The organism is Tistrella sp., from assembly GCF_002684955.1.
Lineage (GTDB): Bacteria > Pseudomonadota > Alphaproteobacteria > Tistrellales > Tistrellaceae > Tistrella > Tistrella mobilis.
The window spans coordinates 1-49,906 of the sequence record NZ_NYWI01000058.1 but is presented as its reverse complement, the minus strand read 5'-3'; the positions used below and the strand labels follow the sequence as shown (position 1 = coordinate 49,906).

At 66.8% G+C, this 49,906-nt stretch carries 45 protein-coding genes; 30 read left to right on the top strand and 15 right to left on the bottom strand.

Features of this window, described 5'->3' with window-relative positions:
* The first annotated feature begins 81 nt into the window (after nucleotides 1-81).
* From CMO28_RS18515 to CMO28_RS18490, 6 genes are all read left to right on the top strand, one after another.
* Entirely contained in the window at nucleotides 82-1,203 is a 1,122-nt protein-coding gene (locus CMO28_RS18515; protein ID WP_296715752.1) for a Cas10/Cmr2 second palm domain-containing protein, read from the top strand.
* Nucleotides 1,200-2,264, top strand: a complete 1,065-nt coding sequence (locus tag CMO28_RS18510) for a type III-B CRISPR module-associated Cmr3 family protein (protein ID WP_296715751.1) — start codon at nucleotides 1,200-1,202, stop codon at nucleotides 2,262-2,264. Before CMO28_RS18515 ends, CMO28_RS18510 begins: the two co-directional genes overlap by 4 nt.
* 2 nt (nucleotides 2,265-2,266) lie before the next feature.
* Entirely contained in the window at nucleotides 2,267-3,106 is an 840-nt protein-coding gene (cmr4, locus tag CMO28_RS18505) for a type III-B CRISPR module RAMP protein Cmr4 (RefSeq protein WP_296715750.1), read from the top strand.
* Entirely contained in the window at nucleotides 3,103-3,525 is a 423-nt protein-coding gene (cmr5, locus tag CMO28_RS18500; protein WP_296715749.1) for a type III-B CRISPR module-associated protein Cmr5, read from the top strand. The genes cmr4 and cmr5 overlap by 4 nt, the downstream gene beginning before the upstream one ends.
* Before the next feature lie 295 nt (nucleotides 3,526-3,820).
* A complete protein-coding gene (cmr6, locus tag CMO28_RS18495) occupies nucleotides 3,821-4,417 on the top strand; it encodes a type III-B CRISPR module RAMP protein Cmr6 (protein ID WP_296715748.1) in 597 nt (198 codons plus the stop codon).
* Complete coding sequence (locus CMO28_RS18490; protein WP_296715747.1) at nucleotides 4,414-5,328, top strand: hypothetical protein; 915 nt, start codon at nucleotides 4,414-4,416, stop codon at nucleotides 5,326-5,328. Before cmr6 ends, CMO28_RS18490 begins: the two co-directional genes overlap by 4 nt.
* Before the next feature lie 155 nt (nucleotides 5,329-5,483).
* On the opposite strand, the gene cydB is transcribed toward CMO28_RS18490, so the two are convergent.
* Together cydB and CMO28_RS18480 are read right to left on the bottom strand one after the other, a co-directional pair.
* Complete coding sequence (cydB, locus tag CMO28_RS18485) at nucleotides 5,484-6,491, bottom strand: cytochrome d ubiquinol oxidase subunit II (protein ID WP_062764355.1); 1,008 nt, start codon at nucleotides 6,489-6,491, stop codon at nucleotides 5,484-5,486.
* A gap of 7 nt (nucleotides 6,492-6,498) precedes the next feature.
* The gene (locus CMO28_RS18480) at nucleotides 6,499-7,974 is read right to left on the bottom strand and encodes a cytochrome ubiquinol oxidase subunit I (protein ID WP_296715746.1); all 1,476 of its coding nucleotides are present in this window, start codon (nucleotides 7,972-7,974) and stop codon (nucleotides 6,499-6,501) included.
* Nucleotides 7,975-8,555: 581 nt separating this feature from the next.
* Here CMO28_RS18480 and CMO28_RS18475 point away from each other — a divergent pair.
* The 15 genes from CMO28_RS18475 to dmpG all read left to right on the top strand — a co-directional run bounded on the left by CMO28_RS18475 (nucleotide 8,556) and on the right by dmpG (nucleotide 22,356).
* Nucleotides 8,556-10,127, top strand: a complete 1,572-nt coding sequence (locus tag CMO28_RS18475; protein ID WP_296715745.1) for a class I adenylate-forming enzyme family protein — start codon at nucleotides 8,556-8,558, stop codon at nucleotides 10,125-10,127.
* A 252-nt stretch (nucleotides 10,128-10,379) separates the two neighbouring features.
* Nucleotides 10,380-11,429, top strand: a complete 1,050-nt coding sequence (locus CMO28_RS18470; RefSeq protein ID WP_296715744.1) for a TRAP transporter substrate-binding protein — start codon at nucleotides 10,380-10,382, stop codon at nucleotides 11,427-11,429.
* Between the two features lie 4 nt (nucleotides 11,430-11,433).
* A complete protein-coding gene (locus CMO28_RS18465) occupies nucleotides 11,434-11,949 on the top strand; it encodes a TRAP transporter small permease (RefSeq protein ID WP_296715743.1) in 516 nt (171 codons plus the stop codon).
* Nucleotides 11,946-13,235, top strand: coding sequence for a TRAP transporter large permease (locus CMO28_RS18460; protein ID WP_062764211.1), 1,290 nt, complete (start codon nucleotides 11,946-11,948; stop codon nucleotides 13,233-13,235). The genes CMO28_RS18465 and CMO28_RS18460 overlap by 4 nt, the downstream gene beginning before the upstream one ends.
* Before the next feature lie 81 nt (nucleotides 13,236-13,316).
* Nucleotides 13,317-14,159, top strand: coding sequence for an alpha/beta fold hydrolase (locus CMO28_RS18455; RefSeq protein ID WP_296715742.1), 843 nt, complete (start codon nucleotides 13,317-13,319; stop codon nucleotides 14,157-14,159).
* A gap of 25 nt (nucleotides 14,160-14,184) precedes the next feature.
* Complete coding sequence (locus CMO28_RS18450; protein ID WP_296715741.1) at nucleotides 14,185-14,484, top strand: hypothetical protein; 300 nt, start codon at nucleotides 14,185-14,187, stop codon at nucleotides 14,482-14,484.
* Nucleotides 14,481-15,308: a protocatechuate 3,4-dioxygenase gene (locus CMO28_RS18445; protein ID WP_296715740.1), complete on the top strand. Its 828-nt coding sequence runs from the start codon at nucleotides 14,481-14,483 to the stop codon at nucleotides 15,306-15,308. Before CMO28_RS18450 ends, CMO28_RS18445 begins: the two co-directional genes overlap by 4 nt.
* Nucleotides 15,309-15,321: 13 nt before the next feature.
* Nucleotides 15,322-15,645, top strand: coding sequence for a Rieske (2Fe-2S) protein (locus CMO28_RS18440; protein WP_014752877.1), 324 nt, complete (start codon nucleotides 15,322-15,324; stop codon nucleotides 15,643-15,645).
* 76 nt (nucleotides 15,646-15,721) lie between these two features.
* On the top strand, nucleotides 15,722-17,110 hold the full coding sequence (locus tag CMO28_RS18435) for an aromatic ring-hydroxylating oxygenase subunit alpha (RefSeq protein WP_296715739.1): 1,389 nt from the start codon (nucleotides 15,722-15,724) through the stop codon (nucleotides 17,108-17,110).
* 11 nt (nucleotides 17,111-17,121) lie between these two features.
* Nucleotides 17,122-17,664: a 3-phenylpropionate/cinnamic acid dioxygenase subunit beta gene (locus tag CMO28_RS18430; RefSeq protein ID WP_296715738.1), complete on the top strand. Its 543-nt coding sequence runs from the start codon at nucleotides 17,122-17,124 to the stop codon at nucleotides 17,662-17,664.
* A 33-nt stretch (nucleotides 17,665-17,697) separates the two neighbouring features.
* The gene (gene hcaB, locus CMO28_RS18425) at nucleotides 17,698-18,510 is read left to right on the top strand and encodes a 3-(cis-5,6-dihydroxycyclohexa-1,3-dien-1-yl)propanoate dehydrogenase (protein ID WP_296715737.1); all 813 of its coding nucleotides are present in this window, start codon (nucleotides 17,698-17,700) and stop codon (nucleotides 18,508-18,510) included.
* A 29-nt stretch (nucleotides 18,511-18,539) separates the two neighbouring features.
* Nucleotides 18,540-19,562 carry an NAD(P)H-dependent flavin oxidoreductase gene (locus CMO28_RS18420; protein ID WP_296715736.1) on the top strand — a complete coding sequence of 341 codons (1,023 nt, stop codon included), beginning with the start codon at nucleotides 18,540-18,542 and terminating at the stop codon, nucleotides 19,560-19,562.
* Between the two features lie 5 nt (nucleotides 19,563-19,567).
* Complete coding sequence (locus CMO28_RS18415; protein ID WP_416370976.1) at nucleotides 19,568-20,350, top strand: 2-keto-4-pentenoate hydratase; 783 nt, start codon at nucleotides 19,568-19,570, stop codon at nucleotides 20,348-20,350.
* 5 nt (nucleotides 20,351-20,355) lie between these two features.
* Entirely contained in the window at nucleotides 20,356-21,294 is a 939-nt protein-coding gene (locus CMO28_RS18410; protein ID WP_296715734.1) for an acetaldehyde dehydrogenase (acetylating), read from the top strand.
* A 3-nt stretch (nucleotides 21,295-21,297) separates the two neighbouring features.
* The gene (gene dmpG, locus CMO28_RS18405; RefSeq protein ID WP_296715733.1) at nucleotides 21,298-22,356 is read left to right on the top strand and encodes a 4-hydroxy-2-oxovalerate aldolase; all 1,059 of its coding nucleotides are present in this window, start codon (nucleotides 21,298-21,300) and stop codon (nucleotides 22,354-22,356) included.
* On the opposite strand, the gene CMO28_RS18400 is transcribed toward dmpG, so the two are convergent.
* Nucleotides 22,347-23,012 (bottom strand): TetR/AcrR family transcriptional regulator, encoded by a 666-nt coding sequence (locus tag CMO28_RS18400; RefSeq protein ID WP_231889416.1) that lies wholly within the window; start codon nucleotides 23,010-23,012, stop codon nucleotides 22,347-22,349. The genes dmpG and CMO28_RS18400 overlap by 10 nt on opposite strands.
* A 181-nt stretch (nucleotides 23,013-23,193) precedes the next feature.
* Here CMO28_RS18400 and CMO28_RS18395 point away from each other — a divergent pair, with 181 nt between their 5' ends.
* The 3 genes from CMO28_RS18395 (at nucleotide 23,194) to CMO28_RS18385 (ending at nucleotide 26,633) form a co-directional block, all read left to right on the top strand.
* The gene (locus CMO28_RS18395; RefSeq protein ID WP_296715732.1) at nucleotides 23,194-24,420 is read left to right on the top strand and encodes an NAD(P)/FAD-dependent oxidoreductase; all 1,227 of its coding nucleotides are present in this window, start codon (nucleotides 23,194-23,196) and stop codon (nucleotides 24,418-24,420) included.
* A gap of 131 nt (nucleotides 24,421-24,551) precedes the next feature.
* A complete protein-coding gene (locus CMO28_RS18390; protein WP_296715731.1) occupies nucleotides 24,552-25,325 on the top strand; it encodes a sulfite exporter TauE/SafE family protein in 774 nt (257 codons plus the stop codon).
* Between the two features lie 132 nt (nucleotides 25,326-25,457).
* On the top strand, nucleotides 25,458-26,633 hold the full coding sequence (locus CMO28_RS18385; protein ID WP_296715730.1) for a GGDEF domain-containing protein: 1,176 nt from the start codon (nucleotides 25,458-25,460) through the stop codon (nucleotides 26,631-26,633).
* Between the two features lie 10 nt (nucleotides 26,634-26,643).
* Here CMO28_RS18385 and CMO28_RS18380 read toward each other — a convergent pair whose 3' ends face one another.
* On the bottom strand, nucleotides 26,644-27,834 hold the full coding sequence (locus tag CMO28_RS18380) for an NAD(P)/FAD-dependent oxidoreductase (RefSeq protein ID WP_296715729.1): 1,191 nt from the start codon (nucleotides 27,832-27,834) through the stop codon (nucleotides 26,644-26,646).
* A 238-nt stretch (nucleotides 27,835-28,072) separates the two neighbouring features.
* Here CMO28_RS18380 and CMO28_RS18375 point away from each other — a divergent pair, with 238 nt between their 5' ends.
* From CMO28_RS18375 to CMO28_RS18365, 3 genes are all read left to right on the top strand, one after another.
* Nucleotides 28,073-32,242: a PAS domain S-box protein gene (locus tag CMO28_RS18375; RefSeq protein ID WP_296715728.1), complete on the top strand. Its 4,170-nt coding sequence runs from the start codon at nucleotides 28,073-28,075 to the stop codon at nucleotides 32,240-32,242.
* 160 nt (nucleotides 32,243-32,402) lie between these two features.
* Nucleotides 32,403-33,785 (top strand): toll/interleukin-1 receptor domain-containing protein, encoded by a 1,383-nt coding sequence (locus tag CMO28_RS18370; protein WP_296715727.1) that lies wholly within the window; start codon nucleotides 32,403-32,405, stop codon nucleotides 33,783-33,785.
* A 20-nt stretch (nucleotides 33,786-33,805) separates the two neighbouring features.
* Nucleotides 33,806-36,238 carry a hypothetical protein gene (locus CMO28_RS18365; RefSeq protein WP_296715726.1) on the top strand — a complete coding sequence of 811 codons (2,433 nt, stop codon included), beginning with the start codon at nucleotides 33,806-33,808 and terminating at the stop codon, nucleotides 36,236-36,238.
* Between the two features lie 65 nt (nucleotides 36,239-36,303).
* Here CMO28_RS18365 and CMO28_RS18360 read toward each other — a convergent pair whose 3' ends face one another.
* From CMO28_RS18360 to CMO28_RS18310, 11 genes are all read right to left on the bottom strand, one after another.
* Nucleotides 36,304-37,143, bottom strand: coding sequence for an isopenicillin N synthase family dioxygenase (locus CMO28_RS18360; RefSeq protein ID WP_296715725.1), 840 nt, complete (start codon nucleotides 37,141-37,143; stop codon nucleotides 36,304-36,306).
* 100 nt (nucleotides 37,144-37,243) lie between these two features.
* Complete coding sequence (locus CMO28_RS18355) at nucleotides 37,244-37,849, bottom strand: LysE family translocator (protein WP_296715724.1); 606 nt, start codon at nucleotides 37,847-37,849, stop codon at nucleotides 37,244-37,246.
* Between the two features lie 12 nt (nucleotides 37,850-37,861).
* Nucleotides 37,862-39,469: an asparagine synthetase B family protein gene (locus CMO28_RS18350; protein ID WP_296715723.1), complete on the bottom strand. Its 1,608-nt coding sequence runs from the start codon at nucleotides 39,467-39,469 to the stop codon at nucleotides 37,862-37,864.
* Between the two features lie 4 nt (nucleotides 39,470-39,473).
* Complete coding sequence (locus tag CMO28_RS18345; protein WP_296715722.1) at nucleotides 39,474-40,499, bottom strand: class I SAM-dependent methyltransferase; 1,026 nt, start codon at nucleotides 40,497-40,499, stop codon at nucleotides 39,474-39,476.
* 115 nt (nucleotides 40,500-40,614) lie between these two features.
* A complete protein-coding gene (locus tag CMO28_RS18340) occupies nucleotides 40,615-41,544 on the bottom strand; it encodes a LysR family transcriptional regulator (protein ID WP_296715721.1) in 930 nt (309 codons plus the stop codon).
* Between the two features lie 65 nt (nucleotides 41,545-41,609).
* On the bottom strand, nucleotides 41,610-42,404 hold the full coding sequence (locus CMO28_RS18335) for an ABC transporter ATP-binding protein (protein WP_296715720.1): 795 nt from the start codon (nucleotides 42,402-42,404) through the stop codon (nucleotides 41,610-41,612).
* Nucleotides 42,401-43,462 (bottom strand): dihydrodipicolinate synthase family protein, encoded by a 1,062-nt coding sequence (locus CMO28_RS18330; RefSeq protein WP_296715719.1) that lies wholly within the window; start codon nucleotides 43,460-43,462, stop codon nucleotides 42,401-42,403. The genes CMO28_RS18335 and CMO28_RS18330 overlap by 4 nt, the downstream gene beginning before the upstream one ends.
* A gap of 25 nt (nucleotides 43,463-43,487) precedes the next feature.
* The gene (locus CMO28_RS18325) at nucleotides 43,488-44,312 is read right to left on the bottom strand and encodes a GNAT family N-acetyltransferase (protein ID WP_296715718.1); all 825 of its coding nucleotides are present in this window, start codon (nucleotides 44,310-44,312) and stop codon (nucleotides 43,488-43,490) included.
* Nucleotides 44,299-45,342, bottom strand: a complete 1,044-nt coding sequence (locus tag CMO28_RS18320) for an NAD-dependent epimerase/dehydratase family protein (protein ID WP_296715717.1) — start codon at nucleotides 45,340-45,342, stop codon at nucleotides 44,299-44,301. Before CMO28_RS18320 ends, CMO28_RS18325 begins: the two co-directional genes overlap by 14 nt.
* Nucleotides 45,339-46,160: an ABC transporter permease gene (locus tag CMO28_RS18315; protein WP_296715716.1), complete on the bottom strand. Its 822-nt coding sequence runs from the start codon at nucleotides 46,158-46,160 to the stop codon at nucleotides 45,339-45,341. Before CMO28_RS18315 ends, CMO28_RS18320 begins: the two co-directional genes overlap by 4 nt.
* A 146-nt stretch (nucleotides 46,161-46,306) precedes the next feature.
* A complete protein-coding gene (locus CMO28_RS18310; RefSeq protein ID WP_296715715.1) occupies nucleotides 46,307-46,981 on the bottom strand; it encodes a TetR/AcrR family transcriptional regulator in 675 nt (224 codons plus the stop codon).
* Between the two features lie 175 nt (nucleotides 46,982-47,156).
* Here CMO28_RS18310 and CMO28_RS18305 point away from each other — a divergent pair, with 175 nt between their 5' ends.
* The 3 genes from CMO28_RS18305 to CMO28_RS18295 form a co-directional block, all read left to right on the top strand.
* The gene (locus CMO28_RS18305; RefSeq protein WP_296715714.1) at nucleotides 47,157-48,158 is read left to right on the top strand and encodes an ABC transporter substrate-binding protein; all 1,002 of its coding nucleotides are present in this window, start codon (nucleotides 47,157-47,159) and stop codon (nucleotides 48,156-48,158) included.
* Between the two features lie 129 nt (nucleotides 48,159-48,287).
* Entirely contained in the window at nucleotides 48,288-48,989 is a 702-nt protein-coding gene (locus tag CMO28_RS18300) for a pirin family protein (RefSeq protein WP_062764156.1), read from the top strand.
* Nucleotides 48,990-49,248: 259 nt separating this feature from the next.
* On the top strand, nucleotides 49,249-49,906 hold a 658-nt coding region (locus CMO28_RS18295), incomplete at its 3' end, for a dihydroxy-acid dehydratase (RefSeq protein ID WP_296715713.1).

The window sequence follows — 49,906 nt, the reverse complement described above, 5'->3', positions numbered from 1 at the left end:
TTCATAGCGGCGGCGCGTCATTCAAAGCTCCCTCATTCGGAAGCCTTGAATCACAGCTGCCAAAAAACGCCAAGCGAATTTATGAGTTTACCGCCTAGGGACCTTGTCGGAGGGGATTTCCAGAGCGAGAGCGGATCCGCTGCGCATCTGGCCAGCGATCTGGGGGAGATCGGCAGGCTTGACGGCAACCTCTTCGATCGGGATGCCCTCAGGAACACCAAGGACTTTCCAATTCCGAAGGACGATGCCGGCGACCGTCGCCGGGACTTGGAGGCTGCCCGCGCCGCTCTCGTGACCGCCGCCGGTATCGGCGAGCCCGCCACCCATTACGCCCTGCTGCTGATGGATGGCGACCGGATCGGCGAGGCGCTGGCGCAGGCGGGGCCGGGCGCGATTGCGACCTTGTTCAAGAGGTTCGGCACGCAGGTGACCCAGACGATCAGGCGGCATGACGGCATCTGCATCTATGCCGGCGGTGATGATGTGCTGGCCCTGCTGTCGGTGCCGGATGCGGTGACCTGCGCGCGTGAGCTGCGTGAGCACTGGACCGGTGCGGCCGAGGAGGCGATGGGCGAGGGCAGCCGCCCCACCATCTCTGCCGCCGTGATCTTCGCCGAGGCCACCGTGCCGCTGCGCCTGGTGCTGGCCCGGGCGCATGAGGTGCTGGACGGGGTGGCGAAGGACGGCAATGGCCGCGACAGCCTGGCCGCCGACATCATTCGCGGTGGCGATTTCAGCCGCAGCTGGGTGTCGCAATGGGATGCGCCGGGTGTCGAGGCCTTCGCGGGGTTCGCGTCGGGACAGCACGCGCCGCTCGCCGCCTCGTCGGGCCTGCTGCATGCGATCGGCGGGCGCTTCGGGGCGCCGGTGCTGGACCTTTTTGCCGATGGCGGCCATGACGATGATTTCGAGCGTCTGCTGGCCCAGGCCCATCTCAGGAATCGCAGCCGGGATCTGCCGGCCATGGATGCGCCCGGGGGCGATCTCTCCGAAGAGGAGAGGCTCGAGATCGCCCGCAAGGAAATCCGGCCGCTCGTGGCCCTGCTCCGCGAGGTGCCGGGCGGGGCAGGGGCCCGGCGCGACCGGCCGCGCCTCAACCCGGATGCCGCCCTGTTCCTGCGCTTCTTTGCCCGCCAGTCGGTCGGCGGTTCCCGGTCGCAGGTACTGATACCGGATGTGGCCGATACGGGAGACGGCCGATGACCAGGCGCTTCGACCGCATTTTCGCCTTCCGCCCGGTGGACACGCTGTTCTTCCGCAGCGGCCGGCCGTTCAACCAGAGCGACCCCGGCGCCGCCGAGGCCGAGAGCCTGTTCCCGCCCAACCCGCCGACCCTTGTCGGCGCCGTGCGCAACGCCCTGGCCCAGGCGCTTGAGGGCCCCCGTGGTGGCCGATGGTCGGAGACGACCGCCGGGCTGCTGAATGGCGGGCATCTGCGTTTCGGTGCACCCTTCCTGGTGCTGAACGGCGAACGGCTCTACCCGGCCCCGGCCGCCCTGCTGCGCCTGGAGGATGAGAACCTGGCCCGCGCCCGGCCGGGCGAGATGATCGAGACCGATCTGGGCCCGACCTGCCTGTCCGAGGTGCCGGAGAAATCGAAGATGCTCACCGATGCCTGGCTGACCGCCAGTGGCATGACCTGCTTCCTGAAGGGCCGGGTGCCCGCGAAGGGCGATCTGCGCCTGACCGCGTGCCTCTGGAAATCCGAGCCGCGCATCGGCATTGGCCGCGACGTGGCGACACGGCGGGTGGAGGAGGGTGCGCTCTACGCCCCGGTCCATATCCGTCCGGCCGAGGGGCTGGAGATCTGCGTGCGGGTGCAGGCGACCGATCCGCGGGTCGCCGAGCGGCTGGCCGGGCTGGATGGCCTGCCGGGCACGGTCGCCCTGGGCGGCGAGCATCGCGCAGCCGGGCTCCGCGATCTGGCGCCGGATCGGATCATCGAGGCCACCGAGCCGCCGGGTGCCGGGGCCGTCGTGGTCGCGACCGGCCCGGTGATCGCCCAACCGGCCCTGTTGACCCCCGGCGAAGCGCTCGGCTGCGGCGGCGGCCGCATCCGCATGGTCTGCGCCAGGAAGCCCGGCATGATCGGCGGCTGGGATGATCAGGGCCGACGCCCACACCCCATGCGACCGGTGCTGACGGCCGGCACCACCTGGTTTCTCGATGGCGCGACCGGCACACCCGGCCCTCTGGGGCCCCGGCATCGCTGGGGCTTCGGCGATTGCCTCTCTGGTATTCTGCACGACGATAAGGCGAGTTGATCATGAGCGACGTGATGTTCGGTCTTCTGGCCGAAACCTTCCTCCACCCCGGCAGTGGCCAGAGCGATGGCGCGATCGATCTCAAGGTCGCGCGTGAGGCGGTGACCGGCTATCCCTACATCCCCGGCTCGGCGGTGAAGGGCGCCCTGCGTGCCGCCATGTGCGACGGCGGCGAGCAAAAAACGCGTGTCGATGCGGCGTTCGGCCAGGTGGATGGTGCCGGCAGCGTGCTGGTGTCGGATGCCCGCCTGCTGCTGCTGCCGGTGCGCTCGCTCACCCGGGCCTATCTCTGGCTGACCTGCCCGCTGATCCTGGAGCGACTGCGGCGGGATCTGGAGCGGGCCGGTCTGCAGGCCGGTGATGTGCCGACTCTCAAGGTCGATCACGGCAAGGCGCTGACCGATATCGCCGGCCGGATCTTCCTGGAAGACCGGCTGTTCGAGGCCGATATATCCAAGCTGCCGCCGGCCATCCCGGAGGTCATCGGCCGGCTGATCGCCGATGACGGCGCCCGCGGGCGGTTGAGCGACCAGCTCTGCATCATCGCCGACGATGATTTCCGCTGGTTCGCCGAAAATGCCCTGCCGGTGCAGGCGCGCAATGTGCTGGATACCGCCACCAAGGCCAGCAACAACCTCTGGTACGAGGAAAGTCTGCCACCCGACACGCTGCTCTACATGACCCTGACCGCCCGCGGCTCGGCGGATGGTGACGGACGAACAGTGGTGGCGGATTTCATCGAGGGCCAGAAATTTCTCCAGTTCGGCGGCAATGAAACCGTCGGCCAGGGCTGGGTGCGGGCGGGCCGATATCCGCAGCCTGCGCCGGAGGGCGGCCGATGACCACGACGCCATCCCTCGACATGCTGCGGGCGAAGCATGCCTATGAGGCCGTCAAGACGGTGACCGGCGCGCAGCTGGTGGACTATAAGCGGGCGGCCCGGCAGATGCCGGCGCGGGTGCTGACCAACGGCATCGGTCAGGCCCTGGCGATGCTGATGCGCGACGGCGCAGACCAGGCGAAGCCGGACGAGGCGAGCAAGCTTTTGTGCTGCCATCTCACGCGGTGGCTGACGGACGGGGCGACACCACACCCCTTCCGCCTCGCCGCGGGCGAGGCGCTGATCGAGCAGCTGATCGCGGGCAACCAGGAGCTGTTCGTCTGGATGCAGCGCGAGACGCTGGCTTATCTGGGCTGGCTGAAGACCTTCGCCGAGGCCGGCATCTCCGCCGGGGAAGGAGGGGCAGATGAGGGGAAATGACCGGCGGAAACCCGGTGGGGGAAAGCCAGGGGCCAAGCCCGAGCGGTCTTCGGCGCCGCCCTTCCGGCTCGCGAGCTTCGGCCAGGCATTTACGGCCCTCAGTGAGTTTCGTCCTCAACCGGATGGGGCGTGGCGTGCCGACCTCTCCCCGAATCCCGGCCTCTATTTCGACCGCTTCTTTGATGCATGGCCAGATGAGTGGGATGCTAAGCCCGACTCCACCGCCAAGGCGGCTTTCCTCGATCGCGTCATCACATGTGCCAAGGCGGCGAAGACCGACGATGCCCTGAACGCCATGCTCGCCCGACGCTCTGATCTGGTCCGGAGCCGCAGCGGCCTGTCTGCCCGGTTCAAGAGCGACTGGCGCTGGACCGCCGGTCTGGGCCGCAGCAGCCCGGTCGAAAACGGCTTCAACTGGCATCACAGCCTGGGCGTGCCATATCTGCCCGGCTCGTCGGTCAAGGGCATGCTGCGCAGCTGGTACGAGACCTGGGGCGGCAGCGCCGACGACGCTAAGGCTCTGTTCGGCCCCAGGCCCGGCAAGGGGATCGACCTCACGGCCGGCCGCCTCATCGTCCTCGACGCCCTGCCGGTGCCCGAGGTGAAGCTGGTCCGCGACGTGATGACGCCCCATTACGGCCCCTATTACGCCGGCGGCGACAACCCGCCGGCCCCGGGCGACTGGTACAGCCCGATCCCCATCCCCTTCCTGACCCTGGCCCAGGACCAGGTTTTCGACTTCGCGATCCTGCCGCGCCGGCCCCAGGATCGGGGCATCCTGGACGAGGTGATGGCTCAGCTGGCGGCGGCGCTGGAGTGGATCGGCGCCGGCGCGAAGACGGCGGTAGGGTATGGGCGATTCACCAGGGCCGAGGAGAGAGGCGCGCCATGATGTCGTGGAAAAAGGCACGCGTTCTGGGCCTGCTCGCCCTCAGCGTCATCGGTGCCGGCTGGCTGGGAGACAGTGCGGCCGCGCTGTTCTCGGCCATACCGGAACTCTGCGCCTCGCGCCTCGCGCTGGGGGAGTTTGGTCTGGCTCTCTGCGGGGAGTCTAGTCTCGCGCTCTTGTGGTTTTTGTTGAGCCTCGCTCTGTTCTTTATATCTCTGATGATGCTCTACAAGTATCGCTCGGACGTCATCCAGACCACCACACAGGCCCTGTCATCTAAAGGATATGTCGGTCACTCGGTCCTTATCATGGCACTTTCTCCATGTCCAAAGGACCCGGACTTGACGGATGATCTTAAAAGTCTCAGGCGCCTTGTCTGCGGGGCGTCTCCGGAGGACAACGGAATGTTGCGAAAAGAATGGGAGGATTTGCATAAGGGGGAGTGTAGCGACGTTAAATTTGGGAATTTCCAGCGGCATCCTTGGCGGCAGAATCTACGAGTGCTGAACGATTCATTGGGGGATCGCAAAGAGAGGCTTCGAAAAATCATCATCGTGCCGTCAAATCAAACGATTAATGATCTCGAAAAATTCAGGGACATTGCAAAAAATCTGGTGACGGATCGTGGCGTGGATGGCGTGGAATTTGAGCCCGTCGGAAATGAAGTTCCCGATTTTGAGGATTTCGATGCGGTCTATCAGCATATTGACCGGATTCGCGCTGACCTCAGGCGATCGATGGGCCGAAAGAAGGCCCGGATCTGCATCGACATCACGTCCGGGACCAAGGTCTACACGGCCGCGGCAATTTCTATTGCCGTAACCCGCGAACTTCCCTTCAGCTATGTGGACAACACCGGCCGGGTCCACTACGCAATGGCCAGGGTCGAGCTGCCGCATCACCTCGAACCCTGACCGCTGCCCTGGGCTACTGCCCCAACCAAAGCTTGATCACCAACCCCACCGCCCCTGTCACCGCCACCCCCGCGACCCAGAGGCCCAGGAACCACAGCCACTGGCGCGGGCGGGGGAGGTGGTGATGGCGGTGGGGGGTGTCTTGTTTCGCCATCTCAGTGATACCCCTCATGGCCGGTCTTGCCGCGGAAGACCCAGTAGGCATAGGCGGTGTAGCCCAGGATGATCGGGATCAGCACGGCGGCGCCGACCAGCATGAAGCCCAGGCTCGCCTCGGGGGCGGCCGCCTCCCAGATCGTCACCGCCTGCGGGACCACATGCGGGAAGATGCTGACCCCCAGCCCCGCGAGGCCGAGGGCGAACAGGGCCAGCGCCATCAGGAAGGGGGTGTAGTCGTGGTCGCGGCGAAGCCCGTGGAAGAAGGCGGCGGCGCAGATCAGCACCAGCAGCGGCACCTGCGCCGTGAACAGCACCCGCGGCCAGGCGAACCAGGCCTCGTAATAGGCGCCCGACAGGAAGGGCGTCGCCGCGCTCACCGCTGCCATGCAGACGAGCGTCGCGATGCCCAGCCGGACCGCCAGGCTGCGGCATTGCAGCTGCAGCACGCCGTCGGTCTTCATCACCAGCCAGGTGGCGCCCAGCAGCGCATAGCCGATCACCAGGCTGACGCCGACCAGCAGGCTGAAGGGGGTGAGCCAGTCCCACCAGCCGCCGGCATAGCTGCGCCCCTCGACCGCGATGCCCTGAAGCAGCGCGCCGAGGGTGATGCCCTGGGCCAGCGTCGCCACGATCGATCCGGCGGTGAAGGCGACATCCCAGGCCCGGCGGTGGCGGGCGTCGCGCCAGCGGAATTCGAAGGCGACGCCGCGGAAGATCAGCGCCAGCAGCATGGCGATGATCGGGGCATAAAGCGCCGGCAGGATGATCGCGTAGGCGAGCGGGAAGGCCGCCATCAGCCCGCCGCCGCCCAGCACCAGCCAGGTTTCGTTGCCGTCCCAGACGGGGGCGACCGAATTCATCACCCGGTCGCGATGGGGCCCCGGCGCGAAGGCCGGAAACAGGATGCCGAGCCCCAGATCGAAACCGTCCATGACCACATAGGCGAAGACGGCGAAGGCGATGACGAAGGCCCAGATGGTGGGCAGATCGAAGAAACCGGTCATCATCGGATCACCTCTCCTCGCGGGTGGGTGAGGCATGGGCGCCGGGGCCGTGACGGCTGCCGATCGCGCGGCCGGCATGGACGGCGGGTGCCGGCGTGATGCCGGCGGCGCGCACCGGCTGGTGTTCCTCGGTCTCGTCGTCGCGGGCCTGATCGGGGGTGGCCGTCTGCGGCGCCTTGTGCATCAGCTTCAGGATGTAGAGCGTGCCGCTGCCGAAGACGATGAAGTAGACCACGATGAAGATCAGCAGCGAGGTCGCGACCGCAGGCGCTTCCAGCGGCGAGGCGGACTGCGCCGTGCGCAGCAGGCCATAGACGGTGAAGGGCTGACGGCCGACCTCGGTGGTCACCCAGCCGGCGATCACCGCCACGAAACCCGACGGGCCCATGGCCAGCGCAAAGCGGTGCAGCGCGCGGGAGGTATGCAGCCGGCCGCGCAGCCGCTGGACCAGGGCGAAGCCGCCCAGCGCCAGCATCAGAAAGCCCAGCCCGACCATGATGCGGAACGACCAGAACACGATCGGCACATAGGGCCAGTCCTCGCGCGGCACCGTCTCCAGCCCGTCGAGGGGCGCATCCGGATCGTGCTTCAGGATCAGCGACGATGCCTTGGGGATGGCGATCTGGTGGCGCACCTCGCCCGCCTCCTGATCGGGAATGCCGAACAGGATCAGCGGCGCGCCGTCGGGATGGCTTTCGAAATGGCCCTCCATGGCCATCACCTTGGCGGGCTGGTGTTCCAGGGTGTTCAGCCCGTGCATGTCGCCGGCGAAGATCTGGATGGGCGCCGCCACCATCACCAGCCCGGTCGCCATCGAGAACATCACCCGCGCCGCCTCGTTGCGGCGGTCGCGCAGCAGATGCCAGGCGCCGACGGCACCGACCACCAGCGCGGTGGTCAGATAGGCGGCCAGCACGGTATGGGCCAGCCGGTAAGGGAAGGAGGGGTTGAAGATGATCTCCAGCCAGCTTTCCGGCACGAACTGCCCGACCTCGTTGATCGAGAAGCCGGCCGGGGTCTGCATCCAGCTGTTGGCCGAGAGAATCCAGAAGGCCGAGATGAAGGTGCCGATCGCGACCATCAGGGTCGCCGCGAAATGCAGCCCGCGGCCGACGCGGTTCATGCCGAACAGCATCACGCCCAGGAAGCCGGCTTCCAGGAAGAAGGCGGTCATCACCTCATAGGCCATCAGCGGCCCGACGATCGGCCCGGCCTTGTCGGAGAACACCGACCAGTTGGTGCCGAACTGGTAGGACATCACGATGCCCGACACCACGCCCATGCCGAAGGCGAGGGCGAAGATCTTCAGCCAGTATTTGAACAGGGTGAGATAGACCGTGCGCCCGGTCTTCAGCCACAGCGCCTCCAGCACCGCCAGATAGCTGGCGAGGCCGATGGAGAAGGCGGGGAAGATGAAGTGGAACGACACGGTGAAGGCGAACTGGATGCGCGCCAGGAGAACGGCGTCGGCCTGGTCAAACATGGCCGCCTCCGTCGGATGATGCCTGGCCGCGATCGGCGGGGCGGCGGCGCGGCAGATCGGTCGATGCCATGACACTCCTCCTCGGAAGATGGTCCCGGGCTCGAACGGGCGGTGAGACATCGTCGGAACGACGCCTGGACCATAAGGTTGCCCGCGACACGGCTTCGGCAAGGTGGGGCGGGCAGCCTGTCGCGGCAGCGCCATCCAAGACCCGCCGGCGCCCATGCCTCAACCGCCGCAATGTCGCAGCCCTGTCGCAGGCGCGTGCTACCGGACGTAGAGAAAAGGGCCCGTCCGGCGGCTGCGTCATCCGGTCGCGCCGTCGCACAACTCTTTGAGAGAGCGGGGCGAATTCTTGCCGCCCCCCGCCGGTGACATGGTCGCGACATCCCCGCAGACGCGGCACGGGCGGGTTTGACCAAACGCGCATTTGCGACGTCAGGCCGCGATATTTTTGATCTGGATCAAAGCGCGGGCGCGGGTTTCGTGAGAGGCTGGCGGTTCCATACCAAGAGGTATTGACTCGATGCCGGCGTCACGGTACTTCCTTGTGCAACGAACAGCGACGCAGGGAGGACGAAATGACGTCGCAGGCTCCGGTCGTTCACGGCCGTGGCGAGCCCCGGCCGGCCTTCGGGTCCGTGCTGGCGGCCTTCGACCACGCCGTCACCCAACATGCTGAAACAACGGCACTCATCCACCGCGGGCGCAGCCTGGATTATGCGGCCGAGGGCCGCGCGGTGGCGGAACTCGCAGGCTGGATCGAGGAAGCGGGTTTTGGTGGCCGCAGCGTGGTGCTGCTGATCCCGAACGGGATCGAGTATCACATCGCATACTTTGCAGTCTTGTATGCCGGCGCCACGCCGGTGCTGCTGAACCCGCTCTATCCCGCGCCGGCGCTGGAGCCGCTGTTCGCCGATGCCGAGCCGGCGCTGGTGCTGACGGTGCCCGAGACGGCGGAGGCCGCCCGCGCGCTGATGCCCCGCTTCGGCCATCAGGTCCTGGTGCTGGGCGAGGGCGACTTTACCCCTGAGGCTCTGGCCGCCCGCGGGCCTGGCTGGACCCCACGCGCCGTATCCCCCGAGGCGCCGGCCGCGCTGATGTTCACCGGCGGCACCACCGGCATTTCCAAGGCCATCATCCACAGCCATCGGGCGATGATGGATGCGATCCTGCGCATCGACTGGGGCTGGCCGACCCGCGCCCAGGGCGAGGTCTGGCTGCCGGTCGCGCCGATGTTCCACATCTATGGCTGGCTGTTCGGGGTTGGCAATCCCGTCCATGCCGCGGCGACCCTGGTCATCCCCGATCGTTTTCAGCCCGATCATGTCGTCGATCTGATCGCGCGTCATCGCGTGACGGTCTTCGGCGGCGGGCCGCCGGCGATCTATCAGGGGCTGATGGCGGCGCAGGATTTCGAAACCGCCGACCTCTCCTCGCTCGCGGTCTGCGGCGGCGGCGGCGCGCCCTTCCCGGTGGAGGTGCTGAAGCGCTGGAAAGACCGGACCGGGGTCGATATCGCCGAAGGCTATGGCATGACCGAGATCGCGCCGATCGCGGTCAATACCGACAGTTTCGGCCGCAAGGCCGGCTCGGTCGGCAAGCCGGTGCCGGATGTCGACATCCGCATCGCCGACCTGAACGACTGGTCGCGGGAACTGCCGACGGGCGAGGCGGGCGAGGTTTGCGTGCGCGGGCCGCACGCGCTGACCGGATACCGCAACCGCCCGGACGAGACGGCAGCCACCATCCGCGACGGCTGGGTGCTGACCGGCGATATCGGCTTTGTCGATGCCGAAGGCTTCCTGACCATCACCGACCGCAAGAAGGACGTGATCCTGGTCAAGGGCTTCAACGTCTTCCCGCGCGAGGTGGAAGAGGTCATCCACCAGCATCCGGATGTGCGGGGCGTCGGCGTGGTCAGCCTGCCCGATGCGCGGTCGGGTGAACGGATCATCGCCTTCGTGGTGGTCGATCCCTATGCCCCGACCGGCGTGGCGGAGCTGGTGGCGCATTGCAAGGCGCGGCTGGTCGCCTACAAGGTCCCGGCCGAGATCCGCCTGATCGAGGATCTGCCGCTGACCCCGGCCCGCAAGCTGGACCGCATCGCGCTCCGCCGCCAGGCGGCGGAAGCGGCCGAGGCTGCGGCCTGACCGGTGCGGCATGAAGGTGGATTCCCGCCTTCGCGGGAATGACGAAGCTTTTTTTCAAGGAGCCCGTGTGGTCGCGGCGATGACGTCGACCTCCGGTCCAGACGGCAAAAGCCGTCATCCCCGCGCAGGCGGGGATCCACCTTTCCATCCGCGTGACGATCGCTGCCGACAGGCTGCCAGACCAGGCACACCGAACTTTGCCCTCAACATACCAAAGAGTACTGTGGGCATCAGCAACAGGGGGGACTGTCCATGAAGATGCAGGGTCTCAAACGCGCCGGCCTCAGACTTGGTCTCGCCACCGCCGGCGCCGTGATCGCGATGACCGCGGCGGCCATGGCCGAGCCGGTGGTGCTGCGCTACAACCAGTGGTTCCCGACCGGCCATTGGTCGCAGACCGAGGGTCTGTATCCCTGGTTCGCCGAAATCGAGGCGGCCACCGAAGGCCGGGTGAAGGTGGAGCCCTCGGCCAAGCCGATCGCGCCGCCGAACCGCAATTATCAGGCGGTGGTCGACGGGGTCGCCGATCTTGCCTGGGGCCCCCACGGCTACACCCCCGGCGTGTTTCCGCTGACCGAAATGGTGGAACTGCCCTTCATCACCGAGGATGCCGGCAAAAGCTCGGTCGCCTTCTGGCGGCTCTGGGAGAATTATTTCGCGCCGATCGGCATGCAGGGCGATGTCGTGACGCTGGCGATGCACGTCACCTCGGGCGGCAACATCCATATGCGTGAGACCGCGGTCGAAAGCCTGGCCGATCTCAAGGCGCAGAAGATCCGCGTGCCCACCCCCACCGTCGGCCGGGTGCTGAAGGATGTGGGCGCGGTGCCGGTTTCGGGATCGCTGGGTGAACTGCGCGAGATGCTCTCCCGCGGCATCATCGACGGCACCGCGATTTCCGACGAGCTGGTGACCGGTTTCAAGGTCGAACAGTATGTGAAGCATGTCACCCGCATTCCCGGCGGGCTTTATTCCAACGCCGCCTTCGTGATCGTCAACAAGGCGAAGTGGGAGAAGATCTCGGAAGCCGACCGTGCCGCCATCCTGAAGCTGTCGGGCGAGACGCTGTCGGAAAAGATGGGCGCCCTCTGGCACAAACACGATCTGATCGCGCGTGAGGCCATCAAGGCCGAACTGGGCGATGCCTATCGCGATGCCAGCCCGGCCTTCCTTGCCGAGTTGAAGGCCGCTTTCCAGCCGGCCGAGGTGGCGTGGCTGGAACAGGCCGCGAAGCTCGGCATCGACGGCGGCGGCGCGCTCAACTTCTACCGCGCCGAACTGGCCCGCAGCGGGGGCAGTTGAGGCCATGACCGCCCTGATCCGCATGGTGCGCGGCCTGACCGACCGGATCGCCATGGCCACGCTGATGCTCATGGCCCTGGTCACCTTCGTCGACGTCGCCGGCCGGGTGCTGTTCAACGAGCCGCTGGGCTTCGCCTACGAGATGATCGGCGTGCTGCTGGGCCTTGCCACCTATGCCGGGCTCTACGCCACCCAGCTGCATCGCGGCCATATCGCGATCGACCTGCTGGAGGATCGCTATCGGCGCTGGCCGCGTTTCGATGCGGTTCGGGGCGCTCTGGTCTGGCTGGTGGAGGCGCTGTTCTGGGGGCTGGTCGCCGCCTGGATCACCCGCCAGGCCGGCACCTCCATGGCCTATGGCGAAACCTTCCTCTTCCTGCCGGTTGCGAAGCATGTGCCGCTCTATGCGCTGGCGGTGCTGGCGTGGCTGGCCTTTGCCGGCCATCTCGCCCGCGGCTGGCTGACCGTTACCGGCAGTAGCCTCGCACCCGGGGCCGGCAAAGCGGAGCAGGTCGGATGATCGTCACCATCGCCTTCCTGATCCTGTTCGCGCTGCTGCTGCTGCGCACGCCGATTGCGGCCGCCACCGGCCTGGTCGGCATCGGCGGGCTCGCGGTCTATCAGGGCATCGGCCCGGCGCTGTCGCAGATCGGCATCATCGCCACCGAGACGGTGCTCACCTATGAATTCGCGGTCATCCCGCTGTTCATCCTGATGGGCGCCTTCATCAGCCGCTCGGGCATCGCCGAGGAACTCTACCGGGCCTGCCATGCCCTGGTCGGTCATCGTCGCGGCGGGCTCGCGGTCGCCACCGTCGTCGCCTGCGGCGGCTTCGGGGCGGTCTGCGGCTCAAGCCTCGCCACCGCGGCCACCATGTCGCGGGTCGCCTATCCGCCGATGAAGAAATACGGCTACAGCGATGCGCTGGCCTCGGGCTCGATCGCGGCCGGCGGCACGCTGGGCATCCTGATCCCGCCCTCGATCGCGCTGGTCTTCTACGGCATCCTCACCGAGACCGATATCGGCCAGCTGTTCATCGCCGGGCTTCTGCCGGGTGTGGTCGGCATCCTGCTCTATGCGGCGGCGGTCGTCGCCGTCACCACCCTCGACCGCAAGGCCGGGCCTGCGGCGGAGCGGATGCCGCTGCGCGATCGGCTGAAGGCGCTGCGCGATGTCTGGGCCACGGGTCTGTTGTTCGTCATCGTGATGGGCGGCATCTATGGCGGGTTCTTCTCGCCCACCGAAAGCGCCGGCATCGGCGCGGTCGGCGCCCTGCTCATCACCGCCGCCCGCGGCCGGGCCAGCCTGGCGATGGTCCGCGATGCGCTGACCGATGCCGCCCACACCACCGTCGCCCTGATCGCGATCCTGATCGGCGCCTTCCTCTTCGCCAATCTGATCAATGTCGCAAGCGTTCCTCAGGCGCTGGTCGCCTGGATCGGGGCCATGGACGTGCCACCGCTGGTGGTGATCCTGGCGATCATCGGCGTTTATCTGGTGCTGGGCTGCGTGCTGGAAAGCATGTCGATGATGCTGTTGACCGTGCCGGTGTTCTATCCCCTGGTCGCGAGCCTCGGCTACGACCTGATCTGGTTCGGCATCGTGGTGGTTGTCGTGACCGAAATCAGCCTGATCACCCCGCCGATCGGCCTCAACGTCTTCGTGCTGCGCGCGGTGCTGCCCGATGTCCGGCTGGCCTCGGTGTTCCGCGGGGTCATGCCTTTCATCGCCGCCGATGTCGTCCGTCTCGCCCTCATCCTGTTCGTGCCCTGGCTGTCGCTGGCCCTGCCGCAGCTGATGCGCTAGCCGATCCTGCCCCTTGTCATGCCCCCGACCATGGGGTTGCGTCTCTTCCATACCTTAAGGTACTGAAAAGGAACCGCACCGATGAATGCCCAGGCCCCTGCCACCATCCAGGTCGTCACCCGCACCATCCAGGCCCATGATCATCGCACCAATCTGCACGAGGCCGGCCAGGGCCGCCCGGTGGTGCTGCTCCATGGGTCCGGCGCCGGCGTTTCGGCCGCGGCCAACTGGTCGAAAGTGATCCCCGAACTGGCGCGCAATTTCCATGTCGTCGCCCCCGATATCGCCGGCTTCGGCATGACCGAACTCAAGCCCGATGCGCGCTATGACATCAAGCTCTGGGTCGCGCATTTCATCGGCATCCTGGATGCGCTGGGCCTGGAGAAGGTCGGCGTGGTCGGCAATTCCTTCGGCGGCGCGCTGGGCCTTGCGACCGCGCTGTCGCATCCGACCCGCATCGACCGCCTGGTGCTGCTCGGCACCCCCTGCGGCGAATTCCCGATGACCGACGGCCTGCGCGCCCAGCTGGAGTTCGACGGCACGATCGAGGGCATGCGCCATGCGGTCAGCTTCTTCCCCCATGACGACAGCATCATCACCGACGAGCTGATCCAGCGCCGGTTCGAGGCCGCCACCCAGCCGGGTGCGCTCGAAGCCTTCCGCAAGCTGATGCCGGCGCCTGCGGGCGATGAGCGGCCCACCGTGCGCGGCATTCCGCTCAAGGCGCTGGCCACCCTGCCGCACCGCGCGCTGATCCTGCATGGCCGCGAAGACCGGGTGGTGCCGTTCGAACGCGCGCTCGACATGCACCGCTCGGTGCCGAATTCGGAGCTGCATTCCTTCGGCCAGTGCGGCCACTGGGTGCAGATCGAGCGCGAGGCCCGTTTCCTGGATCTCGTCACCGAATTCATGGCCCGCGACTGATCCGGCGTGAAGGAGGGCCATGCCCATGAGCCGCGACGTGCTCGAAAAGCTGCTCTACGACCTGTCGACCAGCCGGCAGAACCGCGAGGCCTTTGCCGCCGATGCCGAAAAATACCTCGCCCGCTATCGGTTGAGCGCCGAGGAAAAGGCGCTGGTGCGCGACTACGACGTCCGCGCGCTGGCCGATCTCGGCGTCAACACCATGCTGACCTGGGGCTTCTGGCTCCAGGCCGGCCGGTGCAACCCCGACTATATTCGCGCCATGCAGGGCCACGCCGTGCAGAACCAGCACGGCGCCACCCCGACCGAAGGAGCCCCGTCATGAGCCGGATCGTCGGCGGTTTCGTCGTCCCCCACGACCCCGTGATGTATGCCGCCCCCAAGGCTGCGAGCGAGGCCGAGGCGGCCGCGGTCTATGGCGCCTATGCTGCGATCGCTCGCCGGATCGGCGAGCTTCAGGCCACCACCGCCATCATCATCGGCTGCGACCATTACATCCTGTTCGGCACGGATTGCCTGCCGCAATACGTGATCGCGACCGGCGAGGTCGACGGCCCGATCGACCAGCTGCCCGGGCTGAAGCGCGGCCCGATCGAGAACCATAGCGATCTCGCCCGCCACATCGCCGAACAGGGCTTCGCCGAGGGCTTCGACTGGACGGTCGGCCGGTCGATGCAGGTCGATCATTCGATCGCCATCCCGCACCAGCTGTTGATCGCCCCCAATGCCGGGGTGAAGACCGTGCCGGTGATGCTGGCCTGCGGCGTCGACCCCTATATCCACAAGCGCCGCGCCTTCGATCTGGGCCGCCAGATCGGCCGGGCGGTGGCAAGCCATGCCGGTGACGAGCGGGTGGTGGTGATCGGCTCGGGCGGTATTTCGCACTGGGTCGGCACCGCCGAGATGGGCCGCATCAACCCCGATTTCGACCGGATGGTGCTGGATTGCGTCGCCCGCGGCGATGCCGAGGCGCTGATCGCGCTCGACGACGCCACCATCCTGGAACAGGGCGGCAATGGCGCCATGGAAATCCGCACCTTCATCTGCGCCATGGGCGCGGTCGGCGGCAGCCAGGCCCGGGTGATCGACTATCTGCCGGTCCCCGGCTGGATCACCGGCCTCGGCTTCGCCGAACTCGCCGCCGCCTGAGGAGACGCCCCCCATGACCGATACCACCCTGATCCGTCTTTGCGATGCGGCCGATCTTGCCGAAGGCGAAGTGCTGAAGATCGAGATCGACGGCCGCAAGCCGCTGGCCGCCACCCTGGTCGACGGCGTGGTCCATGTCTTCGATGACACCTGCCCGCATGCCGAGGAATCGCTGTCGAAGGGCTGGGTAGAGGATGGCCGGGTGGTCTGCCCTGTCCATTTCGCCGAATTCGACCTGGCCGACGGCAGTGTCCACAACGCCCCGGCGGGCTGCGGAAAGCTCCGCGCCTATGCGGCCGAACTGCGCGACGGCGCGGTTTTCGCCAGCCTCGGCTGAACGGTCCCGAAACGCGCGCCTGCGCCACAAAAAACACAAGCTCTCCCATCCGGTCCGCCCTTCGGAGGAACAAGTCATGTGCGACGCCAAGGCGCGCCCCGACATGCAGCCGGTCTACCCCAAGGCCGGCAGCTATCCCGATTTCGCCGATCTGGTCGACGACAGCCGCGCCCAGGTCGATCGCCGGGTCTTCATCGACCGCGCGATCTATGAAGCCGAGCTTCGGCAGATTTTCGGCCGGGCCTGGCTGTTCCTGGCCCATGAAAGCCAGATCCCCAATCCCGGCGATTTCGTGCGCACCTATATGGGCGAGGACGACGTCATCGTCGTCCGCCAGCGCAATGGCCGCATCGGCGCCTATCTGAATTCCTGCCCGCATCGCGGCAACCGGGTGTGCATGGTGGACAGCGGCAAAAAGGCCCGCGGCTTCATCTGCAATTATCACGGCTGGTCCTTCGGCATCGACGGCCGGCTGAACGGCACCGACGGCAAGGTCTATGACAAGGATCCCGGCTTTCAGAAATCCGAGATCGGCCTGACCCCGGTCGCCCAGGTCGCGAGCTACAAGGGCCTGGTCTTCGGCACCTTCGATCCCGAGGCGCCGTCGCTTGAAGACTATTTCGGGCCGTTCACCTGGTATCTCGACGTCATGCTCGACAATGACGAGGGCGGCACCGAATTCATCGGCGGCTGCGTCAAGTCCACCGTCGAGTGCAACTGGAAGTTCCCGGCCGAGAACTTCGTCGGCGACATCCTGCATGCCTTCTGGACCCATCAATCGGGTGCCGAGGCGATCCTGGGCGGGGCCGTCGATCTGGGCTCGCGCTATGACGAACGCGCCTTCCAGGCCAGCGTCTACGGCCATGGCATCGAGACCAATCTCGACAAGGTCGGCAACACCCGCACGCTGGGCTTTCCCGAGCTGAACGACTATGTGCTGGGCCGCTACGAGGCGGTCAAGGCGCGGCTGGGCGAGGTCAGGGCGCGGATGGTGGGGGCCGTGTCGTCCTGCACCGTCTTCCCCAATTTCTCGTTCCTGCCCGGCCAGGCGACCTTCCGCGTCTGGCATCCCAAGGGGCCGGACCGGATCGACCTCTACACCTGGACGCTGGTGAACAGGAACATGCCCGAGCGGATCAAAGAGCTTTACCGCAAGGGCACCATGATCACCTTCTCGCCGGGCGGCGTGTTCGAAATGGATGATGGCGAGAACTGGGAATACTGCACCAAGGCCAATCAGGGCTGGGTGACCCGGCATCAGAAGCTGCATTACGGCCTGGGCCAGGACAGCGGCTGGGCCGAGTCAAGCCTGCCCGGCCATATCCATCACGGCTCGCTCAACGACGCCAATCAGCGCCAGTTCTACAAGCGCTGGGCCGAATTCATGCGCTTCGACAGCTGGGGCGATCTGCAGCGCGCCGAGACCGCGCCGCCGGCCAAACCGCTGCCCCAGGCGGCCGAGTGAGGGAGGCGAGGATGACCGTGCAAACCGTTCCCATGCTGGACGAAACCCCCGTCGCCGACGAGCTGCTCCGCCGCATCGAGCGCTTCTATTACCGCGAGGCACGGCTGCTCGACCGCGAGGCCTATGCCGACTGGCTGACCCTGCTCGACCCCGGCATCCGCTATTGGATGCCGGCGATGGAGACCCGCAAACGCGGCGATCAGCGCGGGCCCTGGACCGATGGCGAGATGTCCTATTTCGACGATGATTTCGCCATGCTCAGGGTCCGCGTCGCCCGCTATGAACAGCCCTCGGCCTGGGCCGACAACCCGGCGACGCGGCATCTGCACATCGTGACCAACATCGAGGCGATCGAGACCGGCACCCCCGGTCTGGTGCGGGCTTTCTCGTGCTTCGAGAACGTGCGCAATCGCAACGAAAAGGACCAGGACGTCATCCATGGTCGCCGCGAAGACCTGCTGAAGCTGGAGGACGGGCGGATCACCATCGCCGAACGGCGGATCCTGATCGTGCAGAACATCCTGCTGTCCAAGAACCTCAACACCTTCTTCTGACAGACCTTATCCAAACTTTGGGAGGACGGCGTGATGACGGGCAGGGCCCTGGAAGGCGAGGCGGCGCTGGTCACCGGCGGCGGCAAGGGCATCGGCCGGGCGGTGGTCGACCGTTTCGTGGCCGAGGGTGCGCAAGTCGGCGTGCTTGTGCGCTCTGCGGCTGATGCCGAGGATCTGGTCCGCGCGCATGGCGACCGGGTGGCCCCGGTGATCGGCGATGTCCGGTCCTGGGACGACAATCTCCGCGCGGTAACCACGGTCGTCGAGCGCTTCGGCAGGCTGGACGTGCTGGTGCCCAATGCCGGCGTCTACGATTTCTCGGTGCCGTTCGAAGACCAGACCGGGCCCGAAATCGCCGCGCGTTTCGACGAGTTGATCGCCGTCAACGTCAAAGGCTATCTGCTGGCCGCGCGGGCGGCGCTGGAACCGCTTCGGGCCACGCGCGGGTCGATCGTCTTCACGCTGTCCTCCTCGTCCTTCTATGCCGGCGGCGGCGGGGTGCTCTACGTCACCTCGAAACATGCGCTGGTCGGCACGGTGCGCCAGCTCGCCTTCGAGCTGGCGCCCGAGATCCGGGTCAATGCCGTCGCCCCCGGCGGCACCCGCACCGGGCTTGGCGGTCTCGCCTCGGCCGGGGCGGAGGCCACGCGTCTGGATGCGATCGAGGGCTTCGACCGCATGGTGGCCAAGACCGTGCCGCTGGGCTTCCTGTCCGAGCCCGAAGACCATGCCGATGCCTATGTCCTGCTCGCCAGCCGCAGCGCCTCGCGCTTCATGACCGCGGTGATCCTGCCCTCCGATGGCGGGCTGGAGGTGCGCGGCGGCGGCCGGCGCAAGCGCGGCTGACCCGCGCCATCTGCAACCGGAGATAAAGAATGACCAATGACGTGGCAAGCCAGGTTGCATCGCTGAAAGACCAGCTGCGCCTGCCGGTGATCGTGGCGCCGATGTTCCTGGTCTCGGGGCCCGATCTTGTGGTGGAGGCCTGCCGGGCCGGGCTGATGGGCTCGCTGCCCGGGCCCAATGGCCGGACGATCGACGATCTGCGGGCCTGGTTCACCGACATCGCCACCCGGCTGGATGCCGCGCGTGCCGCCGGGGAGCGGCCGGCGCCCTGGGCCTTCAACATGATCACCCATCAGAGCTATGGCCGTTTCGACGACGAGATCGCGCTGGTGCAGGAGTTCCGCCCCGGCATCGTGATCACCGCGCTCGGCGGCCCGCATCGGGTGACCGATGCGGTGCACGGCTATGGCGGCCTGGTCTTCGCCGACGTCAATTCGGCGCGCTTCGCCCGCAAGGCGGTCGACAAGGGCGCCGACGGGCTGGTGCTGGTCTGTTCCGGTGCCGGCGGCCATACCGGCGAATATGCCATGCTCGCCTTCATCGACGAGGTGCGCAGCTTCTTCGACGGGCCGATCGTGGTCGGCGGTGCGATCAGCCATGGCCGCAGCGTTCGCGCCGTGGAACTGCTCGGCGCCGATTTCGCCTATATGGGCACCCGCTTCATCGCCACCCCCGAAAGCCTGGTCTCCGACGACTACCGCGCCATGGTGGTCGACAGCCGGATGGAGGATCTGGTGGCGTCGCGCGCCATCACCGGCGCGCTCGGCAACTGGATGCGGGCCTCGATCGAAAAGGCCGGCATCCCGCTCGATGCCATGAAGGCCGAGGCCAGGATCGATTTCTCGGGCGACATGCATTCGGGCGTGAAGGCCTGGAAATACGTCTGGAGCGCCGGCCAGGGCGTGGGGGCGGCCGATCGCGTCACCCCCGTGCGCGAGCTGGCCGACCGGCTGGTCGCCGAATATCTCGCGGCCTTCCGGGCCGAACGCACCACCCATACCGCCTTCGCCCGCCGCAATGGCTGGCAGGCCGCAGCGGAAGCCGCAGAATGACCCAGATCACCCCCGATATCCAGGCTGCGGCCGCGGCGATCTTCGCCGCGCGCGAGAGCCTGACCCAGATCCCGCCGGTGCGCGAGACCCATGGCATCACCGATGTCGAGGCCGCCTATGCCGTGCAGGCGCTGAACACCGCCCGCTGGATCGAGGCCGGCCGCCGCCCGGTCGGCGCCAAGATCGGCCTGACGTCGAAGGCCGTGCAGGATCAGCTGGGCGTGGGCGAGCCCGATTTCGGCACGATCTGGGCCGATTACGCCTTCGGCGAAGGCGATGTCGTACCGCTCCGCCGTTTCATGCAGCCCAAGGTGGAGGCCGAAATCGCCTTCGTGATCGGCCGGCGGATCGATGATCCGCAGATCTCGCTCACCCGGCTGACCGGGGCGATCGATTGCGCCTATGCCGCGGTCGAAATCGTCGACAGCGCCATTGCCGCCTGGAACATCCGCCTCGCCGACACCGTCGCCGACAATGCCTCGGGCGGGGGCTTCGCGCTCGGCACCGAACCCCGCCGGATCGGCGATGTCGATCTGCGCCTGGGCGGCATGGTGCTGAGCCTGAACGGCCGTCCGGCCTCGATCGGTGTCGGCGCCGCCTGTCTCGGCCATCCGCTGAACGCCACGCTCTGGCTGGCCCGGCGCATGGCGGAACTCGGCCGGCCGCTGGAGGCGGGCGACATCGTGCTCTCGGGCGCCCTGGGCCCCATGGTGCCGGTGGCCGCGGGCGACGTTTGCACCGTCGAGATCCAGGGCTTCGCGCCGCTTTCCTTCGTGTTCGGAGACTGATACCCATGACCAAGGTCAAATGCGCCATCATCGGCTCGGGCAATATCGGCACCGATCTGATGATCAAGATCATGCGCATGTCGAAGACGCTGGAGATGGCGGCCATGGTCGGCATCGACCCCGAGAGCGACGGGCTGAAGCGGGCCGCACGGCTCGGCGTCGCCACCACCCATGACGGCATCGAGGGGCTGCAGGCCCTGCCGGTCTATCCTGAGATCGGCATCGTTTTCGACGCCACCTCGGCCGGCGCCCATGCCCGGCACGACCGGCTGCTTCAGGCCGACGGCAAGCAGGTGATCGACCTCACCCCGGCCGCCATCGGCCCCTATGTGGTGCCGCCGGTCAATCTGGATGCCATGCGCGATGCCCCCAATGTCAACATGGTCACCTGCGGCGGCCAGGCCACCATCCCGATCGTGGCGGCGGTGGCGAGCGTTGCACCGGTGACCTATGCCGAGATCGTGGCCTCGATTTCCTCGCGCTCGGCCGGCCCCGGCACCCGTGCCAATATCGACGAATTCACCGAGACCACCTCGCGTGCCATCCGCGAGGTCGGCGGTGCCGGTGCCGGCAAGGCGATCATCGTGCTGAACCCGGCCGAGCCGCCGCTGATCATGCGCGACACGGTCTATTGCCTGGCGCAGACCCAGGACCGCGAGGCGGTCCGCGCGGCGATCGAGAAGATGGTGGCCGAGGTTCAGGCCTATGTCCCCGGCTATCGGCTGAAGCAGGCGGTGCAGTTCGAGGTGATCGGCGACAACGCCCCGCTCCGCATCCCCGGCGTTGCCGAGGCGGCCACCGGCCTCAAGGTCAGCGTCTTCCTCGAGGTCGAGGGCGCCGGCCATTATCTGCCGGCCTATGCCGGCAATCTCGACATCATGACCTCGGCGGCGCTGAAAACCGCCGAACGCCTGGTCGACCTGCGGCGCGAGAAGGCAGCCTGACCCATGACCGACATCATTGCGACCGACAGCACGGCGACCACCGAGCCCTTGCGCCTCTACGTCCAGGACGTCACGCTCCGCGACGGCATGCATGCCATCCGTCACCAGTACACGCTGGATCAGGTGACGGCGATCGCCGCCGCGCTCGACCGGGCCGGCGTCGATGCGATCGAGATCGCCCATGGCGACGGGCTCGCCGGCTCGTCCTTCAATTACGGCTTCGGCCGCACCACCGATCTGGACTGGATCGAGGCGGCGGCTTCGGTGATCACCCACGCGAAGCTTACCACCCTGCTGCTGCCCGGCATCGGCACCATTCATGATCTGGAGCGGGCCTTTGCCGCCGGCGTGCGCTCGGTCCGGGTCGCCACCCATTGCACCGAGGCCGACATCGCGAAGCAGCACATCGCCCATGCCCGCAAGCTGGGCATGGACGTCTCGGGCTTCCTGATGATGAGCCATATGAACCCGCCCGAGAAGCTGGCGGCCCAGGCGAAGCTGATGGAAGACTACGGCGCCCATTGCGTCTATGTGGTCGATTCGGGCGGGGCCCTGACGATGGCCGGCGTCGCCGACCGGGTGCGTGCCTTCCGTCAGGTCCTGGCGCCCGAAACCCAGATCGGCATCCACGCCCATCACAACCTGTCGCTCGGCGTCGCCAATTCGGTGGTCGCGGTCGAATGCGGCGCGATCCGCGTCGATGCCTCGCTGGCGGGGCAGGGGGCGGGGGCCGGCAACGCGCCGCTGGAGGTGTTCATCGCCACCGCCGACCGTTATGGCTGGGCGCATGGCTGCGATCTCTATGCGCTGATGGATGCCGCCGACGATCTGGTCCGCCCGCTTCAGGACCGGCCGGTCCGGGTGGATCGCGAGACGCTGAGCCTCGGCTATGCCGGGGTCTATTCCAGCTTCCTGCGCCATGCCGAGACGGCATCCGCCACCTATGGCGTCGACGTCCGCCGCATCCTGACCGAGCTTGGCCGGCGCCGCATGGTCGGCGGCCAGGAAGACATGATCGTCGACGTGGCGCTGGATCTGGCGCGCGAGGCGCCTCAGGGCTGAGATGGGCTGCTGGTGGCGCCGTCCGGTGTCGTCGCCGCGGGGGCCGTCAGCAGCTCCATGACCTTGTCGATATAGTCCTGCTCCGCCACCTGGTCGCCCAGCGTCTTGTGCAGCACGCTGTCGCCCATCATCGCGCAATAGGCGATATAGGACCGCTTGCGCGCCTCGGTCTCGTCGAAGCCGTGATCGCGAAAGATCTGCTCGAAAAAGCTCATGCGGATCTGGTCCACCTCCCAGATCGCCTTGCGCGGCATTTCCACCCGCCGCGCCCAGTCGCGGATGCTGGTCTCGATCGCGGCGAAGGCCTGGGATTTCGGGCGGCGGGGCAGGGCAAGCAGGTGGCGGAGCCGTTCCATGCCGCCCGGTCCCGCCCGGGTGACGCTGCGGATGACGTTCAGCGTCATCCGGCTGCGCCAGGTGTTCAGCATGGCGGCCAGCAGGTCGCTGCGCTTCTTGAAGTGCCAGTAGAAGCTGCCCTTGGTGACGCCCAGCCGGTCGCAGAGTTTGTGCAGCTGAATGCCGCGGACATTCTCGTCGACCAGGATGTCGATCGCGGCCTCAACCCAGTCAGCCTCGGTCAAAGGCCGGTCCTTGACACGCTTCGTGGGGGCGCGGCGGCGCTTTTCGGGCGGGGCGGTCTCGCTGGTCTCGGCCATGTCTCGGGATATCCGGTGGTTCCGCAACGGGGGCAGCCCCCCTTGCACTGCAACAAGCCGCCACAATACCCCAGGGTCTTGCCGTGTCCATGGGGCAAAAGCGGGCCAGGGGTCAAAAGTAGGCCAAGGGTCAAAAGCGGGCGCCCGCGCGCGCTCGTGACCAATTGAAAGGCAGATGAAGATGAGCCAGATCGTGATCATCGGCGGCGGCCAGGCCGGTGGGGCCGCGGCATTGGCCCTCAGGCGCCATGGCGCGACCGGCCCCATCACCCTGATCGGCCGTGAACCCCTGCCGCCCTATGAACGCCCGGCCCTCTCCAAGGGCCTGCTGCTGGGCGAGACCCCCTTCGACCGGCTGGTCGTGCTGTCCGAAGCGGTCGCGGCCGAACAGGCGATCACGCTGCGCCTCGGCACCACCGTCACCGCCATCGACCGGGCGGCGCAGACGGTCACCACCGATGCCGGCGACGTTCTGCCATACGGAACCCTGATCCTGGCCACCGGCGGCCGCGCCCGCGCGCTGCCGGGGCTCGCCCCCGACGGCCGCGACATCTTCGCGATCCGCACCGCCGCCGATGCCGAAGGCATCCGTGCGCGCATGGCCCGGTCCCGCTCCCTGCTCGTGATCGGCGGCGGATGGCTGGGGCTGGAGGTCGCGGCCAGCGCCCGCAAATCGGGGCTCGACGTCACCCTGGTCGAGGCGGGCCCCCGGCTCTGCGGCCGGGTACTGCCGCCCGTGGTTTCGGCCATCCTGGCCGATCTCCACACCCGCCGCGGGGTGGATCTGCGCCTTGGCGACGCCCCGGTCTCGCTGACCCCGGCCGATGGCGGCGTCTCGGCGCATCTGGCCTCGGGCGCGGTTCTGGCCGCCGATATGGCGGTGGTCGCGGTCGGTCTGACGGTCGAGGACGATCTGGCCCGCGCCGCCGGCCTCGCCACCGCCGACGGCATCCTGACCGATCCGGCCGGCCGTACCGACGATCCGGCGATCTTCGCCATCGGCGACGTCGCCCGCACCCCGCACCCCGCCCTCGGCACGGCCGCCCGGCTGGAAAGCTGGCAGATGGCCAATCTCCAGGCCGAGGCGGCGGCACGCGCGATCCTGAACCTGCCCGTGCCGCCCGGCGAAACCCCCTGGTTCTGGTCGGACCAGTACGACCTCAACCTCCAGATCCTGAGCCTGCCCGACATGGCGGTGCAGCCCATCCGCCGCGGCAGCCCCGAGACCGGCCGTGGCAGCCTGCTCTGGCTGGATCCGGCCGAACGCCTCTGCGCCGTCATCGCCCTCAACGCCCCCCGCGACATCGCCATGGCCCGCCGCCTGATCGGCACCGGCCTCGTTATCGACCGCCCCCGCGCCGCCGATCCGGCGGTGCCGCTGAAGGATGCGGTGTTCCGGGCGGCGTGAGGTGCGGGGAGACCTGAGGGGCGGGCAGGGCTTGCCGCGCGGGGCAACAGGGCGGATGATGCCGTCTCACTTTCCGGGACGATCCGCCGTGCTTGCTTCCTCCGCCTCGCTGCGCCCTGCCTCGCGACCCCATGGCTGAAGACCTGCTCTTCAGCCTCTCCCCCGCCGACCTCGCCGGCGCCGGCCTCGCCATCTTCGTGGCCGGGCTGCTGCGTGGCTTCACCGGTTTCGGCTTCGCGCTTGCCGCGGTGCCGCTTGCGGGGCTGGTGTTGCCGCCGGCGATGATCGTGCCGGTGGTGATGCTCACCCAGCTGGTGATCGGCAGTGCCGATGCGGTGCGCGAGCGGCGGGCGGTGGACTGGCGGCTGGTGGGCTGGCTGACCCTGGGTCTTGCCGTCGCCACCCCGCTCGGCACCTGGGCGCTGGTGGCGCTGCCGGGCGACATCACCCGGATCGTGATCGCCTGCATCGTTCTGCTGGGGGCCGCCGCCGCCTGGCGCCCGCCCCGGGCCGAAGGCGCAGGCGAGGGCGGGCTGCTGCACGCCCGCATCACCCGGCTGGGCGTGGGCCTGGTCGCCGGGCTGTTCACCGGGCTTGCCGCCATGCCGGGCCCGCCGGTGGTCGCCTATATGCTGGCGGCGGAGCGCGACCCGCGGATCATCCGTGCGACGCTGATGGTGTTCTTCTTCTTCACCGCCGTCACCGGCTGCGCCAGCGCCTGGTTCGCCGGGCTGATCGGCTGGCCGGAACTGGTGATGTCGGCGGCCGCCCTGCCGCTGGTGGTCGGCGGCAGCGCGATCGGGGCGGCGGGCTTTCGCCGGGCCGATGCCCGCCATTATCGCCCGGCGGCGCTGGTGGTGCTGGTCGGTGCCGCCGTGGTAACCCTGTTGCGCGAGATCCTGTGATATCGGGAAACCGCCGGGAGTGTCGCGAAACGCACTGGCCTCGCTGCCCGGGGCGGGATATAAGCCGAAGACCGGCATGTTCTGCCGTGTCTCTGCGACCACACCCCCACAACCGGCGCTGGTGAGGCCGTCATGCCCCTCGATCCCGACACCCTGTTGGCGAGCAGCATGTTCATCAACGCCTCGGGCGCCATCGTGTTCAGCCTGTTCTGGCTGGCCGATCGTCGCCTGCCCGAGCTGGCGCTCTGGGCCGTCGGTTATGTGCTTCTGACCCTCGGGCTTCTCGGCATGATGTTCCTGTCTTCGGCCAGGTATCCCCCGGCCCTGGAGGGCGGGGCGGTGTTCGTGCTCTGCGGGCTTTCGCCCGCCTGTTTCTGGCTGGGGACCCGCTATTTCGACCGGATCCGGCCGGTCTGGTGGGGGCCGGCGCTGGTCGCCGGGGTGGCCCCCGGTCTGCACTATGCCGTCGGCATGACGCTCGGCTGGCCGCCGACTTCGGTGGTGTCCGTCACCCTGCTGCTGCTGGCGGTGCTCTACGCCCTGGACACCCATGTGCTCGTGCGCGGCATCGGCCGCGATCCGGCGCTGCCCGGAAGCTGGCCGGTGTCGCGCACGGTGGTGGCCGCCTGCGTGGCCCTCTACTGCCTCAGCTTCCTTGTCTCCGCCCTCGTCACCTGGTGGGGAGGCGGGTCCGAGAGCGACGCCGAGGCCGCCTCGGTCGTGATCGTCTCGGTGGTCGACAATCTGCTGGGGGTGATTTCCTGTATCGCCACGGCCGGCATGCTCTGGGAACGCGCCCGGGCCGATCTGGCGCGCGATGCACGGATCGATCCGCTCACCGGGCTGTTCAACCGCCGCGGCCTGCAGGACGGCGCCCGCCGCTGGCTGACCCGCAACCGGCCGCTGGCGGTGATGATCGCAGATCTGGACCGGTTCAAGCGGATCAACGATGCCCATGGCCATGCCGGCGGCGATCTGGTGCTGGCCACCTTCGCCCATCTGATCCGCGATGTCTGCCCGGCCGAAGACAGCCTGCTCGCCCGCATCGGCGGCGAGGAATTCGTGATCCTGCTGCGCCATGCCGACCCCGATGCCGCCCGCGGCGTCGCCGACCGGCTTCGCCGCGCGGTTGAAAACGGCAGCTTCCTGGTGGGGGGCGAACGGCTTGCGATCACCGTCAGCATCGGCCTGGCCTTCCCCGCGGCCGACGACACCGACCTCACCCCCGCCCTGGAACGCGCCGACCGCGCGCTTTATGCGGCCAAAAACGGCGGGCGCAATCGGGTGGAGGAACTGGTGGAGGCCTGAAGGCAGGGGCTTACACCACCTGCCCCGCCGCCCAGCCCGACGACCAGGCCCATTGGAAATTATAGCCGCCCAGCCAGCCGGTGACGTCGACCACCTCGCCGATGAAGTGCAGGCCGGGCAGTTTGCGGGCCATCATGGTCTTCTGGTCCAGTTCGCGGGTGTCGATCCCGCCCAGCGTCACCTCGGCGGTGCGATAGCCTTCGGTGCCGGCCGGGCGGATCCGCCAGGCGCCCACCGCATCGGCGAGCGTTCTCAGGCGCCTGTCGCCCAGATCCGCCAGCCGGGCGGTCTCCACCCCGTGATCCTCGGCGATGCGCTGCGCCAGCCGGCGCGGCAGCAGGCGGGAGAGCACCGTGACCGGCGCCTGACGGCCGCTGTCGCTGCGCGCCTGGCGCAGCAGGTCGAAGACGTCGACGCCCGGTGCCATGTCGACCACGATATCGCGCCCGTCGCGCCAGAAGGACGAGATCTGCAGAATGGCCGGACCGCTGAGGCCGCGATGGGTGAAGAGCAGCGCCTCGTCGAAGCCGGTGCCGTCGCATGCCACCCGCGCATCCACCGCCACCCCGGCAAGCGGCTTGACCCGGGCCAGATCCTCGGGCCCGAATGTGAGCGGCACCAGCGCGGGCCGGGTTTCGGTCACCTTCAGCCCGAACTGCCGGGCGATGTCGTAGCCGAAGCCGGTGGCGCCGATCTTGGGGATCGACAACCCGCCCGAAGCGATCACGAGCGAGGCGCAGTGGATCATCTCATTGCCGGTCCGCAGCCGGAAACCGCCATCGGCTGCCGCCTCCACCGTCTCCACCCCGGTCGAGAGGGTGAGTTCCGCCCCGCCGGCCGCCATCTCGTCGGTCAGCATGGTGATGATCTGCTGCGCGCTCTGGTCGCAGAACAGCTGGCCCAGGGTCTTTTCGTGGAAGCCGATGCCGTGGCGGCGGACCAGGGCGATGAAATCCTGGCAGCTATAGCGCGACAGCGCCGAGATGCAGAACCGCGGGTTCTGCGACAGGAAGTTGCGCGGCGCCGTGTTCAGATTGGTAAAGTTGCAGCGCCCGCCGCCCGAGATGCGGATCTTCTCGCCCGGGGTCTGCGCATGGTCGACAACCAGCCCCCGCCGGCCGCGCCGGCCGGCTTCGGCCGCACACATCATGCCGGCGGCACCGGCGCCGATGATCACCACATCCCGATATCGCGTCTTCATGCCGGCCACCACCTCAGAACTCCGGCCCTGCTCTATCACGAGGCTTGCGCCGGCTGAAGAGGCGCCCTGCAGAAAACACGCCGGTTCCTGAGAATTTCTTAACCGCTCATCGGTTACAAACCCGAGACACACGCCTGCCTGCCTGTGGCGGCAGTGCGGAGGCGGTCGAGAGGAGCGGGGCATCGGCATGGCGCGTCGGTCTTGGTTCGGAGATGGAGCTGGGGGGCACCGCCTGCGGATGCTCAGGCCCGCCTATGTCCGCATCGTGCCGGCGCTTGTGCTGCTGGCCGGGCTTCTGGCCGCGGGCAACGCCTGGTACCTTCAGCGCGACGAGAACCGGTACCAGACCACGCGGGAGCTGAACCGGGCCGCTGCAGAGGCTGCCCAGACCATCGGCGACCGGCTGCAGATCATCGAGCACACCCTGCATGGCGCCCGCGGCGCCATGATGGCGGGGGGCACGCGCAGCTTCGACGAGGACCGCTTCCGGCGGTTCGCCGAGGCGATCGATTTTCGCCGCGACCTGCCGGGTGCCCTGGCGCTCGGCTTCGTCCGGCGGGTGGATGCCGCCGACCTCGCCGCCTATCAGGCCCGGGAACGGCGCGAGGGGCGCGAGGATTTTCGCGTTCAGCCGATTGCGCCCGGCCGTGCGGGGGAGCATCTGATCGTCGAATATGCCCATCCGGCCGGTGCCGAAGGTCTGGCCACCGGGCTGGATCTGGTTACCAACCCCGCCATCCGCGAGGCGGCGGCACTGGCCCTCACCACCGACACCGCCATCCTCAGTGCGCCGTTGATCCTGCGCCCCTCGGGCCCGGCCAGCGAGATGACCGGCATGGTCATGGCCCTGCCGGTGCGCAGCGCCATGCACGGACCCGCCGATGCCCTGGTGATCATGTCGCTGGCGGTGGACCGCGTGCTCAGCCTGGGGTTGTCGCGCGACGACACGCTGATGGTCACCATCTCGGACGTCACCGACCATCCCGGCGGCGCGATCCTGCAGCTGACCGGCTCGGCCGACCTCAAGGGCCAGCGCGTCTACCGGCCCGTCACCTTCTACGGCCGCCACTGGCGCGTCGACGTCACCCCCGGCCCGGCCTTCATCGCCCGCCTGAACCTGTTGTCGCCCTGGTGGGTGGGGGCCAGCCATCTGGGGCTGGCCGTCATTGCGGCCCTGCTCGCCTATCTGATCCTGAACCGGGTGGACCGGCGGCTGCGCGACGATGCCCGCCGGCTGGCCGCCGCCGACGAGTTGGAGCGGCTGGTCGCCATCCGCACCGCGGAACTTCGCGAGCGCGAGGCGCGCTTTCGCGCCATCACCGAATTGTCGGCCGACTGGTACTGGCAGACCGATGCCGATGGCCGGTTCACCGAAATCTCGGGCGGGATCGAGCGTCTGGGCTTCGATGCCGACCATGCCATCGGCCGGAGCCGGCGGGAGCTGGCGGCCGATCCGGATGATCCGGGACTTGCGATCTATGATGCCGTGGCCGCCCGCCGCCAGCCCTTCCGCCGCGTCGCCTATCGTGTCGCCGGCGGCGAGGGCGAGATGCGCACCATCGAGATCAGCGGCGACCCGATCTTCGGGGCGGATGGCCGCTTCCTGGGCTATCGCGGCTCGGGGCGCGACGTCACCGACGATGTGGCGGCGCGCCGCGAGATCGAGCAGGCCTATGCCACCGTCGCCGGCGTTCTGGACGCCTCGCTGAACGCCGTCTTCGTCTACGTGACCGAGCGCGACGCGGCGGGGCGGCTGACCGATCTGCGCCTCAGCATGATCAATGCAGCCGGCGAGGCGCTGTCGGGGGTGCGTGCCGAAAAGGTGATCGGCAACTCCCTGCGGGGCAGCCTGCTGCCCGGCGAGGAAGAGATCTTCCGCCGTGCCCGCAGCGTGGTCGAAACCGGCCGCCCCGAGCGCTTCCATCAGCTGGTCCATCGCGCCGGCCGCGACATCTGGGTGATGATCCAGACCGTCCGGCTGGGCGATGGCTGCGTGATCACCGCGGCCGACGTCACCGAGGCGCGGATCCGCGAGGCCCGGCTGCGCGAAAGCGAGGCGCGGTTGCAGGCGCTGATCGGCACCGTGGGCGTCGGCATCGTCGTGCTGGACGGCGACGGGCAGGTGATGATGATGAACGCGGCCGGCGAGCGCCTGTTCGACCGCCGTGCGGCCGAGGCGGTGGGTGACAATTTCTGCCATCTGGTGCCGCGGCCCGAGGGGCTGGAGGCCGCCGATGGCGAATGCGGCGGCTCGATCGCCGATGGCTGCGGCGCGATCCACCAGGCAATCGCTCTCAGGTCCGACGGCACCCCGGTGCCGGTCGAGGTCTCGATCGGGGCCTTCGACACCGGCGACGGCCCGATGTATGTGGCCGCGATCGCCGACATGACCGAACGCAACCGCTCCATGTCCGAGCTGCGCCGCGCGCGGGAAGAGGCGGATGCCGCCAACGCGGCCAAATCGGCCTTCCTCGCCAATATGAGCCACGAGATCCGCACACCGATGAACGGTGTCACCGGCATGCTGCAGATCCTGCTCGGCACCCCGCTCGATGCCGATCAGCGGCGGTATGCCGAGGTCGCGCGCGACAGCGCCGACAGCCTGCTGGGGCTGATCGACGACATCCTCGACGTCTCCAAGCTCGAAGCCGGCCGGATGGAGCTGGAGCGCCTGCCCTTCGATCTGGAGGATCTGGTCGATGGTGTGATCGCGATCCTGGCCCCCCGCGCACGCGATCGGCGGATCGATCTGGCCGGCGTGGTCGACCCCTCGGCGGTGGGCAGCTGGATCGGCGATCCCACCCGGATCCGGCAGATCCTGGTCAATCTGGCCGGCAATGCGGTCAAGTTCACCACCGCCGGCCATGTGTCGATCGAGGTCTCGGCCGTGGCCCATAGGGAGGTCGATCCGGATGGGCGCGGGCGCCTGCGCTTCCGGGTGGAAGACACCGGCGTCGGCATCGCGGCCGATCATCTGGACCAGCTGTTCCGGCCCTTCTCTCAGGCCGATGCCTCCGTCACCCGCCGCTTCGGCGGCACGGGGCTGGGCCTTGCGATCTGCCGCGACCTGACCGCGCTGATGGGCGGCACGATCGATGTCGTCAGCCGCGAGGGCGAAGGCTCGGTGTTCACGGTCGAGATCGGGCTGGAGCGTGTGCCCGATGCGGCACGCACGAGCCCATCCATGCCGGTGCTGGCCGGCCGGCGCGCGCTGGTGGTCGATGCGGTAGAGGTCCCCCGCCGCATGATCGCCGGGCAGATCGAGGCGCTGGGTATGGACTGCGTGGAGGTCGGCTCTGCCGGCGAGGCGCTGATCATTCTGGAGATGAGCGTCGCCGGTGAACGCCCGATCGATCTGGTGGTCAGCGGCCTGAACCTGACCGGGCTCAGCGCGGCGCGGCTGGCACGCTGGGTGCGGCTGGATCCGGATCTGGCGGGGGTTCGGGTGATCGCGGCCACCTGCGGTGCGCCGGTGCCGGATGAAGAACTCTATGACGGGGTCGTGTCCAAGCCGGTCCGCCGGCGCGAGCTGGCCGAGCTGATGCACCGCCTGCTCGACCCCGAGGCCGCAGCCGCCCATCGCGGCAACCCGGTGCCGGCCGAGGGCCCGGGCCATGGCCGGCGCCTGCTGCTGGTTGAAGACAATGCCACCAACCGCACCGTGGCGACCGTGATGCTGGAACGCCAGGGCTATACGGTCGAGACGGCCGAAACCGGCGAAGGGGTGGAGCTGCGGCTCGCCGATGGCAGTTTCGATGCCGTGCTGATGGACATCCAGATGCCCGTGGTCGACGGTATCGAGGCCACCCGACGCATCCGCGCCGCCGAGGCCGCCGCCTGCCTGCCGCCGGTACCGATCGTGGCGTTGACCGCCAACGCCATGGCGGGCATGCGCGAAGAATATCTGGCGGCCGGCATGAACGATTATCTGGCCAAGCCTTTCCAGGTCGACGACCTGCTGGCGGTGGTCGCCAAGTGGTGCGGCGGCCGGCCGGCGGCGGATGCCGCCCCATCCGGGCCCGCCCCATCCCGGCCCACCCCGGCCCCGGCCGTGCCGGTTCTGGACGAAACCGCCCTCGACCAGGTGGCGGCCGTGCTGCCGGTGGAGAAGTTCGAAGATCTGGTGCAGAGCTTCGTCACCGCCGGCGTCGCCCAGCTCGACGAGGTCCGTGCCGCCCGCACCGCCCGCGACATCGACCGCCTGCGCCGCAGCGGCCACGACATCATCTCCACGGCGGGCAATTGCGGGCTGATGCAGCTGTCGGACGCCGGCCGCCGCCTGCAGGTCGCGGCCCGCGCCGGCGACCTGGATCAGGCGGTCGAAGTGGCCGGCGAAATCCTGGATGTCGGCCCGGCCGCCATCGAGGCCATCCGCAGCCGCTTCGGCTCGCCGCGGTCGGCGGCCTGACAGCCATATTTCCAGGTCGTAACCTGTCAACCTGGACAAGCGCACTCACCTCCTGAATAATCATGCGGTCTTTACATTCTATCTATGGTGATGTCGGCCCGGCCGCAGCCGGGAGGCGACGCCGTCGACGGGAGGGGCGCGTCGGGTGTCTGGGGGATCGTTGAGTGAGGACGATTGGGAGTATCTTCTTCAGGATATAGATGATGGCCTGGTGATACCGGTGGTTGGGCCCGGTCTTTTGACGATGACGGGACATGACGGGACATCGAAGCCTCTGTACGACTTGCTGGCTCCCGCACTGATGACGAAACTTGGATTATCCGCCGAGACCTCGTCGTTTCAGACGACGAAAGACGTTGCCGCGGCATATATTCTGTCCGGCGGGCTACGGGATATAGTTTATAGATCGATGCGGGGTATTCTATATTCTGAAGAAGAGAGAATAAAATCTGATGAAGTCGGGTTCCCTCCAGCCTTGGAGAAGCTGGTTAAGATTTATGGGTTTCCCCTTTATATTGCAACGACGCCGGATCATTTGATCGAGATTGCTCTGGAGAAGTTTCGCTTGGGCTTTCAGCGTGACGCCAACGTCAGGGTATTCCATCCGGTTGAAAATCTGGACTTGGCTGATCTTCCCACGCAAAATCTGAATGGGGCATGGTGCTATAAATTATTTGGAGATTTAAATGCCAGAAAAGCCCAAAGCTTTGTGGCTTCAGATGAAGATCTTATGGAATTCATAGTCGGTTTGATGGAAAATTCTGATAAAATAAGGAATATAATAAACTTCATGAGAAAACGAAGTCTTCTTTTTTTGGGGATGCCGGCATACGACTGGACGGTTTTATTTTTGTTGCGCATCGTCAGGGGGACGCGATTGAGTGATCGTGGCGAAAACAGCAAAGGAGAGTATATTTCTGATCATAATAACGCAATTGATGATAGTACCATTCTGTTCTTCCAGAGGGCGATGAAAACCACGCGAGTTATATTTGGAGATCCCGTAAATTTTGTTCATGATCTTCATGAGCGTTGGAGTCGCAAGCATGGTGCCGCATCGGGCCAAAGATATAATTACCTGTTGAGGGACCTGCCGCCCGGCAGTAAGTACAACAGTATTTTCATCTCCTATAAGCGGGAGGATGCCGCGATTGCGGTTACGCTGGCTCATGCTCTATGGCAGGCAAACGTTCCCGTCTGGCTGGACACGCAACGTCTCGAACCGGGTGAGGAATTCGACGAGACAATAGAATCCATGATCAGGATTGACTGCATTTTATTCGTCTCACTTATTTCAGTGGAAACTGAGAAGTGTAGCGAATGCTACGTACACAAAGAACGTCGCTGGGCGTCCGAACGTCAAGGTACGCTTTCCACCCGATTTTACATACCTTTCCTTTGGGGCGACATAACAGCTGATGATGTAAAGCTGGAGCCGGAGAACATCGGCAAGCGGCATTATGGCGTGATCAACGATCGTGATCTGCTGAGCGCGGTCTCTCAAATCGTCAAGCTTTATAACGAACGCCGCGGTCGCGGATGACTCGAGAGAGCATTGCCCGGATGGAACCCGATCCTCGACGTCCATGGCTGGGGCTGGCCTCCTTCGACGCGAACACCCGGCATATGTTCTTCGGGCGTGAGCGGGAGATCGAGGAGCTCGTAGACCGTATCCAGAGCGAAAGGCTGACAGTTCTGTTCGGCATGTCGGGCCGGGGTAAGACTTCGCTTCTCCAGGCCGGCGTTTTGCCGAAACTTAAGGATGCCGGCGCCCGTCCGGTGCGACTGCGGCTGAATCCGGAGGATGACAGGGGGTTCGTCGAGCAGCTGCGGCGAGGCTGGGAAGCCGCGTCGGATGGCATTCAGGAGGATGCGAGCCTGTGGGAGCGCGGTCATCGCCGGGATGCCATGGGCGCGCTCAGTCAGGCGCCGCCGGTCCTGATCCTCGATCAGTTCGAGGAGCTTTTTACCAGCGATGGCCGGCGTGACGGCCAGCTGTCGGAGTTGTTCGAGGAACTGGCTTGTCTGGTCGAAAATCGTGTACCGAAGAACCTCAGGACACGCCTCGCTGAAGATCGCGGGTTCGGCGATATATTCACAGACCGTCCGACCCCGGCCCGGGTGGTCATTGCCCTTCGCGAGGATTTCCTGGCCCATCTTGAGGCCTGGAGCGGCCTCTTTCCGTCCGTCATGCGCAACCGGATGAGACTGACGCTGCTGACCGGTACCCAAGCCCTGGACGCCGTTCTCCTGCCCGCCCGTATTGGTCCGACCCCGCTGATGGATGCAAGGACTGCCGACGCTATCGTGCGTTCCGTTGCGGGCTGTGATGAGAGTATATCTCTGAGCCAGATTCAGGTAGATCCTTCATTGCTCAGCCTTCTCTGTCAAGAGCTCAATGAAAGACGGATCAGAGGCGCCCGGCAAGAAATAACGCTTGAAGATGCCCAGGAGCGGCAGAATGATATTCTGCAGGATTTCTATGAGCGTTGCTTTGAGGATATATCCAGTCAGATCCGCGACGTCGTGGAAAGTACCCTGCTGGTCAGCGAAGGAGGGCACCGGAATTTCTGTGCGGAGGTCGATTTCATCGGGGCGGTATGCAAATCGGGCATCTCTGCTGAGCAGGCAAGGACGGCTATCGGCAGCCTTCTGCGCACACGCCTGTTATCTGCTCAGTATTTTGCCGGCGCCAGACGACTTGAGCTGACACATGATCGTCTTGTTGAGCTGGTCCAGAGTTCACGTCAGATTCGAGAACAAACGCGGCATTTGAATGCAAAGATTGAGGGTATCGAAGTAGAAAAATCAAAGCTTATTAGAATGATTGATATATATAAAATTACAGTTTTTATTTTTATTGTAATTGCTTTTGGTGCTTTATTATTATGGCGCTCAGAAAATCGTGCGGCGAAGGCGCTCGGTATTGCAGAAAAATCAGTCGATGAGATGCTTACAATTATTGAAAAACCTGAGATGGATCAGGTTCACGGATTTTACCGGATTGAGCCGGATCTGCTTAAGCATCTTGTAACGGCGGAAAAACAGCTGCACGAAGCGGGGACAGACCTCAATTCTCCCACCTCTATCCTTCGCAGAGCCAGGGTCTCCTTGCGGGAGGCCAATCTTCTCATTCTGTCCGGAAGGGAGAGACGGGCTGTTCCGCTCTACATAAATGTGTTGGAACGGACTGATAAGTTGTCTGTCGGGGACATCCAATCGATCAAAGAGGTGCAGTTCGAGGCGCTTTACTACCTTATGACATATAATACAATTGAGGACTTAGGGAGCCTCATTTATGGAAAGTATAGTAAATTTGGCCGCGATCTTCATAACGAACACTTTGTCGGCAAAGCTGGGCAGTGGAGATTGCGTTACGCCGCCCAGATCATCCGCGAGGACTGTCGGGAAGGGGCACTCGATTCTGCACAATATGTTCTAGACCAGGCCAGAGATGCTGCACGAGGATTGGATCACGTCTACCTCGGCGAGATTTTAGAAATTACTATCCTGGATGCATACTTGAAGGATTGCTTCGAAAATCTGACGGATCAGAAATTGTATGAATATCGCAAACAATTGTCTATTCTCACTCACAGATATTTTCAAAATTATCCGCGGTCGATGACGGCCGCGGAGTATATGATCGATATTTTATTTGGAGACATGGACGACTATTCTGCGATCTCTGGTAGATCGGGCTTCGAAACGGTGGCGAAATCGATCATGGAGATTTCCGGGCGATTTGTGGATAGCAAGCCGATGGTGTTTGAAGCGGCACAGGCGCAGCTCCACGTTATGCGGGCCAGATTTCATCTCGACATCGACCAGAATGCTGATCTGGCCCTCGAAGAGGCGAAGGCAGCCGTCAAGATGTATGATGACCTCGGACAGGCAGGGTCCGCAACGATCCCGAAGTTTGACCAATCGAAAACGGCAAAGTCGATCAGGGATGAGGCCGAGAGGCAGCTGGGCCAAGGTCGCCCCGAAGATTGATCGGTGATTTTAGGCGAATGCCCGTCGTGGCTCTTCAGTGCCCGATATATCGCCTGGGATATGGCTCAGCCGGCAAGCCCGATCTCGCGCAGCCGCTCCGCCAGATAGGCCGCAGCGGTTTTGTCTGCCGCAAGCCGCACCTCGGGGCGGGGGTGGATGAAGATCGGCATGGACTGGCGGGCGGTGTGGTCGCCCCGTGCCGGGTTGACCACCCGATGGGTGGTGGCGGGCAGATAGCCGGCGGTGGCGAGTGCCAGCATGTCGCCGCCATTGACCGCGATCATGCCGGCATCGCAGGGCACGGCATGCCAGCGGCCGGCGGTATCGCGCGCTTCCAGCCCCGGTTCCGAGCCCGCGACCAGCAGGGTGATCAGGTTGATGTCCTCATGCGCGGCGGCCCGGACGGCACCGGGCTCGGCATCCTCGCCGACCGGCGGGTAGTTCAGCACCCGGAACAGCGAGCGGTCGGAGCCGGCGACCATGGCGGGCAGCGGCTCCGACAGCCGGTCGCGGATCCCGGCCGGCAATTCCTCCTGGATCCAGCCGAGCAGGGTGGTACCCAGATCCGACAGCTGCCGATAGATTTCGCGGGTATCGTCTGCAACCCCTGGCGGCAGGGCCGTGTCGGGATAGACGTGGAAGAACTCCTTCAGATCCTTCACCGCCACCCCCTTCGCATTTTCCGACCGGAAGGGGAAATAGCCGCTCTGGCTGCCCGGGGCGCGGGTCCAGCGGTGTTTTGCGGGGTCGGCGAAGAACCGCGCCCAGCCGTCATGCAGCCGCCGGATCAGCGCCGCATCGATCGGATGGGCGCGGAGCACCGCAAAACCGGTATCGCGCAGAGAGGCGAGGAAGCGCGCCGGCGCCTGCGGGTCGGTCATATCGATGCTGTCGATGGCGAACATGGGCCAGCTCTCTTGGGCAGACGGGTCTTTTGGGCAGATGGGGCATATACCCTGGCTCTGGCCCGAACGCCCCCCGATCGCAAGCCGGAAAGTGACGGTCTCAGCGCGCCGCCACCACCGCCGCTGCCGCGATCATCAGGCTGCCGGCGCCCCGGTTCAGCGCGCGGATGCGGGCCGGGCGGTCCAGCAGGTTGCGGGCCTTCATGCCGATCAGCACATGGCCGCCCACCACCACCACCTCGACCGCGGCGATGATCGCCAGCAGCAGGGCGGTATCGGCCACCCCCAGCGGCCGCACGCCAAGCGCGCCCGGAAGAAGTGCCAGATAAAAAATCGGCATCTTCGGGTTGCTGACATTGAGCAGGAAGCCGGTGATGTACAGCCGGAACACCCCGCCCGAGGTCGCCCGCGGCTTGATCACGGGTGCGGCCCGCCACATGGAGATGCCCATCCAGACCAGATAGGCGGCCCCCAGATACTGCACGAAGGCCAGCTGTTCGTTCATGGCCTGGGCGAGCGCGTTGAAGCCGATCGCGGCCAGGATCACGAAGCCGAAAATGCTGGTCACCACCCCCGCACCATAGGCCAGGCCATGGGCCGGGCCGTCGGCCACGGTCTTCGACAGGATGGTGACGTTGTCGGGGCCGGGGCTGGCGGCGAACACGAAAAAGGCGATGGTGAAGGTCAGGATGGTCTGCAGATCCATGGCGCCCCTCCGTCAGATGGCCGTGGCGGTGGCTTCGGATGTCGCATCGAAGCGGAAATAGCCGCCGGGGGCGTAATCCGTCCCGACGGATTTATAGCGGCTTGCGGGGGCATCGAAGCCGAAATCGAGATAGTGCAGCAGGGCGTTGCGAACCTGGGGCGTGTCGATCGTCACCGGCGGCAGCGTCAGCTCCCGCCCCGGCCGGTCATGGGCCAGATGGCGGAAAATCCGATCGCGGATGCCGATGCCTTCGGGCATGCGGATCTTGGGCCGGTCGATCATGACATCGGCAATCTCGCCGCGAAAGGCCTCGCGCAGGATCCACTTCTCCACGCCGCCGCGCAGCTTCAGGTCGAACGGCAGGGCCATCGCGAAATCGACCAGCGCCCGGTCCAGAAACGGCACCCTGCATTCCACGGAATGGGTCATGCTGGCCCGGTCGGTGCGTTGCAGATCGGTGCGGTGCAGATTGCCCACCCGATAGGTGGTCAGGGCATAGGGGTCGGCGGCGGTGCGGAACATGTCGTAGCCGGCGAAGAGTTCGTCGGCGCCGTCGCCGGCGATCGCGACCTTGAAGCCGTTGGCCCGGACGGTGGCATGCACGGCGGACATCGAGATCATGTCCGAGATGTCGACCGGCTCGAAGAACTCGCCGTCGAAGATGGCACCCCGGATCCGCCGCGGGATCATCTCGGGCGCGAAACCGGTGACGATATGGCGGATGCCGCGCTCGGCGCAGAAGGCGCGGGCGAAGGCCAGATCCTCGCTGTCTTCGGTCCCCACCGAAAAGGCGGTGACGTCGGGGTGGTGGCGGGTCGCCAGGTGCAGCAGGATGGTGCTGTCCAGCCCGCCCGAGAAGATCACCGCCAGCGGCAGGTCGGTCTGCACCTGACGGCGGACGGCTGCATCCAGCAGGGCCCGGCAGCGGCCGACCGGGTCGGGCCCGATCACGGCCGGGTCGTGCGCCGCCTGAAAGCCGGCATAGCGGCTGATCCGGCCATCGGCCCAGACATGGCCGGGGGCAAGCTCGGTCACCCCGGCCATCAGGCCGATGAAGGCCTTGCGTTCCGATGCGAAGGCCACCCAGCCGCCGGCCGTGGCCATGTAGAGCGGTTTGATGCCCAGATGGTCGCGGGCGGCAAAACTGCTGCCGGTGGCGGGATCATGGATCACGAAGGCGAAGATGCCGTCCAGCCGGTCCACACAGGCCGGCCCCCAGGCGCCGAAGGCCGCCAGCACGGTTTCGGTGTCCGATGCGGTGCGGAAGTGATGGCCGCCGGCCTCGAGTTCCGCACGCAGCTCTTCATGGTTGTAAATTTCGCCATTCATCACGATCAGTCGGCCGCTTGCCGGGTCGACCACCGGCTGACGGCCATGGGCGCGGTCGACGATCGCCAGCCGGTTGGTGCCCATGGCGCCGCCCGCGCCCTGCGCCTCCCGGCCCTGCGCGCGCCGGCCCTGCACGCGCCGAACTGGCAGCAGCAGATGTTCGGCGAAGTTCCAGCTGTCGCCCCGATGGCGGAGCGCGCCCAGCATGCGCATCAGCGCCGCCGCCGGATCGACCGGCGGCGGCAGGTCGGGGGTGGCCGCCAGCGGCAGGATGGCTGCAATACCGCACATGGGCTCAGTCTCCTTCGCCGCCAGGCATGCTGCGGGTGCCGATGGCGACCAGCGCCGTGCGCGCCAGCCGCGCCGTCCAGCCATGGGCGGAGGGTGCAACCCGGATCGCGCCCAGCGTGTCGGGCAGGGCGGCGGCAATCCGGGCGCGGCGGCTGGCCGGCGTGTCGCCCGCACCCACCAGGTCGTACATCCGGTCCAGATGGTCGAGCAGGGCATCGCGCGCCGCTGCGGCGTCGGCACCGTGCAGGGTGAAGGGGTCGTCGATATCCATCACCCGCACGTCCCGGAAGCCGGCCGCGGTCAGCAGGCCGAACATTTCGCTTCGGGTGAAATGGCGGTGGGGATGGCCGGTGCGCGACCAGGGATGAACCACCCGGTCGAACCAGCGGGCGGTGCTGCCACCGGTTTCGAAATCATGCAGCACCAGCCGGCCGCCCGGGCGCAGGGTCCGGAAGGCCTCGGCCACGGCCGCGGGGCGGTCGTCGTCGCTCAGATGATGGCTGCCATAGGCGATCAGCACGCCGTCGAGCGCCCGGTCGCGGATCAGGCTGTGGGTGGCCGACTGGCGCAGCGCCGGCAGGCCGCGGGCCAGGCAGGCCTCCACCATCAGCCGCGACAGATCGGCCGACAGGATCACCGGTCCGGGGGCATCCAGCCCGGCTGCGAAACGGGCCAGCGTCCCATCCCCGCCCAGCACGTCCAGCAGCAGGGTGTCCGGCCCGGGGATCCGGTCGAAACCCGGCGAGAACAGGCGGAGCAGGGCCGCCATGCCCGGCGCGCGATTGTCGGTGGCGCGCTGGGCCTGGTTATAGGCGGCGCCGCGGCCGCCGGCGCCGGTTTCTTCGAATTCCCACGAGACCAGGTTCATCGCAGCCACCGCATCGCCAAGGGCCGAGGGGGGGGTGCGGGCCGGATCCAGCAGCCGGTCGAGCACGGGATGCCGGCTGCGGAGCCTTTCCAGCGCCTGGACGGCAGGCAGATCGTTCAGATAGAGCGGTTCGGCTATGACGGACTGATCGAAGGCCAGCATCGCGACACCATGTCGGTGACGGACGGCGTGGGGAGCCGCGGTCCGGAGATGAATTGATCTCCGGATGCTGTACCGTTTTCAACTTTTGATCAATATGGATTCAAAGATAGAAACGTTATGCGGAATATCCCCGGTCATCGAACCGGTCCCAGGCCGGCACCCCGGCGAAACGGGCGACCAGGAAGTCGATCAGCAGCCGCGACTTCGCCGCCAGATAGCGGTTGGGGGCATAGAGCGCGAAGATGTCGAGCGATGTGGGCGGATGGTCGGGCAGCACCACCGCCAGCCGGCCGGCGGCGATATCGGGGCCGGTGATGAAGCTGGGCAGCGCGGTGATCCCGTTGCCGGCAACCGCCGCCGCGCGCAGCACCTCGCCATTGTTGCAGCACATGGTGGCGTTGAGATCGGCGCGGATCGTGCCGCCGTCGGGGGTGGTGAGGGCCCATTTCTGAAGGCTGGTGCTGTGGCCATAGACCAGGCAGCGATGCCGGGCCAGATCCTCAGGGGTTTCGGGGGTGCCATGGGCGGCCAGATAGCCGGGGGCGGCGACCAGCAGCCGGCGGCAGGGGGCCAGCCTGCGGGCGATCAGGCTCGAATCCTCCAGCTGACCGATGCGGATGGTGACGTCGACCCCTTCCTCCAGCGGGTTCACGAACCGGTCCGACAGCACCATCTCGACCTTCAGATCGGGCCAGATCCCGGCGAAATCGGCGATCGCATCGCCCAGATGCAGGGTGCCGAACGACATGGGGGCGTTCAGCTTCAGCGTGCCGCGCGGCTGGTCGTGCAGCTGCGCCACCTGCAGTTCCGTCTCGTCGATCGCGGCCAGGATGTCCAGGCAGCGTTCGTAATAGGCCCGGCCGGCATGGGTGGGGCTCACCCTGCGGGTGGTGCGGTCCAGAAGCCGGGCACCCAGCAGATGTTCAAGCTCTGCCACCGCCTTGCTGACGGCGGATCGGGTGAGGCCAAGCTTGCGCCCGGCCTCGGCGAAACTGCCGGTCGTCACCACCCTGGTGAAGGCCTGCATCGCATCCAGCTTGTCCATGAAGGCCCTCGTCCGCCTGATCCCTCCCCATGGCATAGCATTTGGGGGCCGCCCCGGCGAGCGGATCAGCCCATGCCGAGCAGATGATAGATGCGTTTGGTATAGGCGCCGAATTCCGGCGTCGCCTTCATGTCCAGGGTTCGCGGATGGGGCAGGTCGATCGGGAAATGATCGGCCATCCGCGCGGGGCCGGCGGTCAGCACTGCGCATTGCGAGCCCAGGAACACCGCTTCCTGGATCGAATGGGTCACGAAGATGATGGTCTTGCGGCTCTCGCCCCAGATCCGCAGCATCTCCAGATTCATCTTCTCGCGGGTCAGTGCGTCCAGCGCACCGAAGGGTTCGTCCATCAGAATCAGCTTGGGGTCGTGGACCAGCGCCCGGGCGATGGCCGCGCGCTGCTGCATGCCGCCCGACAGCTCGTAAGGGTATTTGGTCTCGAAGCCCGACAGGCCGACCATGGCCAGCAGCTCGCGTGCCCGCGCCTCGGCCTCGCGCCGGGGCAGGCCCAGGATCTGCGCCGGCAGGATCACGTTCTGCAGGATGGTGCGCCATTTCAGCAGCAGGGCCTGCTGGAACACCATGCCGACATCGCGGCCGGGGGTGAAGGCAGAGCTGGCGTTGCCGATGCGGACCTCGCCCTCTTCGGCATCATGCAGCCCTGCCAGGATCTTGAGCAGCGTGCTCTTGCCGCAGCCCGAGGGGCCGACCAGCGAGACCATCTCGCCCTCGTTCACATCCATGGTCACATCCGACACCGCAACGAATTCGCGGGTGCCGGTGCGATAGACCTTGCGCACGCCCTTCAGCCGGATCAGCGGCTCGGGCGTGGTGTCGATGCGGGCGGCATTCATGGTCATGACAGCCAGCGCTCCAGGTTTTCGGCCACGAAGGCGTCGTCGGACAGATCGGCATGCATCCGGCACACCCGGTCGAGTTCCGCCGCCTGGCCCGGGCTCAGCCCTTCTTCCGGGTCCAGGCACCAGATGCCTTCCAGCAGGCCCTGGCGGCGCAGGATCTCGTGACAGCCGGCGATGCAGCCGTGGAAGTCGTTCGCGACGTCGAAGAAGGCGGCGTTGCAGTCGGTGACGCGCGAATCGAGCGCCAGCAGATCGGCCGGCACGTCGCCGCCACCTGCTGCCGCCTTCAGCCGTTCCAGCATCAGGACCGCCTGTCTTGTCCAGACCGACCAGTGGCCGAGCAGCCCGCCGCGGAAGCGCAGCGTCACGGGTGCCCCATCCCGCATCACCGTGAACGGGGTCAGCAGGTCGAGCACGATATGGTCGTCATTGCCGGTATAGAGCGTCACCCGATCTTCCGCCCGCGCCGCGACCACGCCGCGGATGACGTCGAGCGTGCGATAGCGGTTGAAGGGGGCGACCTTGATCGCGATGACATTGTCGATCGCCGCGAACCGCGACCAGAAATCGGCATCCAACGACATGCCGCCGACCGCAGGTTGCAGGTAGAAGCCGATCAGCGGGATCTCTTCCGCAACCCGGGCGCAATGGGCGATCAGCGCGTCGGTGTCCTGGCCCGCCATCGCCGCCAGGCTCAGCAGCCCGGCGTGATAGCCGAGGCCCACTGCCGTCTGCGCCTCGGCCACCGCCTGATCGGTGCGGCCGGCCAGCCCCGCCACCATCACCAGCGGCCGGTCGGTCCAGGCCTTTGCATCGGCCATGGCGGCACCCAGCACCGGTTCGTACAGCCCCACCTCGCGGATCGCGAACTGGGTGGGGTGCACGCCGACCGCCAGCCCGCCGACACCGGCATCGACGTAATAGCGGGTCAACGCCCGCTGGCGGCGCCGGTCGAAACGCCGGTCCCGGTCCAGCGCCAGCGGATGGGCGGGGATCGCGGTGCCGGTCCGGATCCGCTCCAGGATCTCCGGCGGCAGGGTCGAGCGGTGCAGGGTCATCGGACGTCATCCTCGAAGGAGGCCATTACCCGAATTCGGGGCCGGCGGCGGCATAAAGGTGGAGAGGGTTGCCAACAGGGGCCGGATGATGAAGCGCCATACGCAGGAACGGGCGGCGGGGCGTGAAGCCGCGGTCCCGCAGCTGGTCGGTGAGGCCGGCATGATGGTCGGCAAGATCGATGATCACCGGGCCCGAGACGGCTGCGATGGCCGCCTCGATCAGCCGTGCCGCCGTGCTTTCGTCCTCGGCGACCACCGGCCCGATCTGGGTGGCGACCCGGCCGGGGCGGCCCAGGGCGAAGCCGCTGCCGGTGTCCGCGATCAGCGCCGGGGCGCCGCTCGTGGCAAGCCGGGCCAGCAGCTCCGGGCGGGGGGCGCCAAGGGCCGCGGCATCGGCCCCGGCGATCCGCGGCAGGTCGGCGGGGCCGACGCTGCGCACGCCCCCGGCCGCCTGGCCGCCGCCGGTGCCGTCCCATCGGGTCAGGCCGAACCAGGGCAGGAAGCCGAGCGGGCGGTAGACCCGTTCCCCTGCCGGCGTTGCATCCAGCACCGGCAGCAGGCCCTGTGCGCGGCAATGGTCCAGGCAGACCTTCAGGATCTGCGTGCCGAGCCCGCCGCCCCGCCGGTCGTCCCGGACCAGCACCATGCCGATCCAGGCGACCTTTGGCCCATGGGCGATCACCGCGCCGGTTGCGACCGGTATTTCGCCCTCGGTGATGCCGAAGACGATGCCCGACCGGAAGAAGGTCATCCAGTCGGCCGCGGTCTGGTTCCAGCCGGCCGCGGTCGAGAGCGCCCGGCAGTCATCGAGGGCGTCGGGCGTAAGCGGCGCCGGCTCAGTAGGTGCCATCCCGCACCTCGAACCGGGTCGGCTTGCCGAAGGCCGGCCGTTCCGCCGCCACCCAGTCCGCCACCCAGTCGATCATCCGGTTGAGCGGCACCAGCGGGTAGCCGAACAGACCGGCCGCCTGGGCGGTGTTGGTCAGCCAGGCGGTCGGCGCCTCGGTGCCGGTGATCACCGCCTCGCGGCCCAGCCGTTCGGCGAAGGTGCGCGCCAGCCAGCGCACCGCGATCGTCTCGGGCCCCGAGACGTTGATCGGGCTGGTCGGATCGGTGCAATGGGCCAGGCAGCGCAGCGCCTGGGCATTGGCATCGCCCTGCCAGATGACGTTGACATGGCCCATGGTCACGTCGACCGGCTCGCCGTCGCGGACCTTGCGGGCCACGTCGAACAGCACGCCATAGCGCAGATCCACGGCATAGTTCAGCCGGAACAGCCGGCCGGGGGTGCCGTAGCGTTCCGAGAAATGGCCGAAGATCCGTTCGCGCCCGATGCACGAGAAGGCGTATTCGCCGGGCGGGTTCAGGATGCTGTCTTCGGTCGAACCCTGGCTCGACACGTCGACGAAGGGATAGACGCAGCCGGTGGAGAAGGCGACGATCCGGCTGTCGCGGAAATGCCCGGCCACCATCGACGGCACATGGACGTTCATCGCCCAGGTGAGATTGGCCGAGCCGGTGGCGCCGAACTTCCGGCCGGCCATGAACACCACATTGCGCAGCCGCGGCAGGGTGGCGATGGCGTCGGGATCCATCAGATCGCAGGCGATGGTCTCGACGCCATGGGCCTCCAGGCCGTCGCGCAGGCCCGGCTCGCTGAACCGGGCGACGCCGATCACGCGCTTGTCGGGGGCGGCATTTCGGGCGAGGCGGGCGAGCGTCGGGCCCATCTTGCCGCCGACGCCCAGCACCATGATGTCGCCGTCGATCGAGGCGAGGTCGGCGCCGAGCGCCCGCGACGGGCGGGTCAGGAAGTCGTCCAGCGCCTCGGGGCCGTCGAAACGGTCGGGGAAGGCGGCGTCATCGAGCCAGACGGTCATTTCATCCTCGCATCCTTGGGGAGGAACAGGTGTTCGGCGGCGAGCACCGCGAGATAGAGGGCGAGGCCGAGCAGGGTCAGCATCACCACCGCCATGAACATGGCGGGCGTGTCGAGCGAGGCCTGAACCTGGATCATCAGGTAGCCGAGGCCGCGTTCCGAGGCGATGAATTCGCCCACCACCGCGCCGGCCACGGCCAGGATCGCGGCCACCTTCATGCCCGAGAACAGATAGGGCAGGGCGCCCGGCAGCTGGATGTAGCGGAAGGCCTGCCAGCGCGAGCCCTTAAGCGAGCGCACCAGGTCGAGCAGGTCGGGCTCCACTTCCTTCAGGCCGCGCGCGGTGGTCAGCAGGATCGGGAAGAAGCAGAGCAGGAAGGTGATGAGGATGTTGGTGCCGATGCCATAGCTGAACCAGACGATCACCAGCGGCCCCAGCGCCACCTTGGGGATCATGTTCAGCGTCACCAGCAGCGGAAACACCAGCAGGGTCAGCGGTTTCGACCACGAGAAGGCGAGGGCGAGCGCCCCCCCCACCACCACCGACAGCGCATAGCCGCCGAAGATCTCGGCCGCGGTCACGGCGGTATTGCCCGGCCAGTCATAGCCTTCGCCGCCGAGTGTGGCGAGGACGGCCGCCGGGGACGGCAGGATGAAGGCGGGCAGGTCTGCCAGGCGAACCGTCAGCTCCCAGAGCGCGATCGCGCCCAGATGGACGGCGACGACCGCCGCCTGGCGCCGGCGTGCCGCCGCCCGTTCGGCCTTCACCTCGGCCGCCGCGCCCGCGCTGCGAGCGTCCTCCTCCACGAGGCTGGTCATGACATGGCATCCCTCTTCGAACGGCCCTGGTGAACGGGTGCCGGCCCGCGGACGGCCGGCGTCCGGTTCCCTCGGCCTCACCCTCCGGCCACAAAACAAGGCTAGGGCGGCCGGATTTCCGAGTCAACTAAACAGTTGACTTAATTTCACGCGGTCGCGCCCGCCACCGGCCGCAGGGCCGAGAGCACGAAATCGATGACATGGCGCCGCCGGCGAGAGACCTCGCGCGCCGAATCCAGGTTTGTATCAAAGATGGCGGAGAGGGTGTGATTGTTGGCAAAGAAGAAATAGGCAAGGCCTGCGATTGAGATATAGACGTTGATCGCATCCATATCGTCGCGGAACACGCCCTCGCGGGCGCCGCGGGTCAGGGTTTCCTCGATCATCACGATCAGGGGCGAATGCATCGCCTGGATCTGGGGCGAATCCTTGACATGCCGGGCCTCGTGGCGGTTCTCGTCGTTGAGCAGCGCGACCAGCTCGGGATGTTCGGCCAGATGGTCGAAGGAGAAGCCGACCAGCCGCTCCATCGCCGCCACCGCCGGCAGATCGGCCAGATGCAGGGCCTGTTCGCGTGCGCGGATTTCGCCATACACCTGTTCCAGCGCGGCGCGGAACAGGTCCTCCTTGTTGCCGAAATGATGATAAACCAACTGCTTGTTGACGCCGGCCCGCTGTGCGATCTCGTCGACCCGCGATCCGGCCAGGCCCTTGTCGGCGAATTCGGCGATCGCGGCGCCGAGCAGGGCGCGCCGTGTCGCCTCGGGATCGCGCTTCTGGCGAGCGGGGCGCTTGTCGTTCATCCGCGGGGAGTCGTTCATCGGGGCCACTTCCAAATTATCAACCAACCAGTTGATTTAACATTGCCCGGTCCCGGGGTGAAGCGCTAAGCTTTTCCGCGACAGGGCCGTAACGCCTTCCTTACCACAATGGAAGCGGCGGTGCCGATCAGGGAAAAGTCTGGCCTCACCGGGAAAAGTCAGGGAGTTGAAGGGCATGAAGATCACGGGGATCCGTGCTGCGGTGGCAGCGGCGATGGCCGCGACCGTCTGGGTGCAGCCGGCCGCGGCGGCGGAACAGGTCGATCTGGTGCTGAACTGGGTGCCGACCGCCGACCATTCGCCCTATTACTACGCCAGGGCCCAGGGCTGGTATGAAGAGTCCGGCATCGATCTCGACATCCAGACCGGCAAGGGCTCGGGCGTGTCGGCCCAGCGCGTCGGCGCCGGGGCGTCGAAGATCGGCATCGCCGACATGGCGACCGCCCTGCTGGCCAAGAGCAAGGGCGCCGACCTGACCGCGGTGATGGTGGTCTATGCCAACTCGCCGCAAGGTTTCTACTGGTTGAAGAGCCACGGCATCACCGGGCCCGCCGACTTTCCCGGCCACAAGATCGGCAACCCGCCGAGCGATGCCTCGCGGGTGATGTGGCCGGCCTTCGCGCAGAAGGTCGGGATCGATCCGGGCTCGGTCAGCTTCGTGAATGTCAGCCCGCAGGCCAAGATGGCCTCGCTCAAGAGCGGCGCGATCGACGTCACCACCGATTTCTATAACGAACACGATCTGAAGCTGCGCGAGTTCGGCGACGATCTGGGCTTCGTGGCCTGGCGCGATATCGGCATCAACCCCTATGGCAATGCGATCATCGTCAATGGCGATTTTCTGAAAGACAAGCCCGAGGTGGTGGAGGCCTTCACCCGGGTCAGCCAGCGCGCTTTCGCGGCCTGCGTCCAGGACGTCACCCCCTGCCTTCAGGCGCTACTCGCGGCCGCCTCGGGGCTGACCGAAGCCAACCAGCGCGACCAGTGGAACCGGGTGAAAGAGCTGATGCGCGACCCGACCACCACCGGCACGGCCCTCGGCGCCTTCGACCCCGAGCGGGTCGCGGCCGATTACAAGCTGGTCGAGACCTATTTCGGGATCGAGAAGCCCTTCGACGTGACCCGTGCCTATACCAACGACTTCCTGGACCCCGGGATCCGCATGACCGCGGAGTGAGTGGCCGGATTGTATCCATTTCAGACACAGTCCGGCCGAAACTGGCTGAATTGTGGGGTGGGGTGGTCGGATCTATCTTCCTCTCAACGGTCCCGCGGTGGACCTCCCGCAAGCAGGGGAACCAGGATCATGACCACCATCATCCGTCGTGCAGAAGACCGCGGCCATGTCGATTTCGGCTGGCTGAACAGCCATCACAGCTTCTCGTTCGGGCATTATTTCGACCCGAACCACATGGGCTTCGGCCCGCTGCGGGTGATCAACGACGACCGGGTCGCCCCGGCCGGCGGTTTCCCCACCCATCCGCATCGCGACATGGAGATCATCTCCTATGTGCTGGAGGGCGGGCTTGAGCATCGCGACAGCCTGGGCACCGGCTCGGTCATCCGCCCCGGCGACGTGCAGCGGATGACCGCCGGCACCGGCATCCGGCACAGCGAGTTCAACGCCTCGCGCACCGATCCGGTGCATTTCCTGCAGATCTGGATCATCCCCGAGGCCGAGGGTCTGGCCCCCGGCTACGAGCAGAAGACCTTTGCCGAGGCCGAGAAGACCGGCCGGCTGCGCCTGGTCGGCTCCCGCACCGGCCGCGAGGGCTCCATCACCATCCATCGCGATGTCGATCTCTATGCCGGCCTGCTGCCCGAGGGGGCGGCCGCCAGCCATGATCTGGCCCAGGGCCGCATCGCCTGGGTCCAGGTCGCCCGCGGCAGGGTGAAGCTGGGCGACGAGGTGCTGAAGGAAGGCGACGGCGCCGCCATCACCGGCGGCCGCATCGACCTCGCCGGGCTCGACGGCGCCGAGGTGCTGGTCTTCGACATGGCGGCGTGACGCCGGGCATATCATGGCGCCCGCTTCGGATCGCGCAATCCGGGGCGGGCGTCTTCTTGCGTATTGCGGGCCACGATCCGGACCGGGGGCTTCGAAAATCGGCCGCGACGGGTCATGAATGGAATTGAAGCGCGGCGACCCGGCTTACATAGTGTGGTATACCGTGCCCGCCGTCCCCCGGGGCCTGTCTCAGGGGCGGTACACAAGAAGCCCATATGCGCGCCGGTCTCCGCGCGCGCCGCGTCCTTGAGGATCCCCCATGCCCGCCTATCGTTCCCGCACCACCACCCATGGCCGCAACATGGCCGGCGCCCGCGGTCTGTGGCGCGCGACCGGTATGAAGGACGACGATTTCGGCAAGCCGATCATTGCCGTGGTCAACTCCTTCACCCAGTTCGTGCCGGGCCATGTGCACCTCAAGGATCTGGGGCAGATGGTGGCGCGCGAGATTGAAAGCGCGGGCGGCGTCGCCAAGGAATTCAACACCATTGCGGTCGATGACGGCATCGCCATGGGCCATGACGGCATGCTGTATTCGCTGCCCTCGCGCGAACTGATCGCCGACAGCGTCGAATACATGGTCAATGCCCATTGCGCCGATGCGATGGTCTGCATTTCCAACTGCGACAAGATCACCCCCGGCATGCTGATGGCGGCGCTGCGCCTCAACATCCCGGTGGTCTTCGTCTCGGGCGGGCCGATGGAGGCCGGCAAGGTGGTGCTGGGCGGCGAGAAGAAGGCGCTGGACCTGGTCGACGCCATGGTCGCCGCTGCCGACGACCGGATTTCGGAAGACGACGTCAAGGTCATCGAACGTTCGGCCTGCCCGACCTGCGGGTCGTGCTCGGGCATGTTCACCGCCAATTCGATGAACTGCCTGACCGAGGCGCTGGGCCTGTCGCTGCCGGGCAACGGCT

Coding starts and splice junctions, on each gene's coding strand:
- CMO28_RS18515 (WP_296715752.1), top strand. CDS start 82: ATGAGTTTACCGCCTAGGGACCTTGTCGGAGGGGATTTCCAGAGCGAG.
- CMO28_RS18510 (WP_296715751.1), top strand. CDS start 1,200: ATGACCAGGCGCTTCGACCGCATTTTCGCCTTCCGCCCGGTGGACACG.
- cmr4 (WP_296715750.1), top strand. CDS start 2,267: ATGAGCGACGTGATGTTCGGTCTTCTGGCCGAAACCTTCCTCCACCCC.
- cmr5 (WP_296715749.1), top strand. CDS start 3,103: ATGACCACGACGCCATCCCTCGACATGCTGCGGGCGAAGCATGCCTAT.
- cmr6 (WP_296715748.1), top strand. CDS start 3,821: ATGCTCGCCCGACGCTCTGATCTGGTCCGGAGCCGCAGCGGCCTGTCT.
- CMO28_RS18490 (WP_296715747.1), top strand. CDS start 4,414: ATGATGTCGTGGAAAAAGGCACGCGTTCTGGGCCTGCTCGCCCTCAGC.
- cydB (WP_062764355.1), bottom strand. CDS start 6,491: ATGACCGGTTTCTTCGATCTGCCCACCATCTGGGCCTTCGTCATCGCC.
- CMO28_RS18480 (WP_296715746.1), bottom strand. CDS start 7,974: ATGTTTGACCAGGCCGACGCCGTTCTCCTGGCGCGCATCCAGTTCGCC.
- CMO28_RS18475 (WP_296715745.1), top strand. CDS start 8,556: ATGACGTCGCAGGCTCCGGTCGTTCACGGCCGTGGCGAGCCCCGGCCG.
- CMO28_RS18470 (WP_296715744.1), top strand. CDS start 10,380: ATGAAGATGCAGGGTCTCAAACGCGCCGGCCTCAGACTTGGTCTCGCC.
- CMO28_RS18465 (WP_296715743.1), top strand. CDS start 11,434: ATGACCGCCCTGATCCGCATGGTGCGCGGCCTGACCGACCGGATCGCC.
- CMO28_RS18460 (WP_062764211.1), top strand. CDS start 11,946: ATGATCGTCACCATCGCCTTCCTGATCCTGTTCGCGCTGCTGCTGCTG.
- CMO28_RS18455 (WP_296715742.1), top strand. CDS start 13,317: ATGAATGCCCAGGCCCCTGCCACCATCCAGGTCGTCACCCGCACCATC.
- CMO28_RS18450 (WP_296715741.1), top strand. CDS start 14,185: ATGAGCCGCGACGTGCTCGAAAAGCTGCTCTACGACCTGTCGACCAGC.
- CMO28_RS18445 (WP_296715740.1), top strand. CDS start 14,481: ATGAGCCGGATCGTCGGCGGTTTCGTCGTCCCCCACGACCCCGTGATG.
- CMO28_RS18440 (WP_014752877.1), top strand. CDS start 15,322: ATGACCGATACCACCCTGATCCGTCTTTGCGATGCGGCCGATCTTGCC.
- CMO28_RS18435 (WP_296715739.1), top strand. CDS start 15,722: ATGTGCGACGCCAAGGCGCGCCCCGACATGCAGCCGGTCTACCCCAAG.
- CMO28_RS18430 (WP_296715738.1), top strand. CDS start 17,122: ATGACCGTGCAAACCGTTCCCATGCTGGACGAAACCCCCGTCGCCGAC.
- hcaB (WP_296715737.1), top strand. CDS start 17,698: ATGACGGGCAGGGCCCTGGAAGGCGAGGCGGCGCTGGTCACCGGCGGC.
- CMO28_RS18420 (WP_296715736.1), top strand. CDS start 18,540: ATGACCAATGACGTGGCAAGCCAGGTTGCATCGCTGAAAGACCAGCTG.
- CMO28_RS18410 (WP_296715734.1), top strand. CDS start 20,356: ATGACCAAGGTCAAATGCGCCATCATCGGCTCGGGCAATATCGGCACC.
- dmpG (WP_296715733.1), top strand. CDS start 21,298: ATGACCGACATCATTGCGACCGACAGCACGGCGACCACCGAGCCCTTG.
- CMO28_RS18400 (WP_231889416.1), bottom strand. CDS start 23,012: ATGGCCGAGACCAGCGAGACCGCCCCGCCCGAAAAGCGCCGCCGCGCC.
- CMO28_RS18395 (WP_296715732.1), top strand. CDS start 23,194: ATGAGCCAGATCGTGATCATCGGCGGCGGCCAGGCCGGTGGGGCCGCG.
- CMO28_RS18390 (WP_296715731.1), top strand. CDS start 24,552: ATGGCTGAAGACCTGCTCTTCAGCCTCTCCCCCGCCGACCTCGCCGGC.
- CMO28_RS18385 (WP_296715730.1), top strand. CDS start 25,458: ATGCCCCTCGATCCCGACACCCTGTTGGCGAGCAGCATGTTCATCAAC.
- CMO28_RS18380 (WP_296715729.1), bottom strand. CDS start 27,834: ATGAAGACGCGATATCGGGATGTGGTGATCATCGGCGCCGGTGCCGCC.
- CMO28_RS18375 (WP_296715728.1), top strand. CDS start 28,073: ATGCTCAGGCCCGCCTATGTCCGCATCGTGCCGGCGCTTGTGCTGCTG.
- CMO28_RS18365 (WP_296715726.1), top strand. CDS start 33,806: ATGGAACCCGATCCTCGACGTCCATGGCTGGGGCTGGCCTCCTTCGAC.
- CMO28_RS18360 (WP_296715725.1), bottom strand. CDS start 37,143: ATGTTCGCCATCGACAGCATCGATATGACCGACCCGCAGGCGCCGGCG.
- CMO28_RS18355 (WP_296715724.1), bottom strand. CDS start 37,849: ATGGATCTGCAGACCATCCTGACCTTCACCATCGCCTTTTTCGTGTTC.
- CMO28_RS18350 (WP_296715723.1), bottom strand. CDS start 39,469: ATGTGCGGTATTGCAGCCATCCTGCCGCTGGCGGCCACCCCCGACCTG.
- CMO28_RS18345 (WP_296715722.1), bottom strand. CDS start 40,499: ATGCTGGCCTTCGATCAGTCCGTCATAGCCGAACCGCTCTATCTGAAC.
- CMO28_RS18340 (WP_296715721.1), bottom strand. CDS start 41,544: ATGGACAAGCTGGATGCGATGCAGGCCTTCACCAGGGTGGTGACGACC.
- CMO28_RS18335 (WP_296715720.1), bottom strand. CDS start 42,404: ATGACCATGAATGCCGCCCGCATCGACACCACGCCCGAGCCGCTGATC.
- CMO28_RS18330 (WP_296715719.1), bottom strand. CDS start 43,462: ATGACCCTGCACCGCTCGACCCTGCCGCCGGAGATCCTGGAGCGGATC.
- CMO28_RS18325 (WP_296715718.1), bottom strand. CDS start 44,312: ATGGCACCTACTGAGCCGGCGCCGCTTACGCCCGACGCCCTCGATGAC.
- CMO28_RS18320 (WP_296715717.1), bottom strand. CDS start 45,342: ATGACCGTCTGGCTCGATGACGCCGCCTTCCCCGACCGTTTCGACGGC.
- CMO28_RS18315 (WP_296715716.1), bottom strand. CDS start 46,160: ATGACCAGCCTCGTGGAGGAGGACGCTCGCAGCGCGGGCGCGGCGGCC.
- CMO28_RS18310 (WP_296715715.1), bottom strand. CDS start 46,981: ATGAACGACTCCCCGCGGATGAACGACAAGCGCCCCGCTCGCCAGAAG.
- CMO28_RS18305 (WP_296715714.1), top strand. CDS start 47,157: ATGAAGATCACGGGGATCCGTGCTGCGGTGGCAGCGGCGATGGCCGCG.
- CMO28_RS18300 (WP_062764156.1), top strand. CDS start 48,288: ATGACCACCATCATCCGTCGTGCAGAAGACCGCGGCCATGTCGATTTC.